We start from the raw sequence: 54699 nt of genomic DNA on the forward strand, positions 1-54699 counted from the left end.
GGTCCGGCGGGGGCGGCGGGCCCGACGCGCTCACCGCGGGGAACACCTCGGTCGGCGCGTCGTCGGCGGGCGGCCCGCCCTGGATGGCCGGGTTGGGTGGCGTGCCCGCGGCAGGCGGCGTGCCCGGGACGGCCGGGGTGCCCGGGGTGGGCGGCGTGCCCCGGACAGGCGCGGGACCCGACGCGGGCGGGGTCTCGGTGTAGCGGGGGATCTGGGCCGTCACCGCATCGTCGTAGTCCCTGCGGATGGTGAACCAGTCGGTGCCGCCCGGGTAGAACCAGCCGCCACCGCGTCCGGTCGAGTCGTCGCCGCCGGTGGTCATGAGGCCTCCTGGGCCGCGAACTGCGAGGACACGATCTCCGCGTAGGTCTCGCAGGTTTCGAGCAACTGGGTGTGGGTGCCGGCGCCGACGATGGCCCCGTCGTCGAGGACGAGGATCTGGTCGGCGTCGATGATGGTGGAGACCCGCTGCGCGACGATGATCACGCAGGCGTCCCGGGTGACCGGCCGCAGCGCCGCCCGCAGCCGGGCGTCCGTGCTGAGGTCGAGGGCCGAGAAGGAGTCGTCGAACAGGTAGATCTCGGGTTGACGCACCAGCGCCCGGGCGATGGCGAGGCGCTGACGCTGCCCGCCGGAGACCGTGGTGCCGCCCTGGGAGACCGCCGTGTCGAGACCCTCGGGCATGGCCCGCACGAAGTCGTCGGCCTGCGCGATCTCCAGCGCTCGCCACAACTGGTCGTCGGTGGCGTCAGGGTCGCCGTAGCGCAGGTTGGTGGCCACGGTGCCGGAGAACAGGAAGGGTTTCTGCGGCACCAGGCCGATCGAGGCCCGCAGCTGGTCCGGCTCGATGGTGCGGACGTCGGCGGCACCGACCCGCACCTGCCCGTCGGTGGCGTCGATCAGACGGGGGATGAGGTTGAGGAGCGTCGACTTTCCGGAGCCGGTGCCGCCGATGATCGCGGTGGTCATGCCGGGTTCGGCGAGGAAGCTTATGTTCCGCAGCACCGGGGCCTCGGCGCCGGGGAACGAGAACGACGCGTTGCGCATCTCGACGATGCCCCGCGCCTGCCAGCCGGGCAGCACCCAGGACGGCGCCCGCACGGACGGCTCGGTGTCGAGCACCTCGGAGATGCGTTCGGCGCAGACGGAGGCGCGGGGCAGCAGCACCGTCATCACCGTCACCATCGTCACGGCCATCAGGATCTGCATGATGTAGGACAGCACCGCGGTGAGTGCGCCGATCTCCATGGTTCCCTCGTCGATCAGGTGGCCGCCGAACCACAGCACCGTGACGCTGGTGACGTTCGCGATGAGCATCACCACCGGCAGCATGAAGGCCATCAGCCGGCCGACCCGCAATGCGGTGCTGACCAGGGCCTCGTTGGCGTCCTCGAAGCGCTGGATCTCCTCCGGCTCGCGCACGAACGCCCGCACCACGCGGATGCCGGTGATCTGCTCGCGCAGCACCCGGTTGATCGCATCGATCCGGACCTGCATGACCCGGAACTGGGGCACCATCTTCCGGATCACCAGGCCCATGCACAGGGCCAGCAGCGGCACCGCCACCGCGAGCACCCACGCCAGCCCCTGTGAGACCCGGATCGACATGATGACGCCGCCGATGCACATGATCGGCGCCGCGACCAGGATCGTGCAGCTGATCACCACCACCATCTGGACCTGCTGCACATCGTTGGTGTTGCGGGTGATCAGGGACGGCGCCCCGAAGAAGCCCACCTCCCGGGCCGAGAATTCCGAGACCTTGTGCATGACGGCGTCACGCAGGTCGCGGCCGAGACCCATCGCGGCGCGGGCGCCGAAGTAGACCGCCCCGATGCTGCACGCGATCTGCAGGCAGGTGACGAGCAGCATGATGCCGCCGGTGGAGAGGACCACACCGGTGTCGCCCTTGGTGACTCCCTTGTCGATGATGTCGGCGTTGAGACTGGGCAGGTAGAGCGACGCCATGGTGGAGATGAACTGGAGCGCAATCACACCCGCCAGATCGCCCCGGTACGGGCGCAGGTGAGTGCGCAACAGGGAGTACAACATAGTGTCCGAGGCTACCAACCAGGTACTTTTCGACGTCGTAGGTCGCGCCACACGGGCTGAGGTCGGTCCCGGACAGCCCAGGTCAGCGGCGGCGCCACGCCTGCGGGTCGGCGTTGAGTTCGGCGATGAAACCGGGCAGTGCGCCGGTCGCGATGTCCGCCACCGAGACCCCTTCGAGGACGGCACGCAGGTTCACCCGGACGGCGATCCACACGTCGAGCAACGGCGCCGCGGGGCCGTCGTAGTGGACCTCCTCGGGGCGCTGACCTCGCACCGAGGCGAGCGGACCCTCCATCGCGCGGATCACGTCGGCGACCGCGATCTCCGCGGCGGGCCGGGCCAACCAGTAGCCACCGTCGCGGCCCCGCCTGCTCTGCACCATCCCGGCCCGGCGCAGCTCGCCGAGCACCGACTCGAGGAACTTGTGCGGGACGGTCTGCGAGCGCGCCAACTCGTCCGCCTTGACCGGCGCGTCGCCCGCGGCGGCCAGTTCGACCAGAGCCCGCACGGCGTAGTCCACCTTCGCGGTGATGTGCACCCCGACCCTCCCCTCGCTGCCGGCTACCTCGGCGACCAATTCCTACCACCGATGCGGGGAAAGGAAGTCTTGACACCGCCCGGCGACCGATGGAACCTGAACGCATGTCCGGCAACCCCCTGCTCACGGTGCGACGCCACGTCGACCTGCTGCGGGTTTCCAGCACCCTGTGTCGGTAGCCGACACCTCCCCTCCCCACGCCGCCTGCCCGGTCCGTCCGTCGGCAGCGCCGGCCGCGGCAAGCCGCCCTCCCAGCCTCACCCGACACACTTCGGAGACACCCCATGAGCATCGACCTGCACTGGTTCCTGCCCACCGCCGGCGACGGCCGCGGCATCGTCGACAACTCGAACTCGTCCACCGCGGACCCCCGGACGGCCGGTGAGCGCGCGCCCACCCTCGAGTACCTGACCCAGGTGGCCCAGGCCGCCGAACGGGCCGGCTTCACCGGTGTCCTCACCCCCACGGGCACCCACTGCGAGGACGCCTGGCTGGCCACCGCGGCGCTGATCCCGCTGACGCGGCGACTGAAGTTCCTGGTCGCGTTCCGTCCCGGCGTCATCTCGCCCACGCTGGCCGCGCAGATGGCCGCGAGCTACCAACGACTTTCGGGTGGGCGCCTGCTGCTCAACGTGGTGACCGGCGGGGACTCGACCGAGCAACAGAGCTACGGCGACTGGCTGACCAAGGACCAGCGGTACGCCCGCACCGGCGAGTTCCTGCAGGCGCTACGCGGAACGTGGGGCGAGGCGCCCTTCGACTTCGACGGCGAACACTACAAGTTGGTCGGGGCCACGACCTCCGCGCCGCCGAACCCGGTGCCGCCCATCTACTTCGGCGGTTCGTCGCCCGCCGCGCTGCCCGTCGCGGGGAGGCACGCGGACGTCTACCTCACCTGGGGCGAGCCGCCCGCGCAGGTCGCCGCGAAGATCGCCGCAGTCCGCGAACACGCCGAACAGGCCGGGCGCACAGTCAGATTCGGCATCCGGCTGCACGTGATCACCCGCGACACCGCGAGGGAGGCGTGGGCGGTGGCCGACAAGATGCTCGCCGGACTGGACCCCGGAGCGATCGCCGACGCCAGCGCCCGCTTCGCGCGGTCCGAGTCCGAGGGGCAACGCCGAATGGCCGCCCTGCACGGCGGCCGCACCGACTCGCTGGAGATCGCGCCGAACCTGTGGGCCGGCGTCGGACTGGTGCGCGGCGGCGCGGGCACCGCCCTGGTGGGCAGCCACGCCGAGGTCGCGGACCGCATCGAGGAGTACCACGCGCTAGGCCTCGACGAGTTCGTGCTGTCCGGCTACCCGCACCTGGAGGAGGCCTACTGGTTCGGGGAGGGCGTGCGCCCCCTCCTGGCCCGGCGCGGTCTGCTCGCGGACGAACGCGCGCTGGTCAGCGCGTAGAGCCGGGCCCGACCGGCGACCACCTGGTGGTGCCGATCGTGCCCGGGCGCAGCACGTTCATCGCCGCGTCGAGCAGGACGCGTTCGAGTTCCTCGTCCGTGGTGCCGGGCACCTGGGTGTCCGGTGCCAACGCGGTACCGAGGACCTGGACCGCGGCGACTGCCCGGATGGTGGCCTCCGCGGTGGCGTCCGGGCCGACCAGCCACACGTGGATGCGATTGCTGAGGTCCATCAGCTCCGGCAGCATCGACTGGAGCGCCGTCGACATCGCGGCCGCGTCCCGCACGAACAGCGATCCCTCCGACCGGTGGTTCAGCAGGCCGACGAGGTAGCGGCGCAACAGGTCTCGGACGTCGTCCTCGTCGCGGGGTGCGTCGGTCAGTCCGTCGGCCACGTCGCGCATCACGAACAGCACCGGCGCGACGACCGCCGCGAGCAGGTCCGCCTTGGATTCGTAGTGGTAGTACAGCGAGGCCTTGGTGATGCCGACCTCGTCGGCCACCTCGCGCAGGCTGGTCTGCTCGACACCCTTCGCGAGGAACTGGCGCAACGCCGCCTCGCGGATGGCCGACCGGGTGTCCCGAGTACCCACCGCCGTCCACCTCCACACCTCTGCCGACCTGCCGTCGACACCCGACCCGAACTATTGCTGTTGTCGCGGGACTCCCGCCGCACTAGTCTACCTACCGCACGGTAGGTAGATTCGAGAACGGGTGTGGAGGGGCACATGTTCGGAAAACTAGCTCGGTTCGTCGTACACAATCCATGGAAGATCATTGCGGCCTGGATCATCGCCGCCGTCGCGGTGGTGGCGCTCGCGCCCACGCTGACCGACGTGCTCAACAAGGAGCAGTCCGGCTTCCTGCCGGACACCTACGAGTCCATCGAGGCACAGCACCTCGCCGAGGACCAGTTCGCGAAGACCGAGGACGCGACCGCGACCATCGTGATCACGCGCGAGGACGGGCAGCCGCTCACCACCGAGGACCAGGCCAAGGTCGAGAGCCTCGCCGCGACCATCAACTCGACCGGCATCGAGCGGGTCGTCGGCGCCCAGACCGGGCCGCAGGCGCTCGCCGAGAACCGGCAGGTCCAGCTGGTGAGCGTCGGCCTGCAGGGCATGCCCGACGAGAAGCCGGTCGGTGAGGCGGTCAAGGAGATCCGCGAGATCGGCGGCACCCTGGACGGCAGCGGGCTGCGGATGTCGGTCACCGGCGACGCCGCGCTGATGGTCGACAACGAGGAGGCCTTCAAGAACGCGGAGGCCATCATCGGCCTCGTCACGGTGCTGTTGATCATCGGCCTGCTGCTGGTCATCTACCGCAGCCCCGTCGCGGCCCTGCTGCCGATCGTCTCGGTCGGCATCGTCTCGTCCATCGCGCCCGGCATCATCGCGCTCGTCGCGAAGGGCACCGGCCTGCAGGTCGACCAGTCGCTGCAGATCATCCTCACCGTCGTGCTGTTCGGTGTCGGCACCGACTACATCCTCTTCCTGCTGTTCCGCTTCCGGGAACGTCTGCGGGCGGGCGAGGAGAAGACCGCCGCACTGATCCATGCGGTCGAGCGGGTCGGCGAGGTCATCGCCTCCGCGGCCGGCGCCATCATCGTCGCGTTCTGCGCCCTGCTGCTCGCGGTCTTCGGCGCATTCCGCAGCCTCGGCCCCGGCCTGGCCATCGGCGTCGGCATCATGGCGCTGGCCTCGCTGACCCTGATCCCGGCCATCGTGTCGCTGATCGGGACCAAGGTGTTCTGGCCGTCGAAGTCCTGGCAGCAGGAGCCGAAGGGCACGGTGTTCGCCCGGCTCGGCGCGTTCACCGGGCGTCGTCCCGGCGTGGTCGCGCTGGTCTCCGGCGGGCTGCTGGTGGTGCTGGCGCTGGGCATGTTCGGCTTCAAGACGGACTACGACCAGCTGGGCCAGTTGCCGTCGACCACGGAGTCGGCGCGCGGCATCAAGGACCTGCAGTCGGGCTTCCCGGCCGGCGCCCTGAACCCGACGCTGGTGTACCTGCACGCCACCGACGGGTCCCAGCTGGACCCGGCCGAGGTGGAGCGGGTGGCGCAGGATCTGGCCTCCTCCCCCGGCATCGGCGGCGCCATGCCGGCGAGCCCGGAGGGCGGCCTCGGCCTGATCTCCAAGGACGGCAGCACCGCGCAGATCAACCTGCTGCTCGACTACAGCCCGCAGTCCAACGAGGCGCTCGACGCGATCGGCCCGCTGCGCGACGCCGCGCACGCCGCCGCCCCGGAGGGCACCGAGGTGCTCGTCGGCGGCCCGACCGCCGCGTTCACCGACATCCGGGACGCCAACAACCGCGACCTGTCGGTGATCTTCCCGGTCGCGGGCATCCTGATCGCGCTGATCCTCGGCCTGCTGCTGCGGTCGCTGGTCGCGCCGATCTACCTGATGGCGTCGGTGGTGCTGGTGTTCTTCTCCACCATGGGCGCGACCGCGTTCCTGTTCAGCGTGGTCGGCGATCGGCCGGGCATCTCGTTCTCGCTGCCGATCATGCTGTACCTGTTCGTGGTGGCGATCGGCACGGACTACAACATCCTGATGATCGCCAGGCTGCGGGAGGAGGCGCGGGAGGGCCGCGACCCGCGGGAGGCGGCGCGTCTGGGGATCGAGCACGGCGGGCCGTCGGTCGGTGCCGCCGGCATCATCCTGGCGGGCACCTTCGGGTCGATGCTGCTGTCCGGGATCGCCCTGATGACCGAGATGGGGTTCGCCGTCGCCCTGGGCATCCTGCTCTCGTCGTTCGTGATGTCGATGTTCCTGGTGCCGTCGATCACCGCCCTGCTCGGCCACCGGGCGTGGTGGCCGGGCCATGGCGACGCGGTCGCCCCGGAGCGTGAGCTGCGCCCGGACGAGGACGCGGAACCCGCAGCGGTCTGAGCGCACTGCGGCCAGGCGTCGGCCTGCTCCGGCGTCAGCCCTGACAGCGCTCCGGCGCCTGTGCGTGACCAGTCGGTCACGCACAGGCGCCGGAGACGTTCGGTGGCTGGTCTTCTGGCTGACGGGCCGTCAGCTGCTCCACGCGGCGCGCTGGGCCTCCGCGGCGGCCGCGGGGTCCCAGTTCTGCGCCTTGAAGTCGGCGCTGGTGACCGAGTCGCCGCCGACGACCTGCACGGTCAACGTGCCGAGCGAGCTGCCGAGCAGCGAACCGATGACGGGGGTGGCGATGGCCGAGGCCGCGTCCTTGAGCTGATCCCCTTCGAGCCCCTCCGCGCACAGGCGGACGGTGACGTCGACGTCGACCGGGTCCTTGCCGCTGTTGAGCTTGGTGACGGCACCGTCCACGGTGACCCCGGCCGGCAGGGTCGCGGTCTTCGCGATCACGGTGGCGGTCGGGTCGTCGTTGCCGGCGTCGGCGGGACAGGTGGTGGCAGGTGCGGCGGAGTCGGAAGCGGCCGAGGCGTCCTCGGATCCACAGCCGGCGAGCAGCAGGGCGCTACCCGCGGCAAGAGCGATGATGGTGCGTTTCATTCGACAATTGTGAGGTGCGCGGCGCGGCAGGCGAGGTACCGGGGGTGAAGATCTGATGAACTACCCGCGGTCGAGCGGGTCGGTGAGCAGGCGGCGACCGTCGAACGACACGTCGAGACCGCGGGCGGACCCGGGTGCGGCGGCCGACCCGGGTGCGGCGCCGGACTCGGCGGGGTGCGCGAGGTCGAGTGCGCGCGCGACGAGCGGATCGTCGGTGAGCTCACGCAGCACCTCCTCGGCAGCGCACCGGGCCCGGGTACGGGCCCGTTCGTGCGCCTCGACGACCAGCGCCGCGAGCCGCGCCGCCCCCAGCCCGAGCGCCCGGCCGTCGAGGACCAGACCGTCGAGACGGCCGTCCGCGGTGAGGGTGATCCGGACCGCGCGGTCACCGGCCTCGGCGGTGCCGCGGACGGCGTCGACCGCCCGTTCCACCCGCCGCACCTTGAGGCCCAGCGGCTCCGGCCGACCGTGCACGGTCATCTACTTCGTCCCCGAATCGGAACCCGGCCCCGGCCGCCTCGCCTCGGGCAGGTAGCACGCGGTGACGACGTCCAGCAATGCGTCGTTGCGGGTGCCGAGGACGACGTACGCGTCGTCCGGGCCGTAGATGCGCAGGTCGTGGTCGCCGGGCCGGTCCACGACGACGATCGGATCGCCGAAGCCGTGCCTGTCGGTGACCGAACGCATCGCGGCGAGGGCGCCAGGCCACAGTTCCTCGGGAATGCCGCCGTCGATGACCCAGAACCCGATCGACCACCCCTGGCCGTAGGTGTAGGAGAAGCCGTCGCAGTTCCCCGCCGACGACGGCGGACGAGACTGGCGCCACGGACCGACCGGGACGGCAGACGAGATCGCGGACCGGATCTCGTGCCCCATCGCCTCTGCCCGCACGATCATCTCCTCCAGGGAGGGCCGGGCCATCAGAATCGCGGTCCGGCGCGCCGCCTCCTCGTCGCTGTACCGCTCGCCGCCACCGATCGACATGCATCCCCCCAGTACCACTGCCGCCGTCACGAGTGCCACCGCCGCGACGCTTCGTCTCTTCAGCTCACGCACGCCGATCGTCATGCCTGTCAACGTCTTTCGCATCGGAACGCACCGCTTGCTCCGCAGGAGGGAACTGACATCAGAACGGACCTCGCAGCAGGCCCGAGGGCAGCGGCAGCGGGATCTCTCCCGGCAGGCCCAAGAGGCCGCCGAGCCCAGAACCGTCACCGAAGACCCGCTCCCGGAGGTCCCCCAGCGGGGAGCCCGGAACCCGGTCCGCAAGACCGGCGTCGGTTCCCTCCACGATCCGCTCCGGCATTCCGCCGACGACCGCGGCGATGTTGTACTGGCTGAAGGTCTCGTCCTCGAGATACTGACTGTGCCCCTCTGAGCCGGAACGCATTTCGCCTGGAATACCACCGATCGGCGGGGTGGTCCCCGCCGTCGTGGACAGGTTGGTGACCCCGTCCATGCGGTTCGGGTCGTCGCCGAACGCGGCGAGGTCTGCGACGAGGTCGCCGTGGGCCTCGGCGACATACACGTGACCCGACCCCAACCCCAGGTCGCCGATGTCGTCGGTGCCGATTCCCGGCGAGCCGAAGAACACCGCGTCGTCGACGCCCGTCCCGCCGTGTTGCAGCGCCAGTCCCGTGGTGGTGGACCCGTACGAGTGACCGAGCGCGGTCAGGTGCGGGTCGTCGGGGCGCGAGGCACCCAGACCCTCGTAGAAGGACGCCAGCCGATCGGCTCCGTCCTCGGCGCCCCGCCGGCCGCCGAGATCTCCGATCGCGTCCGCCACCGTTCCGACAGGGTCGCCCGGGTCCAGTTGCGGCGCACGGTAGTCCAGCCACGCAATCGCGGCGACCGTCTCGTCGCCGCGACCGGCGAAGTGGAGTTGACGCTCGGTCTCGACCTTGAGTTCACGGACCGCGGTGGTGTATCCCTCCAGACCGTCTCCGACGTTCGAGTTCACACCCGGGGTGAAGACCGACACGTGGTCGGCGGTGTCGACGTCGCCGACCGCGACGGCGGCCTGCAGGTGGTCGCCGGCGTTGCGCAGCACCAGCAGTTGCCTGTCCGGTTCCGCGACCGTGCGATCCACGGCGTCGAGCTCGGCCAGGCGCTGCGCTGCCACACCGATCTCCCTGCGCACCAACGATGATTCGGGACTCACAGGGCCGGGTCCGGTGGTGTCCAGCCGGGCCCGCATTTCCTCGATCCGGCCGTCGAGGGCGCCGCGCTGCTCGGCCAGCACCGTCCGGTTGGCCTGGTCGCGGGCGTGCGCCGGGACGCCGTCCAGGTTGCCGACCCACTCCGGATGCTCCGTCAGCACCGCGGCCCGCTGCTCCTCCGAAAGCTGTTCCCAGTAGCGATAATTGACGTCCGGGGTGCCGTCGACCGGGGGTGCCGGCGGCGGCTCGGACGGCTTGTTGCCGCCCCGCGGCGCGTCCTCGCCGAGGGCCGCCCACCCCCTACGCACCGCGTCGGCCGCGGTCGCGTCGGCCGCGGCAACCACGTCCAGCGCACCCCGCAGGCGGGCGTCGTGAACCCGCGCCAGCTCGTTGAGCCTGGCCTGCAGCAGTGCCACCGCGACGAACGGACCGAGCGGGGGTACCCGCGGTGCCCACACCCGGCCGTCGTCGGCGACGTGCAGACCGTGGTCGGCGGCGGCCGCATCGGCGATGCCGAGCGCCAGCGTCCGCGCGGGCCCGAGCGCGGCGGCACCCCCGTGCAGTGCCGCCGCGACGGCGGCCAAAGCCGTGGCGGTGGTGTCCGCGGCCGCGCGTTCGCGTTCCGCGCGGGCGATCGCCGCGACGGCAGCCACGCCCGTCCAGTGCTCACGGGTGCCGGCGACCCGCCGGGCCGCGGCGGCCACGCCGTCGGCGTACGCGGCGTTGCACACCGACAGTTGCGTCGCGGCCCCTGCCAGCGCCTCCGGGTCCCAGGAGCGCAGCTGGGCCAAGGTCGGGCGCATCAGTTGCCGCCCTCGAGAACCCCGAATCCGGTCGCGGTCGCGTGTTCGGTGGCGGAGTAGGCGGCGGCGTCGAGCGCGGCGGCCCGGGACATCGCGCCGAGCCCGTCGGCGCTCGCCCGGTACGCGACCGCTGCCGCGTCGGGCAGCCCGCCGAGCGCGGCCGCGACGTCGGATCCCGGCAGTGCGGACCGGGCCGCCGTCACCGTCTCCGCCGGAGCGAGCGTCGCCACCTCGGCCGCGTCGGCCGCCAGGTCCCCCGCCAGCGCGGCCAGTGCCGCGGCGTCGACTTCCATTCCCTCAGACATTCTCATCCCCCCCGGGTGGTCCGGATCGGGTTCCGGACGATCCGCACGTTATCACGACAAAGGCCACGTCAGGGGCCATGCACAGGTGCTTGCCCACAGGGGAACCGGGGGCCCGGCCCGTGCGTCGCGGCGACCGATGCACGCCCGGCTCGGAGGATTTCCGGACCCGGTCCCGGGCGAGGCGGCACACTGCAACCATGCTCGAGATCGTCCCCGAGTTCTGGAACTCACTGCCCAGACCGCTGCGCGACCCGGTGGCGTTCGCCATCCCGTTCTTCGTGCTGTTCCTGGCCCTGGAATGGTCGGCCGCGCGGTACCTCGCCGCCCCCGAACGCGGCGCGGACGGCCGAACCCACCCGCCCCGCGGCGGCTACGACCCGGCGGACTCCCGGGCGAGCATCTCGATGGGCGCGGTGTCGGTCCTGACCAGCGCCGCATGGAAGGCACTCGCCCTGGTCGGGTACGCGGCGATCTACGCGTACCTGGCGCCGTGGCACCTGCCGGTGGACGCCTGGTACACCTGGGTGATCCTGCTGGTGGGCGTCGACCTGCTGTTCTACTGGTACCACCGGATCGCGCACCGAACCCGGATCGTGTGGGCCACCCACCAGGCACACCACTCGAGCGAGTACTACAACTTCGCCACCGCGCTACGGCAGAAGTGGAACAACAGCGGGGAAATCCTGATGTGGATCCCGTTGCCGCTCATCGGCATTCCGCCGTGGATGGTGTTCGTCGGGTTCTCCGTGAGCCTCGTCTACCAGTTCTTCGTGCACACCGAGCGGGTGGACCGACTGCCGCGCCCGATCGAGTTCGTGTTCAACACACCGTCGCACCACCGGGTGCACCACGGCTGCGACCCGGAGTACCTCGACAAGAACTACGCCGGGATCCTGGTCCTCTGGGACCGCCTCTTCGGCACCTTCCAGCCCGAGACCCACCGCCCGACCTACGGCCTGACCAAGCCGGTGAACACCTACAACATCCTCACCCTGCAGGGGCACGAGTACGCGGCGATCGTGCGGGACGTGCGCTCCGCCGGCTCCTGGCGCGAACGGATGGGCTACGTGTTCGGTCCGCCCGGGTGGACGCCGTAGGCAGCCTGACCGCGGCCGTCGAGGTCGGGTGGGACGAAACTCAGTCCCGGACGAGGTGGACCAGGAAGTCCACGGTCCCGGACCCGTCGACGGTGACGAACGCGAACGACGGCGGCTGCACCCCGAAGTCGGTCCAGGTCACCGGGACGCTGCCCGACGCGATCAGCGACTCCCCCGAGTGCAGCACCTCGATGTCGACGGTGACGGGACGCTTCACCCCGCGCAGTTCGAGGGTGCCGGTGGCGGGGACGGTCGCGGTGGTCCCGTCACGTGGCACCGTCGACAGGTCCACCGGGGCGTCGAGGGTGAACGTCGCGGTCGGGTAGGCGCCGGCGGACATCACGTTGCCGACGAACTGCCCGTCGCGTCGCGGGTTGTCGGTGGTGATGCCCTTGACCTGCACGGTCACGTCGGCCGCGGTGAGCGTCCGGCCGTCGACGGTGGCGCCGCCGTCGACCTGGTCGGTGGACCCGACCACGGTGACGCTCGCGCCGTTGAGCACCTCGTGCACGGTGTAGCCGGCGGCCGTGGCGTTCGGCGCGGCACCGGCGTCCACCCGCCACTGCCCGGCGAGGTCACCGACGGCGGCCTGCGCGGCCGAGGTGGAGACCGCGGCGGCGGGGTCGTCGTCCTCGGCGATCCACGTCCCGTACACCCACGGTCCGGCAAGGAGGGCGAGCACCGCGACCAGCGCGATGCCCGCGGCGATCCACCACGACTTCTTCATCTGCCACACGATAGTGGCCACCTCGCGGGGCAGCATTGCCGCCGAATGCAAGAGAGCCCCGACCGGAATCCGGTCGGGGCTCTCTCTGGCGGTGGCGGAGGGATTTGAACCCTCGGACGGGGGTTACCCGTCACACGCTTTCGAGGCGTGCTCCTTAGGCCGCTCGGACACGCCACCGCTGGTGACTTTACCCGACGTCGGCGCTCACGCTAAATCCGGTGGTCAGGACGCCTTCGTCGACCGAATGTCGTATTCGTTCAGTCAGACTGCACGAATGTCGCATTCGGTCGGGGCGGGAGCGGACAACGGAACCGAAAGCGCAGGTCAGCGCTGCCCGCGGAAGAACTCTTCGAGCAGTGCCGCGCACTCGGCCTCGAGCACTCCCCCGCGCACCTGCGGGCGGTGCGTGAGCCGGCGGTCGCGGACCACGTCCCACAGCGAGCCGACGGCGCCGGTCTTCGGCTCCCACGCCCCGAACACCACCTTCGAGACCCGGGCCAGCACCAGGGCGCCCGCGCACATGGTGCACGGCTCCAGGGTCACCGCCAGGGTGGCGCCCTCGAGCCGCCAGCCGTCGCCGTGCACGCGGGCGGCGGCGCGCAGCGCCAGGATCTCGGCGTGAGCGGTCGGGTCGGCGGACGCCTCGCGGGCGTTGGCGGCCCGGGCCAGTTCCACCCCGTTGGCGTCGAACACCACGGCCCCCACCGGGACGTCGGCGGCGTCGGCCTCGGCCGCGGCGGCGATGGCCGCACGGACCATCGCCTCGTCGCGGCCGACCGGACTGCCCAGTGTCATCAACGCGGTGTCGTCTACCGCGGCGCGGCGTCGAGCACCGCGGACAGCTCGGTTGCGAACCCGAGCCGCTGCGCGATCATGTTCAACTGCTCGTCCGGGTACAGCTCGGTCTCCGCGAGGATCACCCCGAGCACCGGTTCCGGGAGGCCGAGGTCCGCGAGCAGGCCGAGGTCGCCCTCCTCCCAGGGCTCGACGGTGTCGAGTTCGTCGGGATCGATGTCCGGGGTCTCGACGTTCAGTGCTTCCAGCACGTCCGCGGCGATGTCGTAGTCCAGCGCCATGGTGGCGTCGGAGAGGAGCAGCCGGGTCCCGGACGGCGCCGGGCGCAGGATGACGAAGAACTCGTCGTCCACGTCGATCAGACCGAACACCGCGCCGGAGCTGCGCATCTCACGCAGTTCGGTCTCCGCGGCCTCGAGGCTGTCGAGCGCGGCCGTGGTCAGCGCCGTGCACCGCCACTTGCCGTCCTCCCGGACGACTGCGACCGCAAACCCCTCGAGATCGTCGAGCTCGTCCGAAGGTGCGCTGTTGTCCCGCGCGCGCTGAGCTGCCATGCGGTCACCGTAGTCCGCCGCAGGCCGGTAACAGAAGTCCAGCGCGAAATGTGCCAACCTATCCGGGTGTCTGCTGAATCCACCACCCCGCCGGTGTGCGTGCTCGGGCTCGGCCTGATCGGCGGGTCGCTGCTGCGCGCCGCCGTCGCGGCCGGCCGCACCGCCTGGGGCTACAACCGTTCCGCCGGCCCGGTCGAGGAGGCGCGCGCGGACGGCTACGACGCCGACGGCGACCTCACCGCGGTGCTGCGCCGGGCCGCCGAAGCGGATGCCGTGCTGGTCGTCGCGGTGCCGGTGCCCGCGCTCGACGCGGTGCTCGGCCAGATCGCGGTGCACGCCCCCGGGTGCACCCTCACCGACGTGGTGAGCGTCAAGGGCGCGGTGCGCGACGCCGTCGCCGGGCACGGGCTCGGCTCGCGATTCGTGGGCGGGCACCCGATGGCCGGCACCTCGCAGTCCGGCTGGTCCGCCGGCGACGGCGAGCTGTTCCGGGACGCGGTCTGGGTGGTCACCGCCGAGGACGGCACCGATCCGACGTCCTGGACTCGCGTGGCGGACCTGGCGCTGGACTGTGGCGCGGTGGTGGTGCCCGCGGACCCCGACGAACACGACTCGGCGGTCGCGCGGATCTCGCACCTGCCGCACCTGCTCGCGGAGGCCCTGGCGGTGACGGCGGCGTCCGGCGGCGACCTGGCACTGGCGCTGGCGGCGGGCTCGTTCCGCGACGGCACCCGGGTCGCGGGCACCGCGCCGGACCTGGTCCGCGCGATGTGCGAGGCGAACGCCGAGGCCCTCACCGTGGCGCTGGACGAGGCGTTGGAGCTGCTCGCCGCGGCCCGCGCCGCGCTCGCGGCGGACGCCGACACCGAGGCACTGGTCGTCGCCGGGCATGCGGCGCGGCGTCGCTACGAGAACCTGCCGCGCACGGAGATCACCGGCGTGCGGGTGGGCGAACCGGGCTGGGAGCGGCTCCTGCGGGACGCCGGACGCCGCGGCGAGGTGCTGCGCGCCCGGACCTACTGAGCCACGGAGACGGGGCCGGTCGGGACCCGCGTCAGATCCGTTCGGCCAGTCCGGGGTAGTCGAGGACGAAGCCGTCGGCGTCGATGGTGATCGAGGAACTCGACACCGGCGAGAGCACGTGGATGCCGTCCGAGCCGCTGCTGTACGTCAGGCTCGCCTCCCGCACGCTGAGGTCCGGCAGGTACACGTACACGACCGGAACCTGGATGTCCTCCGAGTCGGTCTGCATGCCGAAGCGCCGGATCGGCAGCGTGTTGAAGAACGGGCTGAGCACCACGTCCACGTCCAGCGCGCCGCCGAAGGTGGAGCGCTTGGGGTTGGTGCCGTCCTCGATCATCCAGTAGCCCTCTTCGTCCCGGCTGATCGAGACCTGCTTCTCCCCGGACGCGAGACTGGCCCGCAGCGAGAGGCGGCGGGTGACGCCGTTCTCGTCGGTGACCAGGTCGTAGGAGGCGCTGAAGGCGTTGTGCTCGGCGCAGTGCCCGCCGATGATCCGGCCGGCGGCCTTGATCCGGTTGCCGACGAGCTGGACGCGGACCGATTCCATCCGCGGCGCCGAGTGTGCACGCCAGGTGAGAACCGCGGGCCAGGCCGAAGCGGAACCCGGGGCCGACGCGGCGCCCTGCACAGGAATGGTCACCTGCCTACGGTAAGCGACGGCGGGCCGTTCGGCACCGGTGACGCCGCACCGCGCGTCGCCCGGCCCGCACGGGACCGGGCCCGCGGTAACACTCCGACCGCCGATACGGATGAACCGGACAGACGGCCGGACGCGTCGGTCGCAGTAGACGGGGGTACTGCATGCGCGACAACCAAGAGGTCTGGGCGGAGCACGCCCGGACGGTCCTGGTCGAGGTGGCCGGCAGCTACCTCGGCACCGTCACCTACGGGGACCTCGCCGCCCGGATCCAGGCCGACACGGGGGTTCGCACGAAGAGCCTGATGCAGAACTGGATCGGCGAGACCCTCGGCCGGGTCGGGGCGGAGTGCCGTCGCCGCGGCGAGCCGCTGCTGACCTCCCTGTGCGTGAGCAAGGTGGACGGCACCGTCGGCCCGGGGTATGCGGTCGCGGTGACGGCGTCGTACGGCGAGACACCGGAGGACGTCGAACTGCACGCCGCGCAGGAGCGGCTGCGCTGCTACCGGCACTTCGAGGCGGCCGGGCTGCCCGCCGACGGCGGCACCGCGACTTTGACCGAGCAGGTCCGCCGGGCCCGCGACAAGACCCGCCGGCGCGACCAGTCTCGGCGCCGCGAGCACGGCGCCGAGATGACCTGCGGCGAGTGTTACCAGGTGCAGTCGCTGACCGGCGTCTGCGGTTGTCACTGATCCGGGACCCGACGCGAGCTATCCCGCGGTGGTCGGTCGGTAGGTGCAGACGTTCACGCCCGCGTCGCTGGTGGCCACCGAGACCAGCTCGAGCGTGCGCAGGCCACCGTCGTCGGGGAAGATCGACTTCCCGCCGCCGAGCAGCACCGGCATCACGATGAGCCGGAGCTCGTCGACCAGGCCCTCGCTCAGCAGGGTGCGGGCCAGGGTGGGGCTGCCCATGACCACCAGGTCGCCGCCGTCGGCCTCGTGCAGCTTCCGGATTCCCGCGACGGCGTCCTCGCCGGGAATGCGGGTGGTGTTGTCCCAGGTCAGCTCGCCGTCGCCGAGGGTCCCGGACACGACGTACTTCGGGATGGCGTTCATCCGGTCGGCGAACGGGTCGCCGGCGCGCTCGGGCCACGCCGCGGCCATCGTCTGCCAGGTGCGGCGGCCGAACAGCAGCGCCGCGGCCGCGCCCAGCGCGCCGTCGAAGGCGCCACCGACCACCTCCGGGTCGAAGAACGGGTGCGACCAGCCGCCGTGCGCGAATCCGCCGTCGGTGTCCTCGTCTGGTCCGCCGGGCGCCTGCACGACGCCGTCCAGGCTGATGAATTCGCAGATCACAATGCGCATGGAGTCGCTCCTCGTTCGTCGCTTCGGGATGTACGGCAATGGAGACCGTCGGGCCGCCCCAAACTAATCGCGCCGACCCGATCCCGCAGTGCGTGAGGTGACGCACACCCTGCCCCGACAAACCGAAAGGGCCCCGTCACCAGTGGTGACGGGGTCCTTTGTTGTGCGCCCGAAGGGATTCGAACCCCTAACCTCTTGATCCGTAGTCAAGTGCTCTATCCGTTGAGCTACGGGCGCATGTTCTTAAATTGTGTTGGCCAACTGGCACCAACGTGGCGGAAGCGAGAGGATTTGAACCTCCGGTCCCCTTTGAGGAGGACAACTCATTAGCAGTGAGTCCCATTCGGCCGCTCTGGCACGCTTCCTAGGCTCAGGAACCTTTCGGAACCGCCGGATCGAAAGGTTACACAGACTGGACCGGGATGGCAAAACGCCTCCAAACTCCCAGGTCACCGCCGGTAACCGGGCCGTCACCTGAGGTTTCCGTCGAACCAGTCGAAGATCCGCCGCTGCGCATCCATGATCGCCTGCACCTCCGGATCGCTGTCGTCCCCGTTGTCCGGCACCTGCGGCGGCTCGTCGGCGCGGTGCGCCAGGCCGCGGTAACTCACCACGTGGGTGGCGACGGGTGCGCGGGCGGACGCGTCGCGCAGCCGCTCGACGTGTGCGGGCGGGGTGCGGGGGTCGTCATCGCCGTACAGGCCCAGCCAGGGCGCCTGCAGTGACGCCAGCGCGTCCACCAGGGCCGGTGTGTCCGACCGCAGCGGCTCGACGATGCCGCGCGCCGCGACGCTCACCGCCGCCCCGACCGGCCGGTTGGTGGCGACCAGCAGCGCGGCCGTGCCGGCGTCGTCGAAACCGAGCACCCCGACGCAGTCCGCGTACACGCCGCGGGCGACCAGCCAGTCGAAGGCGGCGTCGAAGTCCGCGAACAGGTTGTCGCCGAACACCTCGACCTCGAGGTCCCCGGGCTGCCGGTGGAACAGGTGCGGCGCGACCGTCAGCCAGCCCTCGCCCGCGAGCAGGCGCATCAGGTCCAGTACCGAGTCGGTGAACCGCCGCGACTCGTGCAGCACCACGATGCCGCCGCGGGGCGGCCCGTCCGGCGCCGCCGCCGTCAGCGGCACGGTGGCCCGCGGCTGATCCGTCTGCGACTGTTCCGACTGGTCACCGACGGCGCGGAGCATCGCGCTGTCGGTGAAGATTCCCGACATACATCTACTCTGGCACGACCCGGGCCCGTGCGCTCGTCCCAATTTGCGCCCGGCCTGGGCCGACGGCCCACCGCGAGTCGGCCACGCATGCATAATGACCTCCCGTGACCGCACGCACCCGCCCCGACCTCGTCGACATCAGCCCCTACGTGCCCGGACGCACGTTTCCCGGCGCGATAAAACTCGCGAGCAACGAGACCACGGCGGGCCCGCTGCCCAGCGTCGCCGCTGCGATCGCGGAGTCCGCGCTCGGCGTGAACCGCTATCCCGACAACGGGGCGGTCGCCCTGCGCGAGGCCCTCGCGGACTCGCTCGGCGTCAGCGTCGACCGCGTCGCCGCGGGCTGCGGATCGGTGAGCCTGTGCCAGGAGCTCGTGCAGATCACCGCGGGCCCCGGCGACGAGGTGCTCTTCGCCTGGCGCGCGTTCGAGGTGTACCCCGTGGTCGCGCGGGTCGCGGGCGCCACCCCGGTCCAGGTGCCGCTGACCGCAGACCACCTGCACGACCTCGACGCGATGCTCGCAGCGATCACCGACCGGACCCGGGTGATCTTCGTCTGCAATCCGAACAACCCGACCGGCACCGTCGTCACCCAGGACGCGCTCGAACGATTCCTCGACGCGGTGCCCGCGGACATCCTGGTGATCCTCGACGAGGCGTACATCGAGTACACGCGCCCTGGCGACCAGGCCGGCGCGGAAATCCCGAACGGCGTCGCGCTCGCCGAGGGCCGGGCGAACGTCGTTGTACTGCGCACGTTCTCGAAGGCGTACGGCCTCGCGGGCCTGCGGGTGGGGTACGCGGTGGCGGACCCCGGGATCATCGCGGCGCTGAGCAAGGTGCACATCCCGTTCGCCGTGAGCACGGTCGCGCAGGCCGCTGCGGTCGCCTCGCTGGCCGCCGCGGACGAACTGCTGGCCCGCACCGACGGGGTCGTCGCGGAGCGCCGCCGGATGCGCGAAGCCCTGATCGGCGCCGGCTACGAGGTGCCCGCGTCCAACGCGAACTTCGTCTGGCTGCCGCTCGGCGACCGCTCGGCGGAGTTCTCCGAGGCCAGCGCGGCAGCGGGCGTGCTGGTGCGCCCCTACGGCACCGACGGGGTGCGGATCACCATCGGCGATCCCGACGAGAACGATGCCTTCCTCGCTTTCGCCACCGGCGACGGCCTGCCGATCTGGAAGTCGCGCCAGGTCTGACCGTCACCGGCCGAGCGACCGGGCCAGGATGGGCCACGCGTCGTGCAGGTCCTGCTGCCAGTAGGGCCACGAGTGGGTGCCGGTGGGCCGGTAGTGGAACGTCGCGGGGATGGCCAACTCCCGCAGCCGGTCGTCGAACAGTTGCGTGCAGCGCAGGGCGGCCGCCTCGAGCGCCGCGCCGAGGGTCAGTGCGCTGAGCCCGTCCACGGTGGTCGGGTCGTCCAGCGGCCCGGCCGCGCCGTTACCCGTCGCGACGTAGATCTCCTTGCCGCGCAACGCCTCCGCGTTGCGCATGGGATCGTTCGCCGCCCACTCCGGGTCGCCGTCCGGTCCCCACATGTTGTCCGCGTCGCCGCCCTTCCAGGCGACGGTGGCACGCACCGACAGCCGGGAGTCGGCCTGGCCGTTGTCGGCGCAGCCACTGAAGGCCGCGACGCCGCGGTACATGGCGGGGTGCCGGGTCGCGAGATTCAGTGCCGCGTGCGCGCCCATCGACAGTCCTGCGATCGCGTTGACGCCGTTGCCCCGGAACTGGGTGTCGATCAGCGGCGGCAGTTCCGTGGTCAGGAACGTCTCCCACTCGTCGACCCCGAGGGCGGGGTCCGGCTGCTTCCAGTTCGTGTAGTAGCTGCCGGTGCCGCCGACCGGCAGCACCACATTGACGTCCTTGTCCGCGAAGAAGTCCACGGCGTCGGTCTTCAGCGTCCAGGTGCTCTCCTGGTAGTCCGACTCCTCGCCCCCGCCCGCGCCGTCGAGCAGGTACAGCGTGGGCCTGGCGGCGGACCGGTCCGCGGGCAGCAGCACCTGCACCTGCACCACCTCGCCCATCGACGGGGAGTGCACGAACACGGCGGCGCGACGCTCGGTGAGCATGGTGACGTGGTCGACGGAGGCGGCCTGACGGGCCAGTCCGGGCCCACGCGGGCCGGCCGCGGCGACCGAGGGGAAAAGGCCGCACAGGGCCATCGAAAGAGCCATTGTCGCGAGTAGCTTCATGGGCCCACCTCGAGCGACTGCCCGCCGGGTGCGGGCGAACCGCTGCCCGTCAAGGTAGCGGACTTTCCACCGCCGAGTGATGTCCCACACCGAAATCTGTTGCCGCGCCGCCTCACTCGGGAATCCTGTTGGACGACCGTCCTGGATGCCGGGCGCCAGGTCAGGGCGCTGCCGGTCGGCACCTCCTGCCGCGACGGCATCCGGCGTGCCTTCGCGACCCGCCGTGCGGCGGGTCGCGCTTCGCCCGAATCCCGGCGCCCGTCACCACCGCGGCGGTAACCTCGGTGTTCCCGGTCCTCTCCCCAGAGGTGCACATGCGCACACACCGACCGCTCCGCCCCCGCTCCGTCCGCGCCGCGGCCCTGGCAGCCGCCGTCTGCGCCGGGCTGTCGTCCCTCACCGGGTGTTCCGACGCCAGCGCCGGCGGCATCACGGGCGCCTCGGCCGAAAACGGCGTCTCCGGAACCTTTTACGGGACACCGACGGGTATCGGGGCCGGCTCCGCCCGCGCGTACGTGACGCTCGACGCGGACGGCCGGCCCACCGACGTCGGCATCCGGATGACCGCCGCCGCCCTCGACGGGCTGCCCGACGCGCCGATGACCGAGTTCCCGCTCGCGATGCCGGCGCAGGGCGCCTCGACGATCTTCGACAGCGTCGTGGTGGACTGGAACGCGCACGGCCACAACCCCGCGGGGCTGTTCGACAAACCCCATTTCGACATGCATTTCTACATGGTCGACGCGGCCACCATTGCCGAGAACGACCCGCTGCGACTGGACTACCTCCCCCGCGCCGGAAACCTGCCGCCGGCAGCGCAGATGCCGACGAACTACTCGCCGCCGGAGGGACTTCCGGTCCTGACGAACGTCCCGAAGATGGGCCAGCACTGGACGAACAACGCCGACGTCCTGGCGCCCGGCGGGTTCGACTTCACCCAGACGTTCATTGCGGGCTCCTGGGACGGCGCGTACACGTTCATGGAGCCGATGATGACGCGCGAGTGGCTGCTGACGAGGTCGTCGGCGGACGAGGAGATCTCGCAACCGGAGATCTACCCGAAACCGGGCCGCTACCCCACCACCTACTCGGTGAACTACGACGCCGGCGCCGACGAGTACGTGCTCGAGCTCGCCGGAATGCAACCACGGCCGTAATCGGTTTCCCCGCTTGTAGATTCGCCGTTCGCACCGATCCTCCGGAGTTGACGGTCGCGGCGCCCGGCGACCCGGCCACCGCCTTTTCACCCGCGGTGATCGGGGCGATTCGCCCGACGCTTGCGCGACGGCGGGTTTACAGTCGAATTCGGCTCTTCCTTCGTCTGGTCCAGGTGAGGTAACGAAATGAACCTGATCAACAGAACGGCAGCATCCACCCTGATCGCCGCGGCCATGATCGCAGGCCCGGGAATCGCACAGGCCGGCGCCGCTACCGGCCCGCCCGGCCAGGCAGTCCCCGGCGTCCACCAGGTCGACTCGCCCGAGAAGCAGGCCGCCTTCGAGCACATGCTCAACGAACTCAACCTCGGCTGGGCCAACGGCGGCGCAGCCGGGACAGCGATCGGCTCCGTCGCGGGCCTCGGCATCGGATGCATCTCGATGTTCCCCGGCAGCCTCGCGGGGTGCATCATCGGCGCCCCCACCGGTGCGATCATCGGCGCCCTCGCCGGCATGGCCACCGGCAACCCCAACGCACAGAAGGCGATTCAGGACTACATCAACACGCCGTAGGCCCGAGGACTGCCGTCAACTCACGGTTGACGGCACCGTGTCGTCAACCTATGGTTGACGCATGACGAATCCCGTACGCATGACCAACCCGGTGCGGCTCGACGAGCTGATCGAGGCCATCAAGAAGGTCCACCCCGACGCCCTGGACCAGCTCTCCGACGCGGTCCTCGCCGCCGAACACCTCGACGAGGTCGCGGACCACCTGATCGGCCACTTCGTCGACCAGGCCCGGCGCACCGGCGCGTCCTGGACGGACATCGGCAAGAGCATGGGCGTCACCAAGCAGGCGGCCCAGAAGCGGTACACGACCAAGGCCGCGGACCAGCCGTCCGACCTGGACCCGAACGACGGCTTCAGCCGGTTCACCCCGCGCGCCCGGAACGTGGTGATGGCCTCGCAGAACGAGGCCCGGGCCGCCGGCAACCCCGAGATCCGGCCCGCCCACCTGGTGCTGGGCCTGCTGGCCGAGCCGGCGGGCATCGCGGCGAAGGCGGTGCTCGCGCAGGGGGTGTCCCTGGACGACGTCCGCACGGCCGCGGCCGCGACCCTGCCGACCGCCGTCGACGCCGCCGCCGTGCCTGCGCTCATCCCGTACGACGCGCAGGCGCGCAAGGTGCTGGAGCTGACCTTCCGCGAGGCACTGCGGCTGGGCCACAACTACGTCGGGACCGAGCACCTGCTGCTCGCGCTGCTCGAACTCGAGAACGGCTCCGGCCCGCTCAGCGGCCTCGGCGTGGACAAGACGGCCGCCGAGGCGCACATCGCCGACGCCGTGGCGGCCGCGGTCGCGGCGATGGACGCGCAGTAGCCGCACCGGAAGCATGAAAGGGCCCCGACCTGCAGGTACCAGGTCGGGGCCTTTGCGGAAGCGGAGGGATTTGAACCCCCGGTGGGTTTAACGCCACGCTCGCTTTCAAGGCGAGTGCATTCGGCCGCTCTGCCACGCTTCCGTGGCGAATCTTAGCCGCCGCGTCCGGCGGCGTCCGAGCGCCCCGCGGGTCAGGCCTCGTCGCGCTTGCCGAGTGCGGCGTCGACCTTGCCGAACACCTCGGCCACCCCGGTCAGCTCCGCGGGCTCGAGCAGGTCGATCAGGTAGTTGCGCACGCCCCGCACGTGGGTGGGCGCGGCCTCCGCGAGCTTCTCCCGACCCTGGTCGGTGATGACGGCCAGCACGCCGCGGCCGTCGTCGACGCAGGTGCTGCGGACGACCAGTCCCTCGGACTCCATGCGCCGCACCTGGTGGGTCAGCCTGCTCCGCGAGGAGAGGACCCCGTCGGCCAGTTCGCTCATCCGCACCGAGCCGTCCGGCGACTCGGAGAGCATCACCAGGATCCGGTAGTCGGCCAGCGAGAGTCCGTGGCCTGCCTGCAGCTCCCGGTTGAGCACCTCCATCAGCCGCTGACTGCCCTCGATGAACCCACGCCAGGCGCGCATCTCCGCGCCGTCGAGCCACCGCGGGGTGGAGCCGGTTTCGTCGGGTGTTTCTGTCAGCACGGGCCCATTCTAGTGCGGGCGCCGCTCAACTACCGACCACACGGTTTCCACTGCGGCGCCCGCCGACCGCTACCTGGCGGGCGCACTCTTCACCAGGTCGGCCGTGACGGCGAGACCGCGGAGCCGGCCGGCGAGTTCCGCGGGGACCACCTGGTATCCACCGCCCGCACGCCAAATCAGCTGCGCGGTGCCGTCCTCGCCGCTGAACCGAGCGACCCGCCCGCCGTCGACCTCGACCTCGGCGGCCACCGGGTGACCCATCGGCCCCTCGGCGCCGCCGAGATGGTGCCACGCCTCGAGGATCGAGCCGCGGATCAGCCAGGCGCCCGCCGCCGGGGCCCAGTAGACGGTGGCCCCGTCCGCAGCGCTGAAGTCGCTGAAGCGGTCCGACCCGCCCAGCGCCTCCTCCTCGTCGGTCGTCGGGAAGCCGAGCGCACCGGCCGGACCGCCGAGTTCGCGGTACCGCTCCAGGATCAGGCCGTACATGACGTGGGCGCCGGTCCCCGGCGAGTAGTAGATGGCGCCGCCGGTGTAGTCGCGGCCGGCGCCCGTCCCCACCGGGTACGCCTCCCCGACGGGGTGGCCGAGCGGCGAGTCGGCGCCGCCCCAGGACCGGTACTTCGCCTCGATCTCGTCGTGCGCGACAGGTGCCGGCGCGGCGGGCGACAGCTCGGCCACCGCGGGGGCCGCGGCGGACAGGACCGCACCCGCCGTCGCCACGCCCGCCACCACGCAGCGAATGAACCGCGAACTTCCAGACCGACGCACCGAGGCACCCGTTCCCCTTCGGGGCGCCCGCCCGACACCGGCGCCGAATGCGGACAACTTAAACGACCGCAAGGGAACCGAGGGTGCACAGTGGTCGAGGTAACACCCCGCCCCCGCGGGCGGCGCCGCGGTAGGCCAGGTCAACCCGCTAGTCACCCGCGAATATCACCCTCGGCGTCACCCGACCGCACCGCGGCAACAGGCAACGGGCGTCAGCCACCGAGCACCGAGGCGTCCAGCTCGGCAACGGACGCGAACCCGGCCAGCCCGAGGGTCACGTCGAGGTCCGCCAGCAACACCCGAAGAGCATGGCGCACACCGTCCTTGCCCGCCAGGCCGAGCCCGTACACCCAGGGCCGGCCGTAGAGCACCGCGTCGGCGCCGAGCGCGAGTGCGGTGACAACATCGGCGCCGCAACGGATCCCGGAGTCGAGCAGCACGTCCGCCCGCTCCCCCACCGCAGCCGCGACCGGACCGAGCGCGTCCAGGGCCGCGATCGCCCCGTCGACCTGCCGGCCGCCGTGGTTGCTCACCACCACGCCCGAGGCGCCGGCGTCGACCACGGCCCGGGCGTCGTCCGGGTGCACGATCCCCTTTACCGCGATCGGCAGGTCGGTCCACTCCCGCAGGCGCGCCACGTCACTCGTCCGGATCGAGTGGTTGCCGAACATCGACACCCAGGTGAGTACCGCCATCTGCATGGCCTCGACGCTCTCCTCCGGCGCGACGGCCAGCCGGGAGCGGAACACCGGGTCGGACAGGTAGTTCGCAATTCCCTTGCCCTGCAAGAACGGCAGGTGCCCGAGTTCGAGATCGCGTGGACGCCAGCCCATTCCGGGGGTGTCCGCGGTCAGCACGATGGCCTTGGCCCCGGCCGCGGTGGCCCGCCGCACCAGCGACTCGGCCACCTCGTCGTCCGACGGCCAGTACAGCTGGAACCACCAGTTCTCCCCCGACACCGCGCCGACCCGCTCGATCGGGGTGGACGCCGCCGTGGACAGCACCGAGCCGATGCCGAGTTCGGCCGCGACCTCGCCGACCGCCAGCTCCGCGTCCGGATGCACCAGCTCGAGCACCCCGACCGGCGCGGTCAGCACCGGTGCGGCCAGACGGGTGCCGAGCACCTCCACGCTCAGGTCCCGCGCATCCGCCGCGGCGGTCCCGCGCAGCATCCGCGGCACCAGGGCGTGACGGCCGAACGCCGCCATGTTCGCCGCCGCGGTCCGCTCCGTCGACGCGCTGCCCGCGATGTACCCGAACGCCTCCGGCGACAGGGTGGTGCGGGCGAGGTCCTCGAGTCCGGCCGCCGTCATCGGGAGCGGCGGCACCGCGCCGCTCAGACCGGCGAAGTAGATCTCGTTCTGCAGGTTGCCGAAGTTCGTCACCGGCGTGACGGTAGCCGCTGACCCGGCTCCTGCGGGGCTGTTGCGCCCACCGTGTCGCGGGGCGCCCACTCGGCTAGCGTCGACACATGCGTGCAATCACCTACTCCACCCCCGGCGGACCCGAAGTGCTTGCCTGGACGGAGGTTCCCGACCCCAGCCCCGGTCCGGGCGAGGTGCTCATCGAGGTCGCGGCGACCGCCGTCAACCGCGCCGACATCGTGCAGCGTCGCGGCTACTACCCGCCGCCGCCCGGCGCCAGCGACATCCTCGGGCTGGAGTGCTCCGGCACCGTCGCCGCGCTCGGCGAGGGCGCGGAAGGCTGGTCCGTGGGCGACCGGGTCTGCGCGCTGCTCGCGGGTGGCGGCTACGCGGAGCTGGTGACCGCCCCGGCCACCCAGCTGCTCCCCGTGCCCGACGGCGTGGACCTCCACGCCGCCGCCGCGCTGCCGGAGGTGGCGTGCACGGTGTGGTCGAACCTCGTGATGATCGGGGGCATGCACGCCGGCCAGTTGGTGCTGATCCACGGCGGCGGGGGCGGCATCGGCACCCACGCGATCCAGGTGGCCGTCGCGCTCGGCGCCACCGTCGTCACCACCGCCGGCTCGGCGGGCAAGCTCGCCGCCTGCCGCGAGCTCGGCGCCGCCGTCACCGTCAACTACAAGGACGAGGACTTCGTCACGGCGGTGGCCGCCACCGGCCGCGGCGCGGACCTGATCCTCGACAACATGGGCGCCGCCTACCTGGGCCGCAACATCGACGCCCTCGCGATGGACGGGCAGCTGTGCGTGATCGGCATGCAGGGCGGGCGGGTCGGCGAACTGGACCTGGGCACGCTGGTGGCCAAGCGCGGCCGGGTGTTCGCGACCGGACTGCGGGGCCGGCCGGCGACCGGCCCGTCCGGCAAGGCGGAGATCGTCTCGGCGGTCACCGAGCAGCTGTGGCCGATGATCGCGGACGGCCGGGTGCGGCCGGTGGTGCACACGGAGCTGCCGATCACCGACGCCGCGGCCGGGCAGCTGCTGCTCGACTCCCCCGACACGGTCGGCAAGGTGGTGCTGGCGGTGCGGTGACTGGCCTCAGCCGAGGGCGGAGACGGCGCGCGCCAGCTGGTCGATCTCGTACCGGGTCGTGTACGGCGCCAGGCCGACGGTGACGGCCCCGCCCTCCTCGTTCACCCCGAGGGAGTCCAGCAGCCGGCTGCCGCGTCCGCCGACCACGGTGCCGATCCGGTTGGCCGTGAAGTGCTCGGAGACCTTCTCCGCCGGGACACCCGCGACCGTGAAGCTCAGCGTCGGGACCCGACTGTTCGAGGTGCCGATCAGCGTCACCTGCGGCAGCCGGCGCAGCGACGCCATCAGGTGCTCGAAGATCCGGTCGTGGTAGTCCTGCAACGAGCTGATCGACGTCTCGAGGCGCTCGCGGCGCGACCCGCTCGCGGTCTCGTCGAGCCCGGCGAGGTAGTCGATCGAGGCGGTCAACCCGGCCAGCATCGCGTACTGGTGCCCGCCGATCTCGAGCCGCTCGGGGCCGCGGGCCTTCGGGTTCAACGACACCGCGGGGATCCGGTCGATCAGGCTCGGGTCCCGGAAGACCAGGGCGCCGACCTGCGGACCGCCCCAGCTCGGCGCGTTCACCGCGAGGACGTCCGCCCCGAGTTCGTGGATGTCGACGTGCGCGTACGGCGCGGCGGCGATGGCGTCGACCACCAGCAGCCCGCCCATCTCGTGGGCCCGGTCCGCGGCGACCCGCACGTCCGGTGCCGACCCGACGATCGGCGAGGCCGCCGTCAACGCGACGAGCCGGGTGGTCGGCCCGATCAGTTCCGCGAACTGCCAGCTGGGCAGCTCGCAGGTGTCGATCTCGACCTCGGCCCAGCGCACCTGCGCGCCGTACCGGTTCGCCACCCGCAGCCACGGGGCGACGTTCGCCTCCTCGTCGAGGCGGGAGAGCACCACCCCGGTGCCCAGGCCCAGTCGCGAGCTCAGCGCCTCCGCCAGCCAGGCCAACAACGTGGACCGCTCGGGGCCGAGGACGACGCCGGCGGGATCGCCGCCGACCAGGTCGGCGACCGCCTCCCGCGCGGACTCCAGGATGGCGGCGCTGCGCCGCGCGGAGACGTGACTGCCGGTGTGCGAGGACCCGGCGCTGCGGAAGGCGGTGGACACCGCCGTCGCGACCAGGTCCGGATGTTGCATTCCCGCCTGGGGATCGAGATGGATCCAACCGTCACCGAGCGACGGGATGAGGCCCCGTACCCGGGCGACGTCGTAAGCCATGCCCGACAGCCTAGAACTTGGGCGGCGTCCGGGTGCCAGTGGGACCGGTGCTATGTGAGAACTCACAACAACTTCCGCGCTGGCACGACGCCGTTTCCGGTCCCGGCCCCGGGCACGGGCTTAGCGGAACGCGGGCAAACCCGACAAGATGGAGCCCATGACTTCCCCGGAGAATGAACACGTCGTCGTGATCGGACCCGACGGTCAACCCGCCGGCGCGCCCACCGCCGACGCCGCCCAGGACGCCGCGGCGAAGGACCCCGCCGCCAACGGCAAACCGGCCGCGGCCAACGGCGAGTCGGAGGAGTCCCTGGCGGACATGGTCGAGCAGCCGGCGAAGGTGATGCGCATCGGGACCATGATCAAGCAGCTGCTCGAGGAGGTCCGGGCGGCCCCGCTCGACGACGCCAGCCGCGCTCGGCTCCGGGAGATCCACAGGTCCTCGATCCGGGAACTCGAACAGGGGCTGGCACCGGAACTGCGGGAGGAGCTCGAACGGCTGACCCTGCCGTTCAGCGACGACTCCGTGCCCACCGACGCCGAGCTGCGGATCGCACAGGCGCAGCTGGTCGGCTGGCTCGAGGGACTGTTCCACGGCATCCAGACCGCGCTGTTCGCCCAGCAGATGGCGGCGCGGGCGCAGCTCGAGCAGATGCGGGGCCAGGGCGCCCTGCCGCCCGGGCTGGGCGGTCCCGTCCACGGGCACGGTCAGTCGAGCGCGGGCACCGGCCAGTACCTGTAGGCCCTCAGGGGTACAGCATCCGGGCCAGCGGCCGGACATACCCCGCAGGGTACGAAACCGGGCATCGCGGGCGGCCCGACGGGTTCGGTGACCAGGGCGGTCGGCGGACGCTAGTACTGTGGTCGCTTGTGCATCAGCCGACCGTAGACATCGCGAGCGAATCATCGCCGGCCTCGGACTCGCAGACGTTCCGTCGCGCGTTCAAGGACATGCGTGACGGCTTCGCGCAGCGCGAACTCTGGCTGCACCTGGGCTGGCAGGACATCAAGCAGCGGTACCGCCGGTCGGTGATCGGCCCGTTCTGGATCACCATCGCGACCGGCGTCCAGGCGGCCGCAATGGGCCTGCTGTACTCGGCGCTGCTCGACATCCCGCTCGACGAGTTCCTGCCGTACGTGACGGTCGGCCTGATCGTGTGGGGCCTGATCAGCGCGTCGATCCTGGAGGGCTCGGACGTCTTCGTCGCCAACGAGGGCCTGATCAAGCAGTTGCCGTCGGCGCTGAGCGTGCACGTGTACCGGCTGGTGTGGCGGCAACTGCTCTTCTTCGCGCACAACCTGCTGATCTACGTGATCATGCTGGTCGCGTTCGGGGTGTGGCGGAACCTGACCTGGCCGGACCTGGCGGCGATCCCGGCGCTGGGGCTGATCGTGCTCAATGCCCTGTGGGTCTCGATCGTGTTCGGAATCTTCGCCACCCGCTACCGCGACATCCTGCCGATCCTCAGCAGCCTGACGCTGCTGCTGTTCGTGCTGACACCGATCATGTGGACCACCGAGTCCCTGAAGAACCAGGGCGGCGAGGCCGCCGAGCGCGTCAAGCTGGCCGAGCTGAACCCGCTCTACCACTATCTCGAGATCATCCGTGCCCCCATGCTCGGCAAGCCGCAGGAGGCGTACCACTGGTACATCGTGCTGGCCATCACCGTCGCCGGCTGGGCCTTCGCGCTGTTCGCGTTGCGCAAGTACCGGGCCCGCGTGCCCTACTGGGTTTAGGGGTCTGGCTATGACAACACTTGCGATCGAAGCGACGGGGAAATGACGACACTGGCGAGCGAAGCGGCGCGGAAATGACGACACTGGCGAGCGAAGCGACGGGGAAATGACACAGCATGTGAGCATCGAGACGCACGGGGCCTGCGTCGACTTCCCCATTTTCGACGCCAAGTCCCGGTCGCTGAAGAAGGCGTTCCTCGGCAAGGCCGGCGGCTCCATCGGCCGCAACGACTCCGACGTGGTGGTCGTCGAGGCGCTCAAGGACATCACTCTCTCACTCAAGGAGGGTGACCGCGTCGGGCTGGTCGGTCACAACGGCGCGGGCAAGTCCACGCTGCTGCGACTGCTCTCGGGCATCTACGAGCCGACCCGGGGCAGCGCCCGGATCCGGGGCCGCGTCGCCCCCGTCTTCGACCTCGGCGTCGGCATGGACCCGGAGATCTCCGGGTACGAGAACATCATCATCCGCGGCCTGTTCCTCGGCCAGACCCGCAAGCAGATGCTCGCGAAGATGGACGAGATCGCGGAGTTCACCGAGCTCGGCGAGTACCTGTCGATGCCGCTGCGCACCTACTCCACGGGCATGCGGGTGCGCGTCGCAATGGGCGTCGTCACCAGCATCGACCCGGAGATCCTGCTGCTCGACGAGGGCATCGGCGCCGTCGACGCGGAGTTCATGAAGAAGGCCCGCATCCGGCTGCAGAAGCTGGTGGAGCGCTCCGGCATCCTGGTCTTCGCCAGCCATTCCAACGAGTTCCTGGCGCAGCTGTGCGACAGCGCGATGTGGATCGACCACGGCCAGGTTCGCATGCACGGCGAGATCGAGGACGTGGTGCGCGCCTACGAGGGCCCCGAGGCCGCCTCGCACGTGGCCCGCACCATCGCCGAGATCGCGGCCGAGAAGGCCGGCGTCGCCCGCGGTGAGGGCGCGTGAGCGCCACCGAACCGCGCATCGTCGGGGTGGTCGTCACCCACAAGCGTCGTGAACTGCTCGCCGAGTCCCTGAAGGTGCTCGCCGGACAGACCCGTCCGCTGGACCACCTGGTGGTGGTGGACAACGCCGACGAGGCCGACGTCCGCGAGCTCGTCGAGGGCGCCGGCATCCCCTGCACCTACCTCGGCTCCCGGCACAACCTCGGCGGCGCGGGCGGCTTCGCGCTCGGCATGCTGTACGCGCTCTCCCTCGGCGCGGACTGGGTGTGGCTCGCCGACGACGACGGCCGTCCCGACGGCCCCGACGTGCTCGCGACCCTGCTGGACTGCGCCACCCGGCACGGGCTGGCCGAGGTCTCGCCCGTGGTGTGCGACATCGACGAGCCTGACCGGTTGGCCTTCCCGCTGCGCCGCGGCCTCGAATGGCGACGGCTGCGCTCCGAACTGGGCGAGGAGGACCTGCTGCCGGGCATCGCGTCACTGTTCAACGGCGCGCTGTTCTCCGCCGCCGCCATCGACGCGGTCGGCGTGCCGGACCTGCGACTGTTCGTCCGCGGCGACGAGGTGGAGCTGCACCGCAGGCTGGTCCGCTCGGGGCTGCCGTTCGGCACCTGCCTGCAGACCGCGTACGTGCACCCCAACGGCGCCGACGAGTTCAAGCCGATCCTGGGCGGCCGGATGCACACGCAGTACCCCGACAACGAGACCAAGCGCTTCTTCACGTACCGCAACCGCGGCTACCTGATGGCCCAGCCCGGCATGCGAAAGCTGTTGCCGCAGGAGTACGCCCGGTTCGGCTGGTACTTCCTGGTCTCCCAGCGTGACCCGGCCGGCTTCCGGGAGTGGATGCGACTGCGCAAGCTCGGCCGCCAGGAGCGGTTTGCCCGACCGTAATCGTCTGGGCCGCAACAGGTTACGAACCGAAGCACTGGATCTGCCCCGGCGGCGCCCGGATCGGTTCCCGCCGTCCACCTGCCGACATCGCCGCAGGCTGGCAGCATGGGACGCATGCTGCATCGCATGCGCCGCAATGCCCGGCTGAAGCTGCAACGCGCGGTCGCGGAGGTGGTCCACGAGTCCGAGAGGCATCACCGGATCAAGCTGGAGGACCAGCACGACCAGGTGCTGGCCGAGCTGACCGCCACCAACGGCGAACTGAGCCGGGTGCTCGGCGAACTCGCCGCCGTGCGCGACCAGGTCGCCGCCGTGCGCGACCAGGTCGCCGCCGTACGTGACCAGCTCGCCGCCCACGAGCGGCGTGCCCGCCGCGACCTCGGCTACGCCCAGGACCTGCGGGCCGCCGCCGAGAGCGCCGCGTTCGTCGTCGAGAAGATGCCGCAGGCGCCCCCGTTCGCCACCCCCCACGAGACCCTGAGGTTCGCGCTGTCGCAGGTGTCCGGGCCGGGGATGGCGCTCGAGTTCGGGGTGGCGGGCGGCACCACGCTGCGGATCGTGGTCGAGGAACTCGGCGCCCGGCCGGGCGTGACGCCGGTCGCCGGGTTCGACGTGTTCAGCGGGCTGCCCGAGACCTGGCGGACCGGGTTCCCGGCCGGCGAGTTCGCCCAGGAGTCCCTGCCCCGCGTGCCGGGGGCGCAACTGGTGCCCGGACTGTTCGCGGACACCCTGCCGGCGTTCCTCGACGCGCACCCGGGTCCGGTGGCCTTCGCGCACCTGGACGCGGACCTGTACTCGTCGACGGCGACCGTCCTCGAGCTGCTCGGGGAGCGGTTCCGGGACGGAACGGTGCTCGTCTTCGACGAGTTCTTCAACTACCCGGGCTGGCGGTCGCACGAGTACCGGGCGTGGACGGAGTTCGTCGCACGCACCGGCGTCGGCTACGAGTACCTCGGCTACACCGCCGACCACGAGCAGGTGGCGGTGCGGCTCACCGGGCGGTGAGCCGCGGCCGCGTCACTCGCCGTACAGGCGCGCCCAGTTCTCCCTGCTGGTGAGCTGCGGCATCGCGGCCCGGTACTGGCGTTGGACGTCCGGGGTCCGCTCTCGCAGGGCCTTCAGCGCGGCGCGGCCGCGCACCAGCAGTGCGAGCGCACGCTTCTTGTCCCGCTTGCGGACTCGAACACCCTCCTGTGAGCTGTCGGTGACGACCGCATGCGAGAACAGTGACACGTGCCACCAGTGTGCGTCGGCCGCGGAGATCGCGACGGGATGCGCGGGCAGCGTGCCCCGCCACTGGGACAGCGCACGCTTGGCGAGCACCGCCCATTCCAGGCTCTTGCTCGGGAAGGGTCCCGCCGGGGTGATGACCATGTCCGCGGGACGCAGGTCCGGGACGTCGTTGCCGCTGTGCCGGGCCGTCTCGCCGTACTCGGCGCGCTCACGCCGAATCGCACCCGCCGCCTCCATGCCACCGTCCTCGAGGTGACCGGGACCCTTCAGGAAGTCCTCGACTGCCTTGATCAGGGTGAACGCCATGCCGTACTGCATCGAGACGAGGTAGCGGTACAGATCGGTCCGCAGCTGCTTCGCCAGCTTCTTGCCGTCGAGATCGATGTGCATGACCGCGGTGATCATCGCGTTGCGGATGTTGAAGTAGCGATGCCACTCGTCCCAGTCCTTCCATGCGAAGTCCGCATGCCACACGGCGGCGCCCGGCAAAGTCACGGTCGCGAATCCGTTCGCGCGCGAACGGTAGCCGAACTCGATGTCGTCCCACTGGAAGAAGAGCGGCAGCGGGTAACCGACCTGGGAAACGATCTCCGACGGGATCAGGCACGACCACCAGCCGTTGTAGCCGGCATCGACGCGGGTTTCCTGCCGCTTCTTGAGCACGTTCCGGTCGAGGAACGCGTCCTTGACCTGGATCCCTGCCTGCAGCTTCTGCAGGTCGGCCACCTCGGCCCCCACGTGAACCCGGTCGGGATGGAGCAGGTAGAGCATCTGCGCCCCGATGATCGCGGGCTCGACCGTCAGGTTCGCAAACGTGTTTAGCCGGACCACTGCCTCCGGCTCGCACAGCACGTCGTCGTCCATGAAGATGACGTTGGCCGGCTCGGACCGGTCCACCCCCTGAACCTCGAACAGGCCCCTGGTGAAGCCGCCGGCCCCGCCCAGGTTCGGCTGGGTGATGTAGACCAACTTGTCACCGAGCAGCTCGGAGACGCGGGTGAACTCGGGACGGCTCTGCACCTGGTCCGTGCCCTGGTCCACCACGTACACGGCCTCGACGTCGCGGAGCGCGACCGGATCGTCGGCCATTGCGGCCAACGTTGCCGCGCAGTCGTCGGCACGGTTGAAGGTGCAGATCACCACGGCCGCGGGCCGGAGGGGGCCCTCGAACGGAACACTCCACTCGGCGTTCTCAACGGTCAGCTCGTCGCTCTGGGTGCTGATGCGCGCGAAGAGTGCGCCCCCGTCGAGGAACCGGTCGACCTTGGCAGTCAGCGAGATGCGCTGCGACGCGCTGTTCGTGTCCACCGCCTCCGTGGCAACCGTCCGCTTGCGGCCGTTGAAGTCCGTGGCGATCAGTTCGACGGTGCCCGCCCCCGCCACGTCGGCGACGAACCGGACCTCCGTAGCGGTGGTCCAGCGCTGCCAGTAGCTGGCCGGGAAGCGGCCGAAGTAGGTGTTGGTGTCGACACTGCTCTTGCGTCCGAGGTGTGCGCGGGTGCGCTCGCGAACAACGGACCCCGTGACATCGGCGTACATGTCGTCACTGACCAGGCTCGACGGCCCCACGAACAGGGCGCGCTGCACGGTGAGCAGACCCGGGTCGCGTGTGGGCGCCGGGGTCGGTCGATCAGTAGTCGTGGTCGTAGACGTCGACGTGCTCGTCACAACTGCTTCAGCCTCATCCATACCGTCGAACTACCTCTCAGAACCTTCTGGTGCGCAGGGCACAATCGGGGCCAAGGCTACCAACCACCGATGCCGGTGACCGATTCGCGAGTCTTCACCCCATCGCTCGGTCGACTAGCCTCACCTTGGCCAGGGGGCATGTGGCCCCACCCCACGTTGTCTTGGAGCCCATGTGAACACCGTCCCCGCCGCGCCGGATTCGACGCGGAGGCGACGGTGGCTGTGGGGCTCGATCACCGTTCTGATGGTGGCGGCGGGTTACGTCACGGTGCTGTCGGTCAACGACCGCTTCTTCTACATGGACGATACCGAGTCCGGCGCGATCCCGAACTGGATCTATCTAGGCCGCATCCTCCGCACCGGCACGATGCCTTCTCTGACGCCCGAGCAGTGGATGGCCGGCAACTATCCGGTGGAGGGACAGGGCGGGCTGTGGAATCCCGTCCAGATCGCGATCAACATGATTGCGCCCTCGGTGGACAACATGGTGCTGTTCGCGACGGCCACGAAGTTCGCCTTCGCGGCGATCATGGCCCTCGGCGTCTACCGGGTCTGCCTCGAATACGGGGCGCGACCAGCGTGGGCGGCGGTGGCGGGCGTCGCTGTTTCCTTCACCGGATTCTCGCTGTTCTACGATCAGGCGTCCTGGGTGACGGCACTGACGAGTACCGCCTGGGTGTTGCAGGCGTGGGCCAGCGCCGTCCGATACTCGCGGGGACGCTCCGGTCCGCTCCCGACGTTCGTGTTCCTCTACCTCGCGCTCAGCGTCGGCTACCTCCACCCCGCGCTGTGCGCAGGCATCCTGGTCGCCTGCCTCGCCGTCGGCGAATACCTGTACCAGGGCAAGTGGCAGCCGTCGCTGCGACTCCTCGTCGTGGGTGCCTGCGCGGGCGCGGCGGGGGCGATCACCTTTCTGCCCGGCGCCCTCTCGGGCGATGTCACCTGGCGCACCGATGAGGGCAACGTCTACAACGACAACTTCCTCACCGCGCCGTGGTCGGAGACATTCACTGCGAGCATGCCGTCGGCGCTGCCGGCGATTCAGGCGTGGCAGGGCGAGGTGCAACCGTGGCCGGTCACCTACATCGCGTGGTTCCTGATTCCGGCGCTGGCGTTCGTCGACTGGCAGGCTGTCGGCAAAACGCTCCGCAGTTTGTCCGGGACGCTGATCTTCCTGGGCGTCATGCTGATCGCGGCCGCCGGGCCGAGCAGCCTGGGACCCCTGCGCTGGCCGGGCCGGGTGCTGCCGTTCGTTGCGTTCGCCGCACTGATCGTGGTCTGTGTGCTGCTCAGCAGGCACGGCACGCTGCGTTCGTTGAGGACACGGTGCGTCGTGGGCGCAGTACTGGTCGCCGTCATGGTGCTTCGCGCGGGGTCGTCCACTCCGCTTCTGTTCGGTACGCACCTGCTGTGGGGTCTGGTGATCCTGGCGGCCGGTGCCGCTGTCCTGTTTGTGGCGTCCCGCTTCGGGATCGCCGCGGTGGCCGGGCTGCTGATGGCGTCCACCCTGCCGGTGGTGCACTTCCAGGTCAGCGAGAACCCGTACGAGTCGCAGTGGCTGCTGCCGGCCAAACAGTCCGAGGCCAAGGCCGCCTTCCCCGACTGGGCAGGCAACAACCTCCAGTTGGGCACCCGCGACCTGGAGCCCCGCGAGAACCTGACGCTGGACGCCACCTGGAGCACCCTGACCTGGGGAAATTACGCCAAGTTACTCGACCTCAGCTATGTCAACGCCTACACCTCCATCGGGTTCGAGGAGTTCGGGGACAGGTTGTGCATGGAGTACGACGGTTCGACCTGCTACGACAGCGTGTTTGACGCCTTCGCCACCGAGCCGACGACCGGCATGACCTATGTCGACCTCATGTTGATCGACCGCGTAATCCTGCAGAGGGCCCAGTACCCGGATGCGGACGCCAACCCGGCGCCGCCCGGCTGGAAGTGGACGCAGTACCCGGAGAACCCACATGTAGCGGACTTCGCATACGTGCTCGAGCGCATCGACGGGCCCATCTCCCACCGAAACGGACGTGTCGCGCACGCGGAGGACGTGACCGCGCGGAGCGTCGCCGAGACCGATGCGACCAGCTCGGTGAACGTCAGTTCGCCCGACGGCGGCCGGGTGGTCTTCGCGCGGTTGGACTGGCCCGGGTACTCGGCCACGCTGAACGGCGAACCAGTCGGGACCTACGCCGTGGACGGCATCTTCGTCGCGGTCGACGTCCCCGCCGGTACCGTCGACGGGACGCTGAACCTGACCTGGACACCGCCCGGAAGATCGATCGGTCTCGCCGGCATCGGCCTCGGCCTTCTCGGCCTTGCCGTCCTCGAGGTGCACTTCCTGCGTTCGCGCCGCGCGGGCCCGGCCGCTCGGGATCCCGCCGCCGTCGCGGCGTGACGCGGACGGCCGCGAGACCATCCGCCGAAATGAGCGCGGAAACACGCAGCACGCGCAGGATCGTGTGCAGTCGCTCAGTGCCGCCCGCGTAAACTCGCAGCCCGTGACCTCCGATGACGCCCGACCCACGGTGGCGCCGCACCGAATGTCCGTCGTGGTGCCGGTGTACCAGGGCGCCCAGACCCTGCGCGACCTGATCGACGAGATCCTGCCGTGGACGACGACCCGATTCACCCCGGCAGGCCGGCCGATGGTCGTCGAGGAGGTCCTGCTCGTCTTCGACCACGGCCCGGACGACTCGGCGGCGGTCATCCGGCAGCTCGCGGCCGAGCACGACTTCGTCAGGCCGATCTGGCTGAGCCGGAACTTCGGCCAGCATCCCGCGACCCTGGCCGGCATGGCGTCGAGCGGGGGCGAGTGGATCGTCACCATGGACGAGGACGGGCAGCACGACCCCGCCGCAATCGGCGGCCTCCTCGACACCGCACTCGACGAGCAGGCCACCGTCGTCTACGCACGCCCGACGAATGCCGCGCCGCACGGGCTGCTGCGCAACGCCGCCTCCCGCGGGTCGAAGTGGCTCATCGCGCACGCTCTCTCCGGTGACAACACCCGCAGCTTCCAGAGCTTCCGGCTGGTCCTCGGCGAGGTCGGCCGTTCGGTGGCGGCGTATGCGGGGTCGGAGGCCTACCTCGACGTCGCGCTCGGCTGGATCGCGGGAGACGTGACGACCAGTCCGGTGGCACTGCGCGCCGAGCAGGGCAGACGCTCCGGATACCACCTGCGCAGCCTGCTCTCGCACTTCTGGCGAATGGTGCTCTCCAGCGGGACCAAGGGCCTGCGATTGGTCAGCTTGATCGGCGTGCTGTTCGCCACGCTCGGCCTGGCGCTGGTGCTGTACGTGCTGGTCTCGTACATGTTCTTCGACGTCGCCAGCGAGGTCCGGGGCTGGGCCTCGACGATGGTGGTCCTGCTGTTCGGCATGGGTGCCATCCTGTTCTCCCTCGGAGTCATCGCCGAGTACGTCGGTGTCAACGTCAAGACCGCGATGGGCAAGCCGCCGTACCTGATCGTCGGCGATCCGGCGGCGGGTCCGCTCGGCCGCGCCGAGCCGGCACCCGACGACCGTCGATCCAAACCTGCGGGCGACTGAGATGGCCACCCCGACCTGGGTCGTGGGCGGCGGCGGCCTGCTGGGCGGCGCCGTCATCCGCGAGCTCGAACGTCGGGGCGAACGGGTCGAGACGAGCCGGGTCCCGTGGCACGACGGCGACCTCGCCAGGCGGGTGCTCTTCGCGGACGCGCAGCGGGTGATCGACTCGGCCGACGGCGGGCCGTGGCGGCTCGTCTGGTGCGCCGGTGTCGGCGTGAACGGCACGACCGCCGACGAGTTCGCCGCGGAGAATGCGGTCGTGTCCGACGTGCTGGACGAGATCGCCAGGATCACCCGCGGCCGCGCGGCACCCGGCGTGGTGCTGCACGCGTCCTCCGCGGGTGGGGTCTACGCCGGCTCGTCCGGGGCGCCGCACACCGAGGACACCGACCCGGTGCCGCTCGGCGACTACGGCCGCGCGAAGCTGGTGGCTGAGCGGCTGATGCACCGCTTCGGGGCCGACGCCGGGGCGTCCGTCGTGGTGGGGCGGTTCGCGAACCTGTACGGCCCCGGCCAGAACCTGACCAAACCCCAGGGACTCATCTCGCACCTGTGTCGCGGCTACCTGGTGTCGGCACCGATCTCGATCTACGTGCCGATGGACACGATGCGCGACTACTTGTTCGTCACCGACGCGGCCGAGATGGTCGCCGACGCCCTCGACCTCGCGCAGTCCCGGCCCGGCGAGCGGGTCACGAAGATCTTCGCGTCGGGCCAGAGCACCACCATCGGCGCCCTGCTCGGCGCCTGCCGCACCGTGTTCCGCCGCAAGCCGACCGTCGTGCTCGCGTCGTCGCCGCTCGCCAACGTCCAGTCCGGGGACCTGCGGTTGCGCTCGACGGTCTGGCCGGAACTCGACCGCCGGTCGTACCGCACGCTGCCGGCCGGCATCGCGGCCACCCTGGAGGCGACCCGGCGTTCGCTCGGCCGGTAGTCCGCTCGGTCCGTCGCTCTCAGCTACCCGGGTCGGTGGATCCCAGCACCGACTCGCCCGCCGCGGCGTAGGCCTGTTCCGTGGCGCCCTTCTGCGGACGCCACCACTGCTCGTTGTCGCGGTACCAGTCGACGGTCGCGGCCAGGCCGGAGCGGAAGTCCCGGTACCGCGGTTCCCAGCCGAGTTCGGTGCGCAGGCGGGTGGCGTCGATGGCGTACCGCATGTCGTGGCCCGGCCGGTCGGTGACCGCGTCGAAGTCGTCCGGGTCCTTGCCCAGCAGCTCCAGGATGGTCCGCACGACGGTCCGGTTGTCGACCTCGCCGTCCGCGCCGATCAGGTAGGTCTCCCCCGGCGTGCCGCGCTCGATGATCGTCCACACGGCCCGGTTGTGGTCTTCGACGTGAATCCAGTCACGGACGTTGAGGCCCTGACCGTAGAGCTTGGGCCGGACACCGTCGAGGACGTTGGTGATCTGCCGCGGGATGAACTTCTCCACGTGCTGGTACGGCCCGTAGTTGTTCGAGCAGTTCGAGATGGTCGCGGTGATCCCGAACGAGCGGGCCCAGGCGCGCACCAACAGGTCGCTCGACGCCTTCGTCGAGGAGTACGGGCTCGACGGGTTGTACGGGGTGGACTCGGTGAACCGGGCCGGGTCGTCGAGTTCCAGGTCGCCGTACACCTCGTCGGTGGAGATGTGGTGGTAGCGCACGCCGTGCTTGCGGATCGCCTCGAGCAGCGTGAAGGTACCGATCACGTTGGTCCGCACGAACGGCGACGGGTCGTTGAGGGAGTTGTCGTTGTGCGACTCCGCCGCGAAGTGCACGACGAGGTCCGTGCCCGCGACCAGACCGTCGACCAGGTCGGCGTCGGCGATGTCGCCCTGGACGAAGTCGATCCTGTCCCGGACCGGGGCCAGCGATTCGACGTTGCCCGCGTAGGTCAGCGCGTCGAGGACGGTCACCTCCACATCGGGGCGCTCGTCGACGGTCTGCTGGACGAAGTTGGCGCCGATGAATCCAGCACCGCCGGTCACGAGTAGCTTCACGGTCCGCACGATACCGGTGGCCGGAGTTTGCCAGGGAACCGAACACTGGAACACTGCCCGCTATGCGCGGAATCATTCTGGCCGGTGGAACCGGGTCCCGGCTGCATCCGATCACGCTCGGGGTCAGCAAGCAGTTGGTGCCGGTGTTCGACAAGCCGATGATCTACTACCCGCTGTCGACGCTGATGCTGGCCGGCATCCGGGACATCCTGGTGATCACCACCCCCGAGGACGCCGAGCAGTTCCAGCGACTGCTCGGGGACGGGTCACGCTTCGGCGTCAGCCTCACCTACCAGGTGCAGGCCGAGCCCAACGGGCTCGCGCAGGCCTTCGTGCTGGGCGCCGAGCACATCGGTTCGGACTCCGTCGCGCTGGTGCTCGGCGACAACATCTTCTACGGCCCGGGTCTGGGTACCCGGTTGACCCGGTTCGAGGAGATCGAGGGCGGCGCGGTGTTCGCGTACTGGGTCGCCGACCCGACCGCGTACGGCGTGATCGAGTTCGACCGCGGGGGTCGCGCGATCTCGCTGGAGGAGAAGCCCCGGCAGCCGCGCTCCAACTACGCGGTTCCGGGGCTGTACTTCTACGACAACGACGTGGTGTCGATCGCTCGCGACCTGTCGCCCTCGGCGCGCGGCGAGTACGAGATCACCGACGTCAACCGCGCCTACCTCGAGGCCGGTCGGCTGCAGGTCGAGGTGTTGCCCCGCGGTACCGCCTGGCTCGACACCGGCACCTTCGACTCGTTGCTCGACGCCTCGAACTACGTCCGCACCATCGAGGAGCGGCAGGGGCTGAAGATCGGGGCGCCCGAGGAGGTGGCCTGGCGGCGGGGCTTCATCACCGACGACGAGCTGCGGGTGCGGGCCGAGGCGCTGGTCAAGTCCGGATACGGCAACTATCTGCTCGGTCTGCTCGACCGCGGCAAGGATTGGTGAGGAATGCAGTTTCGCGAACTGAAAGTGCCCGGCGCGTGGGAGTTCACCCCCAAGCAGTTCGGTGACGACCGCGGCGTGTTCCTGGAGTGGTTCCGGGACCCGACGTTCACCGAGGCCACCGGTCGCACCCTCGACCTGCAGCAGGCCAACTGCTCCGTCTCCGCGGCCGGCGTGCTGCGCGGCGTCCACTTCGCGGACGTGCCGCCCGGCCAGGCCAAGTACGTGACCTGCGTGCGCGGCGCGGTCCTCGACGTCGCGGTGGACCTGCGGGCCGGGTCGCCGACGTTCGGCGTGTGGGACGCCGTCCTGCTCGACGACGTCGACCGCCGCGCGGTGTTCCTGAGCGAGGGTCTCGGACACGCCTTCCTCTCGCTCGAGGACGACTCGACCGTCGTCTACCTGTGCTCGACCGGGTACGCGCCGGGTCGCGAGCACGGCATCGACCCGCTCGATCCCGAGGTCGGCATCGACTGGCCCACCGTGGGCCGGGACGGGGCCGAGTTCGAGTTCCGGCTCTCCGACAAGGACGCGGCGGCACCCTCGCTTGCCGCCGCACTCGAGGCCGGGCTGCTGCCACGGTTCGGAGCCGGTGCCCAACCCCTCGGGTAGGGTTCACCGGAGCAAACGGGCAGCACCACAGCGATGAAGGACCACCAGTTGACCGACCGCGGTCCCCACGACCCGAGTTCGGGCAACACCGAAGCGACCCCGCCCGCGGGCATGTCTGGCGGTGCGGGACCGCTGATGCGGCTGGTGAACAACCAGGGGCTGGCCTTCCTGCTGGTCGGCGGGTTCAACACGGCGCTCGGCACGGCCTGGTTCATCGTCTGGCAGCTCGCCCTCGGCGACCAGCTCGGCTACCACTTCGCAATCGTCGCGGGATACCTGTGCAACGTGCTGTGTGCGTTCGCGATGTACCGCTACCTGGTCTTCCGCGTCCGCGGGCACCTGCTGCGGGACCTGTGGCGGTTCGTCGTGGTCAACTTCGGCGCATTCGCGATCAACATGGCCCTGATGACGCTGGCGGTGTCGGTGTTCGGATTCCCCCCGATCCCGGCGCAGATCGCGATCACCGCGGTGACCGCGACCGCGAGCTTCTTCGGGTATCGAGATTTCTCCTTCAGTAGAAAGAAAAGGTCAGGTTCCGCATGACGCCTCGGGTCTCCGTCGTTGTCCCGGCGTACAACAACGCCGAATACATCGCCGAAACCATCGACTCGATCCTCGGACAGACCTTCGAGGACTTCGAGCTGATCATCGCCGACCACGCGTCGAGCGACGGCACCCTCGCCGCCCTCGCCCCGTACGCCGACGACCCCCGCGTCACGATCCTGCACACCCCCGCGGGCGGCGGAGCCAAGGCCAACTGGGACCGCGTGAGCCAGGCCGCGAACGGCGACCTGCTCAAGCTGGTGTGCGGCGACGACACGATCTTCCCGACCTGCCTGGCCGAGCAGGTGGCGGCGTTCGACGAGCATCCCGACGCGGTCCTGGTCGCCTCGCAGCGCACCCTGGTCGACGCGGCGGGAAAGACGGTGCTCGCCGCCCGCGGCCTGGCCGGTCTGTCCGGACCGGTGAGCGGACGGGTGGCCGCCCGGCGGGCCGTGACCGCCGGGGCGAACATCTTCGGCGAGCCGGGCTCCGTGCTGATGCGGCGCGCCGTGCTCGAGAAGATCGGCTGGTGGGACGACGCCAACCCGTACCTGATCGACGAGGCCACCTACATCGGCGTCGCACTGCACGGCGACGTCGTCGCGATACCCCGCCCGCTGGCATCGTTCCGCATCAACGCCGGCCAGTGGAGCGTGCGGCTCGCACGCCAGCAGGCGTCCCAGGCGGCGGCATTCCACGAGGCGCTGCGCGCGGCCGAACCGGGACTGCTGTCGGCGACGGACGTGCGGGTCGGCAACGCCAAGGCACTGGGCACCTCGTTCATGCGCCGCGCCGTGTACATGGTGCTGCGCCACCGCATGAGCTGAGCCCGTCAGCTCATCGTGCCGATACCGGTGGATCCGACGCCGACCGAGCCGATTCCGGTGGTCATCGAGCCGTCGGTGGCCGACCCGGTGTTCGCGAACCCGGTGTTCAGCGACCCCGTGTTGACCGAGCCCACGTTGCCGGAACCGGTATTGGCCGACCCGACGTTGCCGGAACCGGTGTTCGCCGACCCGACGTTGCCGGAACCGGTGTTCGCCGACCCGACGTTGGCCGAGCCGGTGTTCGCCCACCCGACGTTCTGCGAGCCGGTGTTGTTGGAGCCGGCGTTGTAGGAGCCGGTGTTGTCCGGGCCGACGTTGTTGGACCCGAAACTGCTTCCGCCCCCGGATGATCCGGCGCTGCCCGAGCCCAGACTGCCGGCCACGTCGCGACAGGGCAGCAAAACCTCGGCGACGTCCTGCGCCACCGACCGGACCAGCACCGCGACATCGGCCAGTCCGGCCTCCGCACAGGAGGGTCCGGCCGCGACTGCGGCGGCGTGCGCGCTCACCAGGTCACTCACCGGGTCGGCATTCGCGAGCCCGGCGCCCGCATAACCCGTCGACAGTGCGGCGAAGGTGGCGGCGCCCGCGAAGATCCTGACCGTCGTGGCCCGGCGAACAGCGTTCATGGAGTGCTCCTTCTCAACAAGTAAGGTGCGAGCGAACTCTCAGTGAATGGGTGTTGCGGACGTGACGGTACCGGTGTCCGGGCGAGACCGCCCGCAAATCACCGATTGTCGGCGTGCCCGTTCCTCGTCCGCAATCGGACCTGAGGTGACGGAACCGATGCCGGCTCCCGCGACCCGGCGGTCCCCGAGCTGGCCTTGGCGGACCCCGGCAATCATCCGACCCGCGGCCCCGAAACGTCGTAAGTTCAGATTCACCACTGCGCGTGATCTATCAGGCGGCCCCGCCGCAGGATGCCGGGTGTGTATGGCGGATGTGGAGACGGACAGGACGGCGCGACGTCGGCCGCGACACCGACGTGGACTCCGACTGCTGCTGGCCGCCCTCGCCGCGGTCGCGCTCGCCCTCGTCGGCACCCGGCTGGACACCGAGCCCCCGCGCCCCACCGTGGTCGCGACCCCCGAGGTCTCGGCGCCGGCGCCCGCCCCGCTGAGCCCGGAGGAACTCGCGGCCCGGGTGGTGCCGACCATCGTCACCGTCACCTCCAGCACCGGGCTGAAGAGCACCGCGGGCACCGGCATAGTGCTGTCCGAGGACGGCCTGGTGCTCACCAACCACCACGTCGTCGACGGCGCCGTCGACGTCAGCGCGACCGCGATGGCCACCGGGCGCAGCTACGACGCGGAGGTGCTCGGCTACGACACCTTCCGGGACGTCGCGGTGCTGCGACTCGGGGCGGCGGAGGGGCTGCCCGTCGCGACCCTCGGCGACTCCACCGGGATCCGACTGCACGACCCGGTGACCGCGATCGGCAACGCCGAGGGTGCCGGTCTCCCGGTCGCGTCGCCGGGTCGGGTCACCGGGCTGAACGAGTCGGTGACCGCCCGCAGCTCCGCCGACGGGTCCCGCAACCGGCTGACCGGGATGATCGAGGTGGACGCCGACGTGCGTCCCGGCGACTCCGGCGGACCGCTGGTCGACGCCGCCGGGCGGGTGGTCGGGGTCAGCACCGCGGGCAACCCGGACAGCCGTCCCGACGCGCCCGCCGCCGAGCACACGGGCATCACCTCGTACGCCATTCCCATCGACGACGCGATGGGCGTCGCCGGACAGGTCCGGGAGGGCCGGACCGGCGGGACCGTGCACGTCGGGCCGACCCCGTTCCTGGGCGTCGCGGTGACCAACTCCCCCACCCTGCAGGACGGCGCGCGGGTGGTGGCCGTCGGGTTCGGCTCCCCCGCCGACCAGGCCGGGATCAAGTCCGACGACCTGATCACCTCCTGGTCCGGCACCCCGATCCGGTCCGCGTCGGACCTCACCTACGAGATGACCGCCCGGCATCCAGGCGACCGCGTCGAGATCGGCTGGGTGGACGCGACCGGAGCGGCACGGACCGCGTCGCTGGTGCTCGGGGCGGGTCCCCCCTGAGCGAGCGTCAGTGGATCTTGAAGATGACCGCGCGCTGGACCACGAAGTTGATCACCGTCGCGGTGCCCTGGGCGATGGCGAAGGCGAGGGCGCTGTAGAGCAGGGTGTCCGGCCAGATCTGCCCGAACACCGTGTACAGACCGACCTGGACCGCGAAGGTCACCGCGTACAACGCCACCACGGCCGCGAAGCGCGCGCGGCTCGGCGGGGCGTTGAACGTCCACCGGCGATTGATCAGGTAGGCCGTCGTCGTCCCGAGGACGAAGCCCACCGACTTCGCGGCCGCACGCGGCACCCCCAGTCCGTTCTGCAGCAGGATCGTGATCGTGAAGTCGACGACCGCGGACAGCGCACCGGTGAGCACAAACCGGACCAGCTGGGTCTTGAGGTCGACCTCGGTGCCGCCGGGCTCGTCCACCAGCGGCAACTCGACGGGGAGCGGCAGGTGCGGCTCGGGGGCATGGGGGGTACCGGACACCGGTCGAGGGTAAGCGACCCGCGGCCGGGGTCTTGGTAGCGGTGGCCACATGTGCGCATCGACACGGGCTGCCGTCGCTACCGCCAGGTAGCCTCTACACCGATGTCCACGACAGCTGAAGAGACGCCGGCCGACGTTACACAGCCGCAGCCTCTCCCCACCCAGACCCGCACCCTCACCGGTTGGGGACGCACCGCGCCGACGACGGCCGAGGTGCTCTCCACCCCCGACGTCGAGGTGATCGCGTCCGCGGTCGCCCAGGTCGCCGAGCGCAACGACGGCAAGCCCAGCCACCTGCGCCGCGGCGTCATCGCCCGGGGCCTCGGCCGCTCCTACGGCGACCCGGCCCAGAACGCGGGCGGCCTGGTCATCGACATGAATGCCCTCAACCGCATTCACCGCATCGACCGCGACACCGCGCTGGTGGACGTCGACGCCGGCGTGAGCCTCGACCAGCTGATGCGGGCGGCGCTGCCGTTCGGCCTCTGGGTCCCGGTGCTGCCGGGCACCCGCCAGGTCACCATCGGCGGCGCCATCGGCTCCGACATCCACGGCAAGAACCACCACAGTGAGGGCAGCTTCGGCAACCACGTGGTGTCGCTGGACCTGCTGACCGCCGACGGGCAGGTGCGCAAGCTGACGCCGAAGGGCGGTCGCAACGACCCCAAGGGCGCGCTGTTCTGGGCGACGATCGGCGGCAACGGCCTGACCGGCATCATCCTGCGCGCGACCATCAGCATGACGCCCACCGAGACGGCGTACTTCATCAACGACGGCATCAGGACCGAGAGTCTCGAAGAGACTGTCGCCGCGCACCAGGACGGCACCGAGGACAACTACACGTACTCGAGCGCCTGGTTCGACGTGGTCAGTGCGCCGCCGAAGCTGGGTCGCGCAACGATTACCCGCGGCTCGCTCGCGAAGTTCGACGAGCTGCCGAAGAAGCTGCAGAAGGACCCGTTGAAGTTCGACGCCCCGCAGCTGATGACCGTCCCCGACGTGTTCCCGAACGGCCTGATGAACAAGCTGTCGGCCAGCGCCATCGGCGAGTTGTACTACCGGATGGGCGGGAACTACACCGGCAAGGTGCAGAACCTGACGCAGTTCTACCACCCGCTCGACCTCCTCGGTGAGTGGAACCGCGCGTACGGCTCGAAGGGCTTCCTCCAGTACCAGTTCCTGGTGCCCACCGAGGCCCTCGAAGAGTTCAAGAGCATCATTCGGCACATCCAGGCGTCGGGCCACCATTCGGCACTCAACGTGTTCAAGCTGTTCGGACCGGGCAACAATGCGCCGCTCAGCTTCCCGATGGCGGGCTGGAATGTCGCCATGGACTTCCCGATCAAGGCAGGCCTGAACGAGCTGGTCACCGAACTCGACAAGCGCGTGCTCGAGTTCGGCGGCCGGCTGTACACCGCCAAGGACTCGCGCGCGACCGCCGAGACCTTCCACGCCATGTACCCGCGGATCGACGAGTGGATCGCGACCCGCCGGAAGTACGACCCCACAGGCGTTTTCGCCTCCGATATGTCCAGAAGGTTGGAACTGTGATCAACGCCGTGGGTAACCCCCAGACGCTCCTGCTCCTCGGCGGCACCTCCGAGATCGGCCTGGCCATCTGCGAGGAGTACCTGAAGAAGGCTCCGATGCGGGTGATCCTGGCCGCGCTGCCCGGCGACCCGGGCCGTGACGGCGCGGTCGCGCAGCTGAAGGCCAAGGGCGCCACCGAGGTCGGCGTCGTCGACTTCGACGCGCTGGACGCCGAGTCGCACCCGAAGGTCATCGACGAGGCCTGGGCGCTGGCCGGGAAGGGTCGCTCCGCAGGCTCCGCTCCTGCCGGCGACGTCGACGTCGCGATCGTCGCGTTCGGCCTGGACGGCGACGCCGAGGAGCTGTGGCAGAACCAGCGCAAGGCCGTGCTGGTGGCCAACGTCAACTACACCGCCGCAGTCTCCGTTGGCGTGCTCGTCGGCGAGAAGATGAAGGCGCAGGGCTTCGGCCGCATCATCGCGATGTCCTCGGTCGCCGGTGAGCGCGTCAAGCGCGCCAACTTCGTCTACGGCTCCACCAAGGCCGGCCTCGACGGCTTCTACCTCGGCCTGGGCGAGGCCCTGGCCAAGTTCGGCCCGCGGGTGACGGTGGTCCGGCCCGGCATGGTGCGCACCCAGTTCAGCGCGCACGTCAAGGAGGCGCCGCTGACGGTGAACAAGGACATCGTCGCCACGCTCGCCGTCGCCGCGTCCGACAAGGGCAAGGAAATCGTCTGGACCCCGGGTCCCTGGCGCTTCGTGATGATGGCGCTGCGCCACGTGCCGCGGGCGATCTTCCGCAAGCTGCCGATCTAGGCGGCTCCGCCGCCTGTGCGCCTTTCTGGTTGCTCCAACTACCAGAAAGTCGCACAGGTGCGCAGCGCCTAAACTCTCGAGTCGTGACGACCACCGCCGCCAGCCCCGTCTCCCCCAGCCACGTCCAGCCCGCGCGCCGGGCCGCGTCCGCCGCCGGGGAGATGGTGCTGGCGGCGCTCGTTGCGGTGGTCGTCGCCGCCGTCGGACTGGTCGCCTTCTCGGCGGTCCAGTGGCCGGCGTTCAACTCCTCCAACGTCACCCGCGCGCTGACCACGGTCGGGCAGGTGCTCACGCTGTCGGTGCTGGCGCTGTCGGTGTGGCTGCTGCGCCGACGCCGCGCGGCCACCGTGGCGAAGGTGATGTCCTGGGCCGGGGTGTCCGGGTTCGTCACCGTCACCCTCGGCATGCCGCTGGCCGCCACCAAGCTGTACCTGCACGGCGTCTCGGTGGACCAGGAGTTCCGCACCGAGTTCCTCACCCGGATGACGGACACGGCGGCCCTGAAGGACATGACCTACGCAGACCTGCCGTCGTTCTACCCGGCCGGCTGGTTCTGGTTCGGCGGGCGGGTCGCGAACCTGCTCGGCATGGACGGCTGGGAGGCGTTCAAGCCGTACGCGATCGCGTCGCTCGCGGTGGCGTCGGTGATCGCACTCGTGTTGTGGTCCAGGCTGATCCGCGCCGACCTCGCCGTGCTGGCCACGGTCGCGACGACCGCGCTGACGGTCGGGTACGCCTCGCCCGAGGCGTACAGCGCGATCCTGGTGGTGCTGCTGCCGCCGGTGCTGCTGCTGGCGTGGGGCGGGCTCTACCGGCCCGGGGAGACCGGATCCGGCGGGTGGGGCGCCGTCGTGGGCACCGGACTGTTCCTCGGCCTCGCCGCCACCTTCTACACGCTCTACCTGGGCTACGCGGCCTTCGCGGTGACGGTGATGGCCCTGGTCGCGGCGGGCCTCGCGGTCCGCGCGCAGGGATCGTGGCGGGCGGCCCTCGGCCCGCTGGTGCGCCTGGCCGCGGCCGGAGTGATCTCCGGCCTGATCGCGCTGATCGTGTGGCTGCCGTTCCTCAGCGCGCTGCGCACCGGCACGCTGTCGGGCACCGGCTCCGCCACCCACTACCTGCCCGAGGCCGGCGCGGACCTGCCGCTGCCGATGTTCGACGGCGACCTGACCGGGGCGCTGTGCCTGCTCGGCACGGTGTGGCTGGCCGGTCGCGCCGCCTCGTCGCGGCGCGCGCAGGCGCTGGGCCTCGGCGTGGTCGCGGCGTACCTGTGGGTCCTGATGTCGATGGCGGCGACGGCGGTCGGCACCACCCTGCTGTCCTTCCGGCTCGAGCCGGTGCTCATCGTGTTGCTCGGCGCCGCAGGTGTTTTCGGCTTCGTCGACTTCGCCCGCTGGCTGATCCTCGCGACCAGCGAGAACCCCCGGGTCAAGGCCGCGGTGGTGGCGGTGGGCGCGCTCGGCGCGCTCGCGTTCGCCCAGTCCATCCCGCACCTGCTGGCGCCGGAGATCACCATCGCCTACACCGACACGGACGGCGACGGGGTGCGCGCGGACCAGCGTCCGCCGGGCGCCGCCGCCTACTACGCGGCGGTGGACGAGGCGATCCAGGCGCAGCGCCCCGGCCCGCGGTCCGACACCGTGGTGCTCACCGCCGACACCAGCTTCCTGAGCTTCTACCCGTATTTCGGGTTCCAGGGGCTCACCTCGCACTACGCAAACCCGTTGGCGCAGTTCGACAGGCGGGCCGCCTACATCGAGTCCTGGACGGAACTGCAGACCCCCGACGAGCTGATCGAGGCGATGGACGCGACCGGCCTGCGGGGCCCCGACACGTTCGTCTTCCGCCAGTCCGACGACGGGTACACCCTGCGCCTCGCGGAGGACGTGTACCCGAACGACCCGAACGTGCGCCGCTACACCGTGACGTTCCCGGAGAAGCTGTTCGAGGACCCGCGGTTCTCGGTCACCGAGGCCGGGCCTTTCGTGGTGGTCACCCGCGTCGGTTAGGGTCCACTTGTTGTCACGGTGTTCGGGAAGTCCGGTGTGAAACCGGCGCGGTACTCGCCACTGTGAGCAGGTACGTCGACCGCTTGGGGCTCGAGCTCCGACCACTGGGTGCGCAGGCATCTGGGAAGGTGCGGTCGCCGGTCATCCCTGCGAAGCCAGGAGACCGGCCGTGACGCAGCCCTGATGTTTTCCACGAGTCATGGAAGGCGGGTCGCTTTGCGCACCCTCGTTTCGTCGCGAGCTCGCTCGCGTATCTCCCCCCGGGTCATCTCCTCCGCGGCACTGTCGATCGCTGCCGCCCTCACCCTGTCCGCGTGTGGCGGGTCGTCGGACTCCGACGGCGACACCGCTGCGATCTCCCTGCAGAGCTGCGGTCGCACAGTCACCCTCGCCGGACCCGCCGAGCGCGGCGTCACCCTCAACCAGGGCGCCACCGAAACGGCGCTGTCGATCGGCGCCCAGGACCGGATGGCCGGCACGGCCTACCTCGACGACACCATCGCACCGCAGTGGGCCTCCGCCTACGCGCAGGTCCCGTCGCTCGACGAGAAGGACTACCCGAGCCGCGAGGCCCTGCTCGAGGTCAAGCCCGACCTGGTGCTCGCGTCGTACTCGAGCGCGTTCGACGACAAGGCCGTCGGCTCGCACGAGTCGTTCGACGCCCTCGGTGTCGCCACCTACGTCTCCCCGTTCGGCTGCAAGGACAAGTCGACCCGTCCCGCCGTGTCCTGGGATTCGATCGGCACCGAGGTCACCGACTACGGGACCCTGTTCGGCCGCGAGTCCGAGGCCGACGCCGTCGTCGCGCAGATGCGCGAGACCCTCAGCGGCATCGAGGCCGCGGCGCCCGCGAAGGGCAAGAGCATCTTCTGGTACGACAGCAACACCGACACCCCGTACGTCGGCGGCAACGCCGGCGGACCTCAGCTGATCATCGATGCGGTCGGCGGGACCAACGTCTTCGCGAACGCCGACGGCGCGTGGCTCGACGGCAGCTGGGAGACGGTGCTGGCCGCGAATCCCGACGTCATCGTCCTCGCCGACGCGTCGTGGGACACGGCCGAGGAGAAGAAGAACTACATGCGGAGCGACCCGGCCCTGAAGGACCTGAAGGCCGTGCGGGACGACGCGTTCGTCGTGGTCCCGTTCTCGGCGAGCACGCCGGGACCGCGCACCATCGAGGGCGCGAGCCTGGTCGCCGAGCAGCTGGGCGGCAACGGGGCATGAGTCCGACGACCCGGGTGCCGGCCCGGGTAGCCGCGGCGACCAGCACCGGCTGGTCGGTGATCCTGGTCGCGCTGCTCGTGGTGAGCTGCGCGGCCGGGGTCGCGATCGGCGCGGCCGACCTGTCGATCGGCACAGTCGTCGAGTCGATCGCCGGACGCCTCGGCATCGGCCCGGGCACTGACCTGCTCACCACCCACATCGTCGTGGACCTGCGGATGCCACGGGTACTGGCGGCCGCGGCGATCGGCGCGGGACTCGCCCTGTGCGGCGCGGTGCTGCAGTCGCTGACCGGCAACCAGCTGGCCGACCCCTACCTGCTCGGCATGTCCGGGGGCGCGTCGTTGGGTGCGGTCCTGGCGTTGACGACCGGCGCGAGTGCGGTGGGCGCCTTGGGATTCGGCGCCGTCTCGTCCGCAGCATTCCTCGGTGCCCTCGGGAGCCTGCTGCTGGTGTTCGTCATCGCGACGTCCCGGTCCGGGGCGCTGCTGCCCGGTCGACTCGTCCTCGCCGGTATCGCGGTGGGGCAGTTGGCCGCGGCGCTGACGTCGGCGTTGGTGCTGTTCGGCGACCGCGACTCCGCCCACCGGGTGCTGAACTGGACTCTCGGCTCGGTGGCCGGCGTGCGCTGGTCGGGTCTGGTCGGCATCCTCGTCGTCGTCGCCGCGACGATGACGATCTTCCTGGCCTACAGCCGGGTACTGGACTCGTTCGCGTTCGGTGAGCGTGCCGCCGCGAGCCTCGGCACCAACGTCGAGCGGTCGCGTTGGGTGCTGTACGTGGTGGCGTCGCTGTGCACGGCGGCGCTGGTGGCGCAGGCCGGCATCATCGGCTTCGTCGGACTCGTGGTGCCGCACGCGGCCCGGATGCTCGTCGGGCCGCTGCACGCGCGCCTGCTCCCGGTGGTCGCTCTGGTGGGCGCCCTGTTGCTGGTGTGGGCCGACATCGCCGCCCGCACGGTCATGCCCGGGCGGGAACTGCCCATCAGCATCGTCACCGCCGTCGTCGGGGTGCCGGCGTTCGTGTGGCTGCTCCGACGACGGGGAGCCACCTCATGAGCCACCACTCCCCCGAGATCCGCGTCGAGGACGTCACCTGGTCGGCAGGAGGCACACGGATCCTCGACCGCGTGACGTGCTCGGCTCCGGAAAAGCGGGTCACAGGACTGATCGGACCGAACGGGTCGGGCAAGACGTCGCTGCTGTCGACGATCGCCCGACTCGAACGTCCGGACAGCGGACGGGTGCTACTCGGCGACGTCGCGACGACCACGATGCAACGCCGGGAGTTCGCCCGCACCGTCGCACTGGTGGAACAGCATTCGGCCACCGAACTGGACCTGACGGTGGAACAGATCGTCGAACTCGGCGCCATCCCGCACCGCGGCGGCTGGGCCCGACCCGCCGCACACGGCACGGGCGAACTGGTCACCGACTGCCTCGCGACGGCCGGCATCACCCATCTGCGACACCGGTTGTGGCAGAGCCTGTCCGGCGGCGAGAAGCAGAAGACACAGCTGGCCCGGGCATTCGCGCAGCGCCCCTGTGTGCTGCTGCTCGACGAACCCACCAACCACCTCGACGTCTCGGCGTCGCTGGAACTGCTCGAACTGATCCGGGCCCGTGGGCTCACGACGGTGGCCGCGATGCACGACCTGAACCTGGCCGCGATGTACTGCGATCACCTCGTGGTGCTGCGCGACGGCCAGGTCGTCACCGAGGGCCCGACGGAGTCGGTACTCACCGCCGAACTGCTGGCGGACGTCTACGGCCTCGACGCCCTGGTGCAACCCCATCCACGAACGGGACGTCCGATGGTGGTGCTGTGCGGGGCGGCCGAAGGCGCCGACGCGCTCGTGCGCGGTTGACGGGGCTCTCTGGACACCGCGCACGAGCGGCGGAGCTGTCTGACTAGCCGCGCAGCAGCGGCATGACCGAGCGGACCCGGGCGTCGCGCAGGTACAGCCCGCCCCACACCAGGATTCCGGTGTAGATCGGGAACAGCGTGGTGCTGACGATCGGCTGCTCGGTGAGCAGGTTCGTCGCCACTGCCCCGCCGAGGTACCCCGTCAGCAGCACCGCACCGAGCATCGCGGTGACCGGCGCGAGGTACAGCGCCAGGCACATCAGCAGCACGACGCCGAAGACCCGGTTCAGCCCGGGATCGAAGCCGAGGTCCGCCATCGCGGTGCGCACCTGCTCCACGTTCGCAATGTGGGTGACCGAGTCGAACAGCAGGAAGACCACGACCAGGCCGGTGGCGATCCGACCGGCAAGGCGCTGCCGCGGCGTGACGGCGTCGGCCGTCGTGGCGGCCGGGCCGGACGTGGTGTTCGGGGTGATGGTCATGGCGGGCTCCGTCTCGTCCTCGTGGGCCTCACGCGGGGTGCGGGGGCGCATACCAGGTAGACCCGTACGGCCCCCGGAACTCATCGCCGCCGCGTCAGAGACGCACCGATCCGGGATCCGTCAATGTCGGGAAAACCACACCTGATCTGCGGCTTCTGACCTACTTCTCGTTGGCGGTGGAGCTCCCCGGACCGCTACCCTCGGCGGACATGAGCGAGTCGAGTGCGGACCCCGGGCGCCTGCAGGCCACCTTCGTGCCCGCCCTCGCGACCCTTGCATGGTGGGGCGTCGCGGACGTCGAGTCGGCGCTGACCGCTCTCGGCCTCCCTGCGGGGACCGCGAGCACGTGCCGGCTGGCGGTCCCGGTCGACGGCGCCACGGTCGCGCCGCGGACGGTGGCGGTTCGGGCGGCGGACCTGACCGACGTGCTGCCCGCGCTGCGGCGCCTGGCCGCCGGTCCCGACGAGGTGGGCGCGTCGGTGTGGGCGTGGCACCGGGCCGCGCTGCGGGTCGACGAGGGCGACGACGCCGCGGCCTGGGCGGCTCTGGCGGGGTCGATGCCCACCGCCGCGCATGCCTGCCTGCGCGCGGACGAGACCGCGATCGGGACGGCGGCGTCCACGCTGCGGCAGTTCGCCGACGCGGCCGGCACCGGCCGCGAGCTGGCCGCCGCAGGCATCCGGGCGACGTTGCGGCCCTATCAGATTCACGGCGTCACCTGGCTGCGCGCGCTGGCCGGCGAGGGCGGCGGCATCCTCGCCGACGAGATGGGGCTGGGGAAGACGCTGCAGGCCATCTCGTTGCTGGCCACCCGCGCGGGGTCCGGGCCGCACCTGGTGGTGTGCCCGACCTCGGTGATCGGCAACTGGCGACGCGAGCTGGACCGCTTCGCACCCGACCTGCCGGTGGTGGTGCACCACGGCGCGAGCCGCGAGCTGCCGGCGACCGGGCCGGACGCCGCGGTGGTGCTCACCAGCTACAGCGTCCTGCGCACCGACGCGGACGAGCTGACCGCCGTCGCGTGGGATTGCGTGGTGTTCGACGAGGCCCAGCAGATCAAGAACCCGACGTCGCTGGCCGCCAAGGCCGCCGCCCGACTGCCTGCGACGCTGAAGGTCGCGATGACCGGCACCCCGGTCGAGAACCGGCTCGAGGAGCTGTGGTCGCTCTTCCACGTCACCAACCCGGCCGTGCTCGGCACCCGGGCGCGGTTCCGGCAGCGGTTCGCGACGCCCGTCGAGTCGGGCCGCTCACGCACCGCCGCGGAGCGACTCGCCACCGTCATCGAGCCGTACGTGTTGCGCCGCACCAAGTCCCAGGTCGCGACCGAGCTGCCGCCGAAACAGTTCTCGACGGTGGCGTGC

55 protein-coding genes, 4 tRNA genes, 1 pseudogene and 1 riboswitch (1 of these 61 only partly in view) are annotated in these 54699 nt (G+C 70.8%); of the genes and pseudogenes, 31 read left to right on the forward strand and 29 right to left on the reverse strand.

The window, feature by feature from the left end; all coding sequences use genetic code 11:
* The 3 genes and pseudogenes from AC1DU4_RS14920 to AC1DU4_RS14930 all read right to left on the reverse strand — a co-directional run.
* A pseudogene (locus tag AC1DU4_RS14920) lies at nucleotides 1-322 on the reverse strand (hypothetical protein); the annotation flags it as partial.
* A complete protein-coding gene (locus AC1DU4_RS14925) occupies nucleotides 319-2052 on the reverse strand; it encodes an ABC transporter ATP-binding protein (protein WP_477841069.1) in 1734 nt (577 codons plus the stop codon). The pseudogene AC1DU4_RS14920 and the gene AC1DU4_RS14925, both read right to left, overlap by 4 nt.
* Before the next feature lie 82 nt (nucleotides 2053-2134).
* Entirely contained in the window at nucleotides 2135-2590 is a 456-nt protein-coding gene (locus AC1DU4_RS14930; RefSeq protein WP_072844627.1) for an RrF2 family transcriptional regulator, read from the reverse strand.
* Nucleotides 2591-2694: 104 nt separating this feature from the next.
* Between AC1DU4_RS14930 and AC1DU4_RS14935 the strand changes: the two genes are divergently transcribed.
* Nucleotides 2695-2769, forward strand: coding sequence for a putative leader peptide (locus tag AC1DU4_RS14935; RefSeq protein ID WP_477841171.1), 75 nt, complete (start codon nucleotides 2695-2697; stop codon nucleotides 2767-2769).
* Nucleotides 2770-2874: 105 nt separating this feature from the next.
* On the forward strand, nucleotides 2875-3993 hold the full coding sequence (locus AC1DU4_RS14940; protein WP_477841071.1) for an LLM class flavin-dependent oxidoreductase: 1119 nt from the start codon (nucleotides 2875-2877) through the stop codon (nucleotides 3991-3993).
* Here the strand turns inward: AC1DU4_RS14940 and AC1DU4_RS14945 are convergent.
* Nucleotides 3983-4585 (reverse strand): TetR/AcrR family transcriptional regulator, encoded by a 603-nt coding sequence (locus tag AC1DU4_RS14945; RefSeq protein WP_477841073.1) that lies wholly within the window; start codon nucleotides 4583-4585, stop codon nucleotides 3983-3985. The genes AC1DU4_RS14940 and AC1DU4_RS14945 overlap by 11 nt on opposite strands.
* Nucleotides 4586-4720: 135 nt before the next feature.
* Here AC1DU4_RS14945 and AC1DU4_RS14950 point away from each other — a divergent pair, with 135 nt between their 5' ends.
* Nucleotides 4721-6886 carry an MMPL family transporter gene (locus AC1DU4_RS14950; RefSeq protein WP_477841075.1) on the forward strand — a complete coding sequence of 722 codons (2166 nt, stop codon included), beginning with the start codon at nucleotides 4721-4723 and terminating at the stop codon, nucleotides 6884-6886.
* A gap of 129 nt (nucleotides 6887-7015) precedes the next feature.
* Here AC1DU4_RS14950 and AC1DU4_RS14955 read toward each other — a convergent pair whose 3' ends face one another.
* From AC1DU4_RS14955 to AC1DU4_RS14975, 5 genes are read right to left on the reverse strand one after another with little or no spacing between them, the layout of a single operon-like run.
* Entirely contained in the window at nucleotides 7016-7477 is a 462-nt protein-coding gene (locus AC1DU4_RS14955) for a hypothetical protein (protein ID WP_072844576.1), read from the reverse strand.
* Nucleotides 7478-7537: 60 nt separating this feature from the next.
* On the reverse strand, nucleotides 7538-7957 hold the full coding sequence (locus AC1DU4_RS14960) for a YbaB/EbfC family nucleoid-associated protein (RefSeq protein ID WP_477841077.1): 420 nt from the start codon (nucleotides 7955-7957) through the stop codon (nucleotides 7538-7540).
* Entirely contained in the window at nucleotides 7958-8545 is a 588-nt protein-coding gene (locus AC1DU4_RS14965; protein WP_477841079.1) for an LppA family lipoprotein, read from the reverse strand.
* Between the two features lie 58 nt (nucleotides 8546-8603).
* Entirely contained in the window at nucleotides 8604-10439 is a 1836-nt protein-coding gene (locus AC1DU4_RS14970; protein WP_477841081.1) for an alpha/beta hydrolase, read from the reverse strand.
* Nucleotides 10439-10744 carry a hypothetical protein gene (locus AC1DU4_RS14975; protein WP_477841083.1) on the reverse strand — a complete coding sequence of 102 codons (306 nt, stop codon included), beginning with the start codon at nucleotides 10742-10744 and terminating at the stop codon, nucleotides 10439-10441. The genes AC1DU4_RS14970 and AC1DU4_RS14975 overlap by 1 nt, the downstream gene beginning before the upstream one ends.
* A gap of 197 nt (nucleotides 10745-10941) precedes the next feature.
* Here AC1DU4_RS14975 and AC1DU4_RS14980 point away from each other — a divergent pair, with 197 nt between their 5' ends.
* Entirely contained in the window at nucleotides 10942-11841 is a 900-nt protein-coding gene (locus AC1DU4_RS14980) for a sterol desaturase family protein (RefSeq protein ID WP_477841085.1), read from the forward strand.
* 40 nt (nucleotides 11842-11881) lie between these two features.
* On the opposite strand, the gene AC1DU4_RS14985 is transcribed toward AC1DU4_RS14980, so the two are convergent.
* The 4 genes from AC1DU4_RS14985 to AC1DU4_RS15000 all read right to left on the reverse strand — a co-directional run bounded on the left by AC1DU4_RS14985 (nucleotide 11882) and on the right by AC1DU4_RS15000 (nucleotide 13917).
* Nucleotides 11882-12568 carry a YceI family protein gene (locus AC1DU4_RS14985; protein WP_477841087.1) on the reverse strand — a complete coding sequence of 229 codons (687 nt, stop codon included), beginning with the start codon at nucleotides 12566-12568 and terminating at the stop codon, nucleotides 11882-11884.
* Between the two features lie 86 nt (nucleotides 12569-12654).
* Nucleotides 12655-12745: transfer RNA gene (locus tag AC1DU4_RS14990), tRNA-Ser, on the reverse strand.
* A gap of 147 nt (nucleotides 12746-12892) precedes the next feature.
* Complete coding sequence (locus AC1DU4_RS14995; RefSeq protein WP_072844569.1) at nucleotides 12893-13363, reverse strand: nucleoside deaminase; 471 nt, start codon at nucleotides 13361-13363, stop codon at nucleotides 12893-12895.
* Between the two features lie 14 nt (nucleotides 13364-13377).
* Nucleotides 13378-13917, reverse strand: coding sequence for a tRNA adenosine deaminase-associated protein (locus AC1DU4_RS15000; RefSeq protein WP_072844568.1), 540 nt, complete (start codon nucleotides 13915-13917; stop codon nucleotides 13378-13380).
* 48 nt (nucleotides 13918-13965) lie between these two features.
* Here AC1DU4_RS15000 and AC1DU4_RS15005 point away from each other — a divergent pair, with 48 nt between their 5' ends.
* On the forward strand, nucleotides 13966-14940 hold the full coding sequence (locus tag AC1DU4_RS15005; protein ID WP_477841090.1) for a prephenate dehydrogenase: 975 nt from the start codon (nucleotides 13966-13968) through the stop codon (nucleotides 14938-14940).
* A 31-nt stretch (nucleotides 14941-14971) separates the two neighbouring features.
* Here the strand turns inward: AC1DU4_RS15005 and AC1DU4_RS15010 are convergent, their stop codons facing one another.
* Nucleotides 14972-15580 (reverse strand): putative glycolipid-binding domain-containing protein, encoded by a 609-nt coding sequence (locus AC1DU4_RS15010; protein ID WP_083577242.1) that lies wholly within the window; start codon nucleotides 15578-15580, stop codon nucleotides 14972-14974.
* Nucleotides 15581-15741: 161 nt separating this feature from the next.
* Here AC1DU4_RS15010 and AC1DU4_RS15015 point away from each other — a divergent pair, with 161 nt between their 5' ends.
* Nucleotides 15742-16269, forward strand: a complete 528-nt coding sequence (locus AC1DU4_RS15015) for a hypothetical protein (protein WP_477841092.1) — start codon at nucleotides 15742-15744, stop codon at nucleotides 16267-16269.
* Between the two features lie 18 nt (nucleotides 16270-16287).
* On the opposite strand, the gene AC1DU4_RS15020 is transcribed toward AC1DU4_RS15015, so the two are convergent.
* From AC1DU4_RS15020 to AC1DU4_RS15035, 4 genes are all read right to left on the reverse strand, one after another.
* Nucleotides 16288-16884, reverse strand: coding sequence for a dihydrofolate reductase family protein (locus tag AC1DU4_RS15020; RefSeq protein WP_477841094.1), 597 nt, complete (start codon nucleotides 16882-16884; stop codon nucleotides 16288-16290).
* A gap of 164 nt (nucleotides 16885-17048) precedes the next feature.
* Nucleotides 17049-17121, reverse strand: a tRNA-Arg gene (locus AC1DU4_RS15025).
* Between the two features lie 36 nt (nucleotides 17122-17157).
* Nucleotides 17158-17249, reverse strand: a tRNA-Ser gene (locus tag AC1DU4_RS15030).
* 105 nt (nucleotides 17250-17354) lie between these two features.
* Nucleotides 17355-18098: a dienelactone hydrolase family protein gene (locus AC1DU4_RS15035; protein ID WP_477841096.1), complete on the reverse strand. Its 744-nt coding sequence runs from the start codon at nucleotides 18096-18098 to the stop codon at nucleotides 17355-17357.
* A gap of 104 nt (nucleotides 18099-18202) precedes the next feature.
* On the opposite strand from AC1DU4_RS15035, the gene hisC reads away from it, so the two are divergent.
* Nucleotides 18203-19294 carry a histidinol-phosphate transaminase gene (hisC, locus tag AC1DU4_RS15040; RefSeq protein WP_477841097.1) on the forward strand — a complete coding sequence of 364 codons (1092 nt, stop codon included), beginning with the start codon at nucleotides 18203-18205 and terminating at the stop codon, nucleotides 19292-19294.
* A gap of 3 nt (nucleotides 19295-19297) precedes the next feature.
* Here the strand turns inward: hisC and AC1DU4_RS15045 are convergent, their stop codons facing one another.
* Nucleotides 19298-20290 carry an alpha/beta hydrolase gene (locus tag AC1DU4_RS15045; protein WP_477841099.1) on the reverse strand — a complete coding sequence of 331 codons (993 nt, stop codon included), beginning with the start codon at nucleotides 20288-20290 and terminating at the stop codon, nucleotides 19298-19300.
* 314 nt (nucleotides 20291-20604) lie between these two features.
* On the opposite strand from AC1DU4_RS15045, the gene AC1DU4_RS15050 reads away from it, so the two are divergent.
* The 3 genes from AC1DU4_RS15050 to AC1DU4_RS15060 all read left to right on the forward strand — a co-directional run bounded on the left by AC1DU4_RS15050 (nucleotide 20605) and on the right by AC1DU4_RS15060 (nucleotide 22828).
* Nucleotides 20605-21447: a DUF5602 domain-containing protein gene (locus tag AC1DU4_RS15050; protein WP_477841101.1), complete on the forward strand. Its 843-nt coding sequence runs from the start codon at nucleotides 20605-20607 to the stop codon at nucleotides 21445-21447.
* A gap of 186 nt (nucleotides 21448-21633) precedes the next feature.
* Nucleotides 21634-22020: a hypothetical protein gene (locus tag AC1DU4_RS15055; protein ID WP_072844560.1), complete on the forward strand. Its 387-nt coding sequence runs from the start codon at nucleotides 21634-21636 to the stop codon at nucleotides 22018-22020.
* 61 nt (nucleotides 22021-22081) lie between these two features.
* Nucleotides 22082-22828 carry a Clp protease N-terminal domain-containing protein gene (locus tag AC1DU4_RS15060; RefSeq protein ID WP_477841103.1) on the forward strand — a complete coding sequence of 249 codons (747 nt, stop codon included), beginning with the start codon at nucleotides 22082-22084 and terminating at the stop codon, nucleotides 22826-22828.
* A gap of 55 nt (nucleotides 22829-22883) precedes the next feature.
* Here AC1DU4_RS15060 and AC1DU4_RS15065 read toward each other — a convergent pair.
* The 4 genes from AC1DU4_RS15065 to AC1DU4_RS15080 form a co-directional block, all read right to left on the reverse strand.
* A tRNA-Ser gene (locus tag AC1DU4_RS15065) sits at nucleotides 22884-22970 on the reverse strand.
* Nucleotides 22971-23019: 49 nt separating this feature from the next.
* Nucleotides 23020-23514 (reverse strand): MarR family winged helix-turn-helix transcriptional regulator, encoded by a 495-nt coding sequence (locus tag AC1DU4_RS15070; RefSeq protein WP_477841105.1) that lies wholly within the window; start codon nucleotides 23512-23514, stop codon nucleotides 23020-23022.
* Nucleotides 23515-23583: 69 nt separating this feature from the next.
* Nucleotides 23584-24234: an LGFP repeat-containing protein gene (locus AC1DU4_RS15075; RefSeq protein WP_477841107.1), complete on the reverse strand. Its 651-nt coding sequence runs from the start codon at nucleotides 24232-24234 to the stop codon at nucleotides 23584-23586.
* Nucleotides 24235-24494: 260 nt separating this feature from the next.
* Nucleotides 24495-25667: an alpha-hydroxy-acid oxidizing protein gene (locus tag AC1DU4_RS15080; protein WP_477841109.1), complete on the reverse strand. Its 1173-nt coding sequence runs from the start codon at nucleotides 25665-25667 to the stop codon at nucleotides 24495-24497.
* An 86-nt stretch (nucleotides 25668-25753) separates the two neighbouring features.
* Between AC1DU4_RS15080 and AC1DU4_RS15085 the strand changes: the two genes are divergently transcribed.
* Nucleotides 25754-26737 carry an NAD(P)H-quinone oxidoreductase gene (locus AC1DU4_RS15085; protein WP_477841110.1) on the forward strand — a complete coding sequence of 328 codons (984 nt, stop codon included), beginning with the start codon at nucleotides 25754-25756 and terminating at the stop codon, nucleotides 26735-26737.
* Nucleotides 26738-26743: 6 nt separating this feature from the next.
* Here the strand turns inward: AC1DU4_RS15085 and AC1DU4_RS15090 are convergent, their stop codons facing one another.
* The gene (locus AC1DU4_RS15090; protein ID WP_072844514.1) at nucleotides 26744-27943 is read right to left on the reverse strand and encodes a cysteine desulfurase-like protein; all 1200 of its coding nucleotides are present in this window, start codon (nucleotides 27941-27943) and stop codon (nucleotides 26744-26746) included.
* Between the two features lie 157 nt (nucleotides 27944-28100).
* Here AC1DU4_RS15090 and AC1DU4_RS15095 point away from each other — a divergent pair, with 157 nt between their 5' ends.
* The 5 genes from AC1DU4_RS15095 to AC1DU4_RS15115 all read left to right on the forward strand — a co-directional run bounded on the left by AC1DU4_RS15095 (nucleotide 28101) and on the right by AC1DU4_RS15115 (nucleotide 32512).
* Nucleotides 28101-28685 (forward strand): bacterial proteasome activator family protein, encoded by a 585-nt coding sequence (locus tag AC1DU4_RS15095; protein ID WP_477841113.1) that lies wholly within the window; start codon nucleotides 28101-28103, stop codon nucleotides 28683-28685.
* Between the two features lie 128 nt (nucleotides 28686-28813).
* Nucleotides 28814-29680, forward strand: a complete 867-nt coding sequence (gene wzm, locus AC1DU4_RS15100; protein WP_443096387.1) for a galactan export ABC transporter permease subunit Wzm/RfbD — start codon at nucleotides 28814-28816, stop codon at nucleotides 29678-29680.
* A 106-nt stretch (nucleotides 29681-29786) separates the two neighbouring features.
* Nucleotides 29787-30614: a galactan export ABC transporter ATP-binding subunit Wzt/RfbE gene (wzt, locus tag AC1DU4_RS15105; protein WP_072844511.1), complete on the forward strand. Its 828-nt coding sequence runs from the start codon at nucleotides 29787-29789 to the stop codon at nucleotides 30612-30614.
* Nucleotides 30611-31507, forward strand: coding sequence for a galactofuranosyltransferase GlfT1 (glfT1, locus tag AC1DU4_RS15110; protein ID WP_477841116.1), 897 nt, complete (start codon nucleotides 30611-30613; stop codon nucleotides 31505-31507). Before wzt ends, glfT1 begins: the two co-directional genes overlap by 4 nt.
* A 114-nt stretch (nucleotides 31508-31621) precedes the next feature.
* Nucleotides 31622-32512, forward strand: a complete 891-nt coding sequence (locus AC1DU4_RS15115) for a TylF/MycF/NovP-related O-methyltransferase (protein WP_477841118.1) — start codon at nucleotides 31622-31624, stop codon at nucleotides 32510-32512.
* 12 nt (nucleotides 32513-32524) lie between these two features.
* Here AC1DU4_RS15115 and AC1DU4_RS15120 read toward each other — a convergent pair whose 3' ends face one another.
* Nucleotides 32525-34429, reverse strand: a complete 1905-nt coding sequence (locus tag AC1DU4_RS15120; protein WP_477841120.1) for a glycosyltransferase — start codon at nucleotides 34427-34429, stop codon at nucleotides 32525-32527.
* Nucleotides 34430-34601: 172 nt separating this feature from the next.
* On the opposite strand from AC1DU4_RS15120, the gene AC1DU4_RS15125 reads away from it, so the two are divergent.
* The 3 genes from AC1DU4_RS15125 (at nucleotide 34602) to AC1DU4_RS15135 (ending at nucleotide 38914) form a co-directional block, all read left to right on the forward strand.
* Nucleotides 34602-36827, forward strand: coding sequence for an energy-coupling factor transporter transmembrane component T family protein (locus tag AC1DU4_RS15125; RefSeq protein ID WP_477841122.1), 2226 nt, complete (start codon nucleotides 34602-34604; stop codon nucleotides 36825-36827).
* Nucleotides 36828-36972: 145 nt separating this feature from the next.
* Complete coding sequence (locus AC1DU4_RS15130) at nucleotides 36973-37980, forward strand: glycosyltransferase (RefSeq protein WP_477841172.1); 1008 nt, start codon at nucleotides 36973-36975, stop codon at nucleotides 37978-37980.
* Between the two features lies 1 nt (nucleotide 37981).
* Nucleotides 37982-38914, forward strand: coding sequence for an NAD-dependent epimerase/dehydratase family protein (locus tag AC1DU4_RS15135; protein ID WP_072844507.1), 933 nt, complete (start codon nucleotides 37982-37984; stop codon nucleotides 38912-38914).
* 19 nt (nucleotides 38915-38933) lie between these two features.
* Here the strand turns inward: AC1DU4_RS15135 and rfbB are convergent, their stop codons facing one another.
* Nucleotides 38934-39959 (reverse strand): dTDP-glucose 4,6-dehydratase, encoded by a 1026-nt coding sequence (gene rfbB / locus AC1DU4_RS15140; RefSeq protein WP_477841124.1) that lies wholly within the window; start codon nucleotides 39957-39959, stop codon nucleotides 38934-38936.
* 62 nt (nucleotides 39960-40021) lie between these two features.
* Between rfbB and rfbA the strand changes: the two genes are divergently transcribed.
* The 4 genes from rfbA to AC1DU4_RS15160 are packed head-to-tail and all read left to right on the forward strand — an operon-like array spanning nucleotide 40022 to nucleotide 42876.
* Nucleotides 40022-40897, forward strand: a complete 876-nt coding sequence (rfbA, locus tag AC1DU4_RS15145) for a glucose-1-phosphate thymidylyltransferase RfbA (RefSeq protein ID WP_477841126.1) — start codon at nucleotides 40022-40024, stop codon at nucleotides 40895-40897.
* A gap of 3 nt (nucleotides 40898-40900) precedes the next feature.
* The gene (locus AC1DU4_RS15150) at nucleotides 40901-41506 is read left to right on the forward strand and encodes a dTDP-4-dehydrorhamnose 3,5-epimerase family protein (RefSeq protein ID WP_477841128.1); all 606 of its coding nucleotides are present in this window, start codon (nucleotides 40901-40903) and stop codon (nucleotides 41504-41506) included.
* 33 nt (nucleotides 41507-41539) lie between these two features.
* Nucleotides 41540-42049 carry a GtrA family protein gene (locus AC1DU4_RS15155; RefSeq protein WP_092775757.1) on the forward strand — a complete coding sequence of 170 codons (510 nt, stop codon included), beginning with the start codon at nucleotides 41540-41542 and terminating at the stop codon, nucleotides 42047-42049.
* On the forward strand, nucleotides 42046-42876 hold the full coding sequence (locus AC1DU4_RS15160; RefSeq protein ID WP_072844504.1) for a glycosyltransferase family 2 protein: 831 nt from the start codon (nucleotides 42046-42048) through the stop codon (nucleotides 42874-42876). The genes AC1DU4_RS15155 and AC1DU4_RS15160 overlap by 4 nt, the downstream gene beginning before the upstream one ends.
* A gap of 5 nt (nucleotides 42877-42881) precedes the next feature.
* Here AC1DU4_RS15160 and AC1DU4_RS15165 read toward each other — a convergent pair whose 3' ends face one another.
* On the reverse strand, nucleotides 42882-43505 hold the full coding sequence (locus tag AC1DU4_RS15165) for a pentapeptide repeat-containing protein (RefSeq protein ID WP_477841131.1): 624 nt from the start codon (nucleotides 43503-43505) through the stop codon (nucleotides 42882-42884).
* A gap of 304 nt (nucleotides 43506-43809) precedes the next feature.
* On the opposite strand from AC1DU4_RS15165, the gene AC1DU4_RS15170 reads away from it, so the two are divergent.
* A complete protein-coding gene (locus tag AC1DU4_RS15170; RefSeq protein ID WP_477841132.1) occupies nucleotides 43810-44931 on the forward strand; it encodes a S1C family serine protease in 1122 nt (373 codons plus the stop codon).
* Nucleotides 44932-44938: 7 nt separating this feature from the next.
* On the opposite strand, the gene AC1DU4_RS15175 is transcribed toward AC1DU4_RS15170, so the two are convergent.
* Entirely contained in the window at nucleotides 44939-45409 is a 471-nt protein-coding gene (locus tag AC1DU4_RS15175; RefSeq protein ID WP_477841135.1) for a GtrA family protein, read from the reverse strand.
* 102 nt (nucleotides 45410-45511) lie between these two features.
* Between AC1DU4_RS15175 and AC1DU4_RS15180 the strand changes: the two genes are divergently transcribed.
* The 6 genes from AC1DU4_RS15180 to AC1DU4_RS15205 all read left to right on the forward strand — a co-directional run bounded on the left by AC1DU4_RS15180 (nucleotide 45512) and on the right by AC1DU4_RS15205 (nucleotide 52854).
* Nucleotides 45512-46960, forward strand: a complete 1449-nt coding sequence (locus AC1DU4_RS15180; RefSeq protein ID WP_477841137.1) for an FAD-binding protein — start codon at nucleotides 45512-45514, stop codon at nucleotides 46958-46960.
* Nucleotides 46957-47754 (forward strand): decaprenylphospho-beta-D-erythro-pentofuranosid-2-ulose 2-reductase, encoded by a 798-nt coding sequence (locus AC1DU4_RS15185; RefSeq protein WP_477841139.1) that lies wholly within the window; start codon nucleotides 46957-46959, stop codon nucleotides 47752-47754. The genes AC1DU4_RS15180 and AC1DU4_RS15185 overlap by 4 nt, the downstream gene beginning before the upstream one ends.
* 161 nt (nucleotides 47755-47915) lie before the next feature.
* A complete protein-coding gene (locus tag AC1DU4_RS15190) occupies nucleotides 47916-49763 on the forward strand; it encodes a galactan 5-O-arabinofuranosyltransferase (protein ID WP_477841174.1) in 1848 nt (615 codons plus the stop codon).
* Nucleotides 49763-49949: riboswitch (cobalamin riboswitch) on the forward strand. (Overlaps the previous gene by 1 nt.)
* Before the next feature lie 30 nt (nucleotides 49950-49979).
* Complete coding sequence (locus AC1DU4_RS15195; RefSeq protein ID WP_477841141.1) at nucleotides 49980-50990, forward strand: ABC transporter substrate-binding protein; 1011 nt, start codon at nucleotides 49980-49982, stop codon at nucleotides 50988-50990.
* Complete coding sequence (locus AC1DU4_RS15200; protein ID WP_477841143.1) at nucleotides 50987-52045, forward strand: FecCD family ABC transporter permease; 1059 nt, start codon at nucleotides 50987-50989, stop codon at nucleotides 52043-52045. The genes AC1DU4_RS15195 and AC1DU4_RS15200 overlap by 4 nt, the downstream gene beginning before the upstream one ends.
* Entirely contained in the window at nucleotides 52042-52854 is an 813-nt protein-coding gene (locus AC1DU4_RS15205; protein WP_477841145.1) for an ABC transporter ATP-binding protein, read from the forward strand. Before AC1DU4_RS15200 ends, AC1DU4_RS15205 begins: the two co-directional genes overlap by 4 nt.
* Nucleotides 52855-52897: 43 nt before the next feature.
* On the opposite strand, the gene AC1DU4_RS15210 is transcribed toward AC1DU4_RS15205, so the two are convergent.
* Nucleotides 52898-53335, reverse strand: a complete 438-nt coding sequence (locus AC1DU4_RS15210) for a DoxX family protein (RefSeq protein ID WP_477841147.1) — start codon at nucleotides 53333-53335, stop codon at nucleotides 52898-52900.
* Between the two features lie 209 nt (nucleotides 53336-53544).
* Here AC1DU4_RS15210 and AC1DU4_RS15215 point away from each other — a divergent pair, with 209 nt between their 5' ends.
* A protein-coding gene (locus tag AC1DU4_RS15215) for a DEAD/DEAH box helicase (protein ID WP_477841149.1) crosses the window boundary here: on the forward strand, nucleotides 53545-54699 show its 5' portion. The gene runs 720 nt beyond the window's last position; only the first 1155 of its 1875 coding nucleotides appear in the window; the start codon lies at nucleotides 53545-53547; the stop codon falls past the right edge of the window.

This window comes from Rhodococcus sp. P4_F5 (assembly GCF_056401315.1).

What these genes read in the sequence shown, in the direction of transcription:
- AC1DU4_RS14925 (WP_477841069.1), bottom strand. Translation starts at nt 2,052, where the DNA reads ATGTTGTACTCCCTGTTGCGCACTCACCTGCGCCCGTACCGGGGCGAT.
- AC1DU4_RS14940 (WP_477841071.1), top strand. Translation starts at nt 2,875, where the DNA reads ATGAGCATCGACCTGCACTGGTTCCTGCCCACCGCCGGCGACGGCCGC.
- AC1DU4_RS14950 (WP_477841075.1), top strand. Translation starts at nt 4,721, where the DNA reads ATGTTCGGAAAACTAGCTCGGTTCGTCGTACACAATCCATGGAAGATC.
- AC1DU4_RS14955 (WP_072844576.1), bottom strand. Translation starts at nt 7,477, where the DNA reads ATGAAACGCACCATCATCGCTCTTGCCGCGGGTAGCGCCCTGCTGCTC.
- AC1DU4_RS14960 (WP_477841077.1), bottom strand. Translation starts at nt 7,957, where the DNA reads ATGACCGTGCACGGTCGGCCGGAGCCGCTGGGCCTCAAGGTGCGGCGG.
- AC1DU4_RS14965 (WP_477841079.1), bottom strand. Translation starts at nt 8,545, where the DNA reads ATGACGATCGGCGTGCGTGAGCTGAAGAGACGAAGCGTCGCGGCGGTG.
- AC1DU4_RS14970 (WP_477841081.1), bottom strand. Translation starts at nt 10,439, where the DNA reads ATGCGCCCGACCTTGGCCCAGCTGCGCTCCTGGGACCCGGAGGCGCTG.
- AC1DU4_RS14975 (WP_477841083.1), bottom strand. Translation starts at nt 10,744, where the DNA reads ATGTCTGAGGGAATGGAAGTCGACGCCGCGGCACTGGCCGCGCTGGCG.
- AC1DU4_RS14980 (WP_477841085.1), top strand. Translation starts at nt 10,942, where the DNA reads ATGCTCGAGATCGTCCCCGAGTTCTGGAACTCACTGCCCAGACCGCTG.
- AC1DU4_RS14985 (WP_477841087.1), bottom strand. Translation starts at nt 12,568, where the DNA reads ATGAAGAAGTCGTGGTGGATCGCCGCGGGCATCGCGCTGGTCGCGGTG.
- AC1DU4_RS14995 (WP_072844569.1), bottom strand. Translation starts at nt 13,363, where the DNA reads ATGACACTGGGCAGTCCGGTCGGCCGCGACGAGGCGATGGTCCGTGCG.
- AC1DU4_RS15000 (WP_072844568.1), bottom strand. Translation starts at nt 13,917, where the DNA reads ATGGCAGCTCAGCGCGCGCGGGACAACAGCGCACCTTCGGACGAGCTC.
- AC1DU4_RS15005 (WP_477841090.1), top strand. Translation starts at nt 13,966, where the DNA reads ATGTGCCAACCTATCCGGGTGTCTGCTGAATCCACCACCCCGCCGGTG.
- AC1DU4_RS15015 (WP_477841092.1), top strand. Translation starts at nt 15,742, where the DNA reads ATGCGCGACAACCAAGAGGTCTGGGCGGAGCACGCCCGGACGGTCCTG.
- AC1DU4_RS15020 (WP_477841094.1), bottom strand. Translation starts at nt 16,884, where the DNA reads ATGCGCATTGTGATCTGCGAATTCATCAGCCTGGACGGCGTCGTGCAG.
- AC1DU4_RS15035 (WP_477841096.1), bottom strand. Translation starts at nt 18,098, where the DNA reads ATGTCGGGAATCTTCACCGACAGCGCGATGCTCCGCGCCGTCGGTGAC.
- AC1DU4_RS15045 (WP_477841099.1), bottom strand. Translation starts at nt 20,290, where the DNA reads ATGAAGCTACTCGCGACAATGGCTCTTTCGATGGCCCTGTGCGGCCTT.
- AC1DU4_RS15050 (WP_477841101.1), top strand. Translation starts at nt 20,605, where the DNA reads ATGCGCACACACCGACCGCTCCGCCCCCGCTCCGTCCGCGCCGCGGCC.
- AC1DU4_RS15055 (WP_072844560.1), top strand. Translation starts at nt 21,634, where the DNA reads ATGAACCTGATCAACAGAACGGCAGCATCCACCCTGATCGCCGCGGCC.
- AC1DU4_RS15060 (WP_477841103.1), top strand. Translation starts at nt 22,082, where the DNA reads ATGACGAATCCCGTACGCATGACCAACCCGGTGCGGCTCGACGAGCTG.
- AC1DU4_RS15085 (WP_477841110.1), top strand. Translation starts at nt 25,754, where the DNA reads ATGCGTGCAATCACCTACTCCACCCCCGGCGGACCCGAAGTGCTTGCC.
- AC1DU4_RS15090 (WP_072844514.1), bottom strand. Translation starts at nt 27,943, where the DNA reads ATGGCTTACGACGTCGCCCGGGTACGGGGCCTCATCCCGTCGCTCGGT.
- AC1DU4_RS15095 (WP_477841113.1), top strand. Translation starts at nt 28,101, where the DNA reads ATGACTTCCCCGGAGAATGAACACGTCGTCGTGATCGGACCCGACGGT.
- wzt (WP_072844511.1), top strand. Translation starts at nt 29,787, where the DNA reads ATGACACAGCATGTGAGCATCGAGACGCACGGGGCCTGCGTCGACTTC.
- AC1DU4_RS15115 (WP_477841118.1), top strand. Translation starts at nt 31,622, where the DNA reads ATGCTGCATCGCATGCGCCGCAATGCCCGGCTGAAGCTGCAACGCGCG.
- AC1DU4_RS15120 (WP_477841120.1), bottom strand. Translation starts at nt 34,429, where the DNA reads ATGGATGAGGCTGAAGCAGTTGTGACGAGCACGTCGACGTCTACGACC.
- AC1DU4_RS15130 (WP_477841172.1), top strand. Translation starts at nt 36,973, where the DNA reads ATGTCCGTCGTGGTGCCGGTGTACCAGGGCGCCCAGACCCTGCGCGAC.
- AC1DU4_RS15135 (WP_072844507.1), top strand. Translation starts at nt 37,982, where the DNA reads ATGGCCACCCCGACCTGGGTCGTGGGCGGCGGCGGCCTGCTGGGCGGC.
- rfbA (WP_477841126.1), top strand. Translation starts at nt 40,022, where the DNA reads ATGCGCGGAATCATTCTGGCCGGTGGAACCGGGTCCCGGCTGCATCCG.
- AC1DU4_RS15150 (WP_477841128.1), top strand. Translation starts at nt 40,901, where the DNA reads ATGCAGTTTCGCGAACTGAAAGTGCCCGGCGCGTGGGAGTTCACCCCC.
- AC1DU4_RS15155 (WP_092775757.1), top strand. Translation starts at nt 41,540, where the DNA reads ATGAAGGACCACCAGTTGACCGACCGCGGTCCCCACGACCCGAGTTCG.
- AC1DU4_RS15160 (WP_072844504.1), top strand. Translation starts at nt 42,046, where the DNA reads ATGACGCCTCGGGTCTCCGTCGTTGTCCCGGCGTACAACAACGCCGAA.
- AC1DU4_RS15165 (WP_477841131.1), bottom strand. Translation starts at nt 43,505, where the DNA reads ATGAACGCTGTTCGCCGGGCCACGACGGTCAGGATCTTCGCGGGCGCC.
- AC1DU4_RS15170 (WP_477841132.1), top strand. Translation starts at nt 43,810, where the DNA reads ATGGCGGATGTGGAGACGGACAGGACGGCGCGACGTCGGCCGCGACAC.
- AC1DU4_RS15180 (WP_477841137.1), top strand. Translation starts at nt 45,512, where the DNA reads ATGTCCACGACAGCTGAAGAGACGCCGGCCGACGTTACACAGCCGCAG.
- AC1DU4_RS15190 (WP_477841174.1), top strand. Translation starts at nt 47,916, where the DNA reads ATGGTGCTGGCGGCGCTCGTTGCGGTGGTCGTCGCCGCCGTCGGACTG.
- AC1DU4_RS15200 (WP_477841143.1), top strand. Translation starts at nt 50,987, where the DNA reads ATGAGTCCGACGACCCGGGTGCCGGCCCGGGTAGCCGCGGCGACCAGC.
- AC1DU4_RS15205 (WP_477841145.1), top strand. Translation starts at nt 52,042, where the DNA reads ATGAGCCACCACTCCCCCGAGATCCGCGTCGAGGACGTCACCTGGTCG.
- AC1DU4_RS15210 (WP_477841147.1), bottom strand. Translation starts at nt 53,335, where the DNA reads ATGACCATCACCCCGAACACCACGTCCGGCCCGGCCGCCACGACGGCC.